The organism is Chryseobacterium sp. Leaf201 (assembly GCF_001421435.1).
Taxonomy (GTDB): Bacteria; Bacteroidota; Bacteroidia; order Flavobacteriales; family Weeksellaceae; genus Chryseobacterium.
The window spans coordinates 1-41,293 of the sequence record NZ_LMKA01000069.1; the positions used below are offsets into that span (position 1 = coordinate 1).

General features: G+C 39.3%; 27 protein-coding genes. 19 read left to right on the forward strand and 8 right to left on the reverse strand.

Annotation, left to right across the window (positions count from 1 at the left end):
• The 17 genes from ASE55_RS20745 to ASE55_RS09910 all read left to right on the forward strand — a co-directional run.
• A partial coding sequence (locus ASE55_RS20745; protein ID WP_185116288.1) for a transposase occupies positions 1–482 on the forward strand: 482 nt, incomplete at its 5' end.
• Positions 483–516: 34 nt separating this feature from the next.
• Entirely contained in the window at positions 517–693 is a 177-nt protein-coding gene (locus ASE55_RS20750; RefSeq protein ID WP_262483815.1) for a transposase, read from the forward strand.
• A 462-nt stretch (positions 694–1,155) separates the two neighbouring features.
• Entirely contained in the window at positions 1,156–2,535 is a 1,380-nt protein-coding gene (locus tag ASE55_RS09840; RefSeq protein WP_082474474.1) for a glycoside hydrolase family 28 protein, read from the forward strand.
• A complete protein-coding gene (locus ASE55_RS09845; RefSeq protein WP_056218586.1) occupies positions 2,532–5,387 on the forward strand; it encodes a glycoside hydrolase family 2 protein in 2,856 nt (951 codons plus the stop codon). Before ASE55_RS09840 ends, ASE55_RS09845 begins: the two co-directional genes overlap by 4 nt.
• Position 5,388: 1 nt before the next feature.
• The gene (locus tag ASE55_RS09850; RefSeq protein ID WP_056218589.1) at positions 5,389–6,711 is read left to right on the forward strand and encodes a rhamnogalacturonan acetylesterase; all 1,323 of its coding nucleotides are present in this window, start codon (positions 5,389–5,391) and stop codon (positions 6,709–6,711) included.
• A gap of 146 nt (positions 6,712–6,857) precedes the next feature.
• Positions 6,858–9,635 carry a glycosyl hydrolase gene (locus ASE55_RS09855; protein WP_056218591.1) on the forward strand — a complete coding sequence of 926 codons (2,778 nt, stop codon included), beginning with the start codon at positions 6,858–6,860 and terminating at the stop codon, positions 9,633–9,635.
• Between the two features lie 9 nt (positions 9,636–9,644).
• The gene (locus tag ASE55_RS09860) at positions 9,645–10,448 is read left to right on the forward strand and encodes a DUF4350 domain-containing protein (RefSeq protein ID WP_056218594.1); all 804 of its coding nucleotides are present in this window, start codon (positions 9,645–9,647) and stop codon (positions 10,446–10,448) included.
• Between the two features lie 339 nt (positions 10,449–10,787).
• Positions 10,788–12,668, forward strand: a complete 1,881-nt coding sequence (locus ASE55_RS09865; RefSeq protein ID WP_056218595.1) for a rhamnogalacturonan lyase — start codon at positions 10,788–10,790, stop codon at positions 12,666–12,668.
• Positions 12,669–12,674: 6 nt separating this feature from the next.
• Positions 12,675–13,451, forward strand: coding sequence for a rhamnogalacturonan acetylesterase (locus ASE55_RS09870; protein ID WP_056218597.1), 777 nt, complete (start codon positions 12,675–12,677; stop codon positions 13,449–13,451).
• Between the two features lie 9 nt (positions 13,452–13,460).
• Positions 13,461–14,624 carry a glycoside hydrolase family 88 protein gene (locus ASE55_RS09875; RefSeq protein ID WP_056218599.1) on the forward strand — a complete coding sequence of 388 codons (1,164 nt, stop codon included), beginning with the start codon at positions 13,461–13,463 and terminating at the stop codon, positions 14,622–14,624.
• 711 nt (positions 14,625–15,335) lie between these two features.
• Entirely contained in the window at positions 15,336–16,424 is a 1,089-nt protein-coding gene (gene rhaT, locus ASE55_RS09880) for an L-rhamnose/proton symporter RhaT (protein ID WP_056218601.1), read from the forward strand.
• A 340-nt stretch (positions 16,425–16,764) separates the two neighbouring features.
• Positions 16,765–19,809 carry a SusC/RagA family TonB-linked outer membrane protein gene (locus ASE55_RS09885; RefSeq protein WP_056218604.1) on the forward strand — a complete coding sequence of 1,015 codons (3,045 nt, stop codon included), beginning with the start codon at positions 16,765–16,767 and terminating at the stop codon, positions 19,807–19,809.
• 18 nt (positions 19,810–19,827) lie between these two features.
• Positions 19,828–21,891, forward strand: coding sequence for a RagB/SusD family nutrient uptake outer membrane protein (locus ASE55_RS09890; protein ID WP_056218607.1), 2,064 nt, complete (start codon positions 19,828–19,830; stop codon positions 21,889–21,891).
• A gap of 196 nt (positions 21,892–22,087) precedes the next feature.
• On the forward strand, positions 22,088–24,190 hold the full coding sequence (locus ASE55_RS09895) for a bifunctional rhamnulose-1-phosphate aldolase/short-chain dehydrogenase (protein WP_056218610.1): 2,103 nt from the start codon (positions 22,088–22,090) through the stop codon (positions 24,188–24,190).
• A gap of 218 nt (positions 24,191–24,408) precedes the next feature.
• A complete protein-coding gene (locus ASE55_RS09900) occupies positions 24,409–25,689 on the forward strand; it encodes a TIM barrel protein (RefSeq protein WP_056218612.1) in 1,281 nt (426 codons plus the stop codon).
• Between the two features lie 443 nt (positions 25,690–26,132).
• Entirely contained in the window at positions 26,133–27,521 is a 1,389-nt protein-coding gene (locus tag ASE55_RS09905; RefSeq protein WP_056218615.1) for an FGGY-family carbohydrate kinase, read from the forward strand.
• Between the two features lie 3 nt (positions 27,522–27,524).
• Positions 27,525–28,676 carry an alpha-hydroxy acid oxidase gene (locus ASE55_RS09910; RefSeq protein ID WP_056218617.1) on the forward strand — a complete coding sequence of 384 codons (1,152 nt, stop codon included), beginning with the start codon at positions 27,525–27,527 and terminating at the stop codon, positions 28,674–28,676.
• Positions 28,677–28,908: 232 nt separating this feature from the next.
• Here ASE55_RS09910 and ASE55_RS09915 read toward each other — a convergent pair whose 3' ends face one another.
• A complete protein-coding gene (locus ASE55_RS09915; RefSeq protein WP_056218619.1) occupies positions 28,909–29,781 on the reverse strand; it encodes an SDR family oxidoreductase in 873 nt (290 codons plus the stop codon).
• A 103-nt stretch (positions 29,782–29,884) separates the two neighbouring features.
• Between ASE55_RS09915 and ASE55_RS09920 the strand changes: the two genes are divergently transcribed.
• Positions 29,885–30,250, forward strand: a complete 366-nt coding sequence (locus tag ASE55_RS09920; RefSeq protein ID WP_082474476.1) for a winged helix-turn-helix transcriptional regulator — start codon at positions 29,885–29,887, stop codon at positions 30,248–30,250.
• 206 nt (positions 30,251–30,456) lie between these two features.
• Here ASE55_RS09920 and ASE55_RS09925 read toward each other — a convergent pair whose 3' ends face one another.
• Together ASE55_RS09925 and ASE55_RS09930 are read right to left on the reverse strand one after the other, a co-directional pair.
• Entirely contained in the window at positions 30,457–31,197 is a 741-nt protein-coding gene (locus tag ASE55_RS09925) for a hypothetical protein (protein WP_056218623.1), read from the reverse strand.
• Positions 31,185–31,445 (reverse strand): hypothetical protein, encoded by a 261-nt coding sequence (locus tag ASE55_RS09930; RefSeq protein WP_056218626.1) that lies wholly within the window; start codon positions 31,443–31,445, stop codon positions 31,185–31,187. The genes ASE55_RS09925 and ASE55_RS09930 overlap by 13 nt, the downstream gene beginning before the upstream one ends.
• 75 nt (positions 31,446–31,520) lie before the next feature.
• Between ASE55_RS09930 and ASE55_RS20105 the strand changes: the two genes are divergently transcribed.
• Positions 31,521–31,703: a hypothetical protein gene (locus ASE55_RS20105; RefSeq protein ID WP_128414545.1), complete on the forward strand. Its 183-nt coding sequence runs from the start codon at positions 31,521–31,523 to the stop codon at positions 31,701–31,703.
• Here ASE55_RS20105 and ASE55_RS09935 read toward each other — a convergent pair whose 3' ends face one another.
• From ASE55_RS09935 to ASE55_RS09955, 5 genes are all read right to left on the reverse strand, one after another.
• Positions 31,704–32,147 carry a nuclear transport factor 2 family protein gene (locus ASE55_RS09935; protein WP_056218627.1) on the reverse strand — a complete coding sequence of 148 codons (444 nt, stop codon included), beginning with the start codon at positions 32,145–32,147 and terminating at the stop codon, positions 31,704–31,706.
• A 130-nt stretch (positions 32,148–32,277) separates the two neighbouring features.
• On the reverse strand, positions 32,278–33,324 hold the full coding sequence (locus tag ASE55_RS09940) for a winged helix-turn-helix domain-containing protein (RefSeq protein ID WP_056218630.1): 1,047 nt from the start codon (positions 33,322–33,324) through the stop codon (positions 32,278–32,280).
• Between the two features lie 421 nt (positions 33,325–33,745).
• On the reverse strand, positions 33,746–35,881 hold the full coding sequence (locus ASE55_RS09945) for a hypothetical protein (protein WP_056218632.1): 2,136 nt from the start codon (positions 35,879–35,881) through the stop codon (positions 33,746–33,748).
• A gap of 8 nt (positions 35,882–35,889) precedes the next feature.
• On the reverse strand, positions 35,890–39,453 hold the full coding sequence (locus tag ASE55_RS09950; protein ID WP_056218635.1) for a DUF4450 domain-containing protein: 3,564 nt from the start codon (positions 39,451–39,453) through the stop codon (positions 35,890–35,892).
• Between the two features lies 1 nt (position 39,454).
• Positions 39,455–40,858: a glycoside hydrolase family 28 protein gene (locus ASE55_RS09955; protein ID WP_056218637.1), complete on the reverse strand. Its 1,404-nt coding sequence runs from the start codon at positions 40,856–40,858 to the stop codon at positions 39,455–39,457.
• Positions 40,859–41,293 lie beyond the last annotated feature (435 nt).

Below are 41,293 nucleotides of genomic sequence, written 5' to 3' on the forward strand. Positions count from 1 at the left end.
CCAATGCCACACAAATTATCGACCGATTCCATGTTCAGAAATTAGCCATAGAAGCGTTGCAGGAATTAAGGATAAACCACCGTTGGGAAGCTATTGAGCAGGAAAACAATCTGCTCCTGGAAGCAAAAGAAAAGAAAAACAACACCGAGATTGAAACTTTTGAAAATGGCGATACCCGAAAGCAACTTTTGGCAAGAAGCAGGTATTTACTCTACAAAACGAGAGAAAAATGGACTGCATCGCAAAATCAGCGAGCTGAAATCTTATTCYCGCAATATCCTGATTTAGAAAAAGCGTACAATTTATCTGATGGCTTGAGGAAAATTTACAACCAAAACATTCAAAAATCCGTTGCAATGTTGAAACTGGCACATTGGTCTGATTTAGAAAAAGCGTACAATTTATCTGATGGCTTGAGGAAAATTTACAACCAAAACATTCAAAAATCCGTTGCAATGTTGAAACTGGCACATTGGGTTTAAWGAGGTGGAAGAATCAAGATTTAAAGCTTTCTCAGTGCTCAGAAAAACCATAATAMATCATTACAATGAGATTCTCAATTATTTTGAAAGAAGAAGCACAAATGCTTCCGCCGAGTCATTCAATGCTAAAATAAAAAACTTCAGATTACAATTAAGAGGCGTGCGGGATAAARCATTTTTCCTGTTCAGGTTGTCTAAACTTTTTGCCTAGTCCCCAAGTTTTGAGATTGATCCATTGTATCTCAATCGTACCGCCGCAATCTTTACAAACTGATGCTTCATTACTTCATGGCTCCGGTATTCTATTCATCAGGCATAAAATTACATTTCCTTAAAATTCAGGATTTTTTCAATGAAAAATCTGATCAGCTGCTCCATATTCAATGGCTGGCACTTGACAATCATCAAAGTATTTGCGATAAGCTTCCTTTTAGAACTTCCAAAAGATTTCTTTCCCGGAAATCTTTAAATTCCATGATTTTAAATTCTGAACCCAATAAGAATAAGAGGTATTAAATTATCCTGAACCGTTACAGAGCTGTAGAACCGGATGTAACCAAAACTTAATAACTCCAACATGAAAGAGCAGGATACTGTAAGCTCCCAAAATGTATATTTTTATTTTTATTAATTGTTTTAATTAAAATAAATTCAGAACTTCCTGAAAAAGATTATGAAATTTCAAAATATATTAACCTCCTTGCTGTCTTCTTGTATGCTTTTCTTCCTTTCATCAGCATTGAAAAGTCAGGACAATTTTCCGGATGGAACAGCAATCCCGAAATGGTTCAAAGAAAACAAGCCTACAGACATCAATAAATTAGGAAAAAAATACATCCTGACAGAAAATGGAATGAAGAATGACAGTACAGTTCTCCAGACCAAACAACTTCAGGCCGTTATTGATTTGGCAGCTAAAAACGGCGGCGGTGTTATCATTGTTCCGAAAGGAACATTCCTGATCAGTTCAGTTTTCTTCAGACAGGGAACACATCTGCATCTTGAAAACGGGGCAAAACTGAAAGGAAGCGATGATATCAATGATTTTCCCGTAGTCACAACAAGAATGGAAGGCCAGACGGTAAAATATTTTCCGGCCCTGATCAATGCAGACGGATTAAATGGATTTACGATTTCAGGAAAAGGAACGCTAGACGGAAACGGGCTCCGTTTCTGGAAATCATTCTGGAAAAGACGCGAATGGAATCCTAAATGCACCAATATGGACGAAATGAGACCCAGGATTATCTACGTCTCCAATTCGAAAAACGTTCAGGTAGAAGGAATTACCATTAAAAATTCACCGTTTTGGAGCACCCATTATTACAAAAGTGATTTTGTAAAATTATTAAACCTTACGATCTTAGCTCCGAAAGAACCCGTAAAAGCGCCAAGTACAGATGCCGTTGACATTGATGCGTGTACCAATTTCCTGATCAAAAACTGCTATATGTCGGTGAATGACGATGCCATTGCCTTAAAAGGCGGAAAAGGTCCTAAGTCCGATAAAGATCCAAATAATGGCGAAAACAGAAACATTCTCATCGAAGACAACAGTTTTGGATTCTGCCACAGCGTTTTGACTTGCGGTAGCGAATCCATTCATAACTATAATGTAATTCTCAGAAATTCTAAAGTGAAAGATGCATCAAGATTATTACATTTAAAAATGCGTCCGGACACGCCACAACATTACGAATATCTTACCGTTGACAACATTACCGGAAATGTAAAAACGTTCCTCTACGTAAAAGGCTGGAATCAGTTTTTTGATTTAAAAGGCGAGGAAAGACCTGCAAAAGGATTGGCCAACAATATCACGATAAAAAATATCGACCTCAGTTGCGAAACAGCGTTTTCTATTGAAAAATCAGACTTATTTGATCTGAAGGATTTCACATTTGAAAACTTTAAAATTAAAGCTTTAAAACCTGAAATGCAGAACCTGAACAATATTCAGAATTTAAAGCAGAAAAATATCAAGGTAACCCAGGTCGCCTCTATCACACAATCTTATGATAAAAAAGACGATTCAGACATTGCCGCTAAATGAGTTATCTTTCCAAAATATTTGTTCTTTTATGCTTTTGCTCCCAGTTTCTGCATGCTCAGTCTAAGGAAATCCAATTCCTGAGCGGGACAGATTCTGAGCATACCAAAGAATGGGATTTTTGGATAACCGGAGGAAGAAAATCGGGAAGCTGGAATAAAATTCAGGTTCCTTCACAATGGGAACAGCAGGGATTCGGCTCGTACAATTATGGAAGGGATTACGTAACCTACGGCAAGAATTTTAAATTCAATGATGAAGTAGGTTTGTACAAACACAAATTTTCCGTTCCCAATTCCTGGAAAGGAAAATCAGTCAATATTGTTTTTGAAGGTTCAATGACCGATACTGAAGTGAAAATCAACGGAAAATTAGCCTGCGAAATTCATCAGGGTGCTTTTTATGAATTCAAATATGATATTTCCGATAAAATATTATTCGGAAAAGAAAATGTTCTTGAAGTCAAAGTTTCTAAAATGTCTGCTGATAAATCGGTCAACAACGCAGAACGTCTTGCAGATTATTGGGTTTTGGGAGGAATTTTCAGACCGGTTTATCTTGAATCAGCCCCAAAAGAAAATATCTCATCCACATCAATTGACGCCAAAGCAGACGGAACTTTCCGTTCTAATGTTCATTTAAAAGGAATTCAATCGGTTAATAATTTAAAGGTCGAAATTTTTGATGCTAAAAATGATCTGGTTGCAGAATCTCAGATTCAAATTCAAAAAGGAGATACCTTAAAACAGATTCAATTTGCCGTTAAAAATCCAAAACTCTGGACAGCAGAAACGCCCAATTTATACAAAGCAAAATTCAGTCTCAATAAAAACAGAAAAAATATTTTCCAAAGCGAAGAGAAATTCGGTTTCAGAACCATTGAAATCAGAAAAGGCGATGGAATTTACATCAACGGAACCAAGATCAAAATGAAAGGCATCAACCGTCACGTCTGGTGGCCTGAAACCGGACGGGCTGTCAATAAAAACATCGATTTGATGGACGTTCAGCTCATCAAGGAAATGAATATGAATGCGGTTCGATGTTCTCATTATCCACCTAATAAATCATTCCTGCAGATTTGCGATTCACTCGGTTTATATGTTTTGGATGAATTGGCGGGATGGCAAAAAAAATACAGCACCGAAATCGGTAAAAAGCTCGTGAAAGAAATGGTGACGAGAGATGCCAATCATCCTTCTATCATTTTCTGGAGCAATGGGAACGAAGGCGGACACAATTTTGATCTGGATGCGGAATATGCGAAATATGACCTGTCAGACCGTCCCGTCATTCACGCGCATCACAAGCCCGGAAATGCGTTCAACGAAATCGACTGTAATCATTACGAAGATTATTACAGCACCAAAAAAAACCTTGAAGGCGAAAATATTTATATGCCGACCGAGTTTCTGCACGCGCAGGATGACGGCGGTGGCGGAACTTCTCTGGCCGATTATTGGGAACTTCACTGGAATTCCAAAAAAGGTGCGGGCGGTTTTCTTTGGGCGTTTGCCGATGAAGGCTTGGTGAGAACCGATTTCAACAATCAGATTGATGTGAATGCAATCAACGCTCCGGATGGAGTGGTGGGTCCGCATCGTGAAAAAGAAGGGAGTTTTTACGCGATTAAGGAAATTTACAGTCCGGTAAAAATTGATTTGAAAACCTTGCCGGATGATTTTAACGGAACAATCCCTGTCGAAAACCGATATCATTTTACCAATTTAAATGAATGTCAGTTTGAATGGAAACTGGTTAAATTTAAAACACCATTTTCTTCAGAATCTGGATTTGATGTAATTCAAAATGGAAAAGCGGGATCTCCAAATATTAAACCGATAGAAAAAGGAAATATTAAATTAAATCTTCTTCAAAACTGGAAAGAAAGTGAAGGGTTAATGCTGACTGCAACCGATTCTTTCGGAAAAGAAATCTATACCTGGACCTGGAAAATTTCTTCCAATGAAAAAATAGCAATACAATTTTCTAAATCGTTAATCAAAGAATCTCCGGTTTCTGTTGCAGGAAATGACTCATTATTTATTTTAAAATCAGACGAAAAAGAATTTTCATTTGGTAAAAAAGATGGATTGTTGAAGTCTGTCATTTTAGACAAGAAAGGCAAGAAAATAACCTTCCGAAACGGACCGGTTTTCGTGAATGGAACAACAGAATTATCATCCATAAAATCTTTTGCAGAAGGACAGAATCAGGTTATTCAGGTTTTATATAAAGACAGAAAAAAAGCAGTTTGGAAACTGAGTCCGAACGGAATTTTAGAACTAAATTATGAATATTCGCTTTCCGGAGATTACGCATTTGCGGGTGTAAGTTTTGATTATCCCGAAAATTACGTCATCAGTGCAAAATGGCTTGGCAAAGGCCCGTATCACGTCTGGAAAAACAGAACCCAAGGACAAACTTATAATGTCTGGCAAAATCTGAAGAACTCCACCCGAACAGGTTTTTCACCTTGGATTTATCCTGAATTTAAAGGCTATTTCGATGATGTTTCGTGGTTGCAATTAAATACAGCAGAAGGAAAAATCACGGTTGGAACGAAAGAAGAAAAAATGTTCGTCAGACTTTTTGACTTTTACGGAATTTACGGTGCCGAAGGCTATCCGAAACTGCCAACCGGAAATATTTCTTTCCTCGATGCGATTCCTCCGTTGGGAACTGTTTTGGCGTTTAATATTAATAATGATACTTCGACTTTAGGACCTGAAAGTGAATCGAATCATCTCAACGGAACGTTTAAAAGAACCTTGTATTTCTATTTTGGTCTGCCTGATTTGGGCGATGAAAATAAGCAGTTTACCATGCCAAAAGAAAATATTTTAACAGATTAAGATGCAGAACTGGATAAAATTTTTGACGCTTTTCTTAGGTTCGCTTTTGTTCGCACAACAGACGACTTTTAAGTTTGATTTTGGCACAGAAAGAACCGAAAACGGATTTATTCCCATCACATCAACCTCAAAATTTGATAAGAAAACAGGTTACGGATTTATGGATATTTCCGGTTTGAAATCTGTTGATAACGGTGGCAATGCTTTAACGGGAGATTTTATTACCAGTGATAAACCCTTTTATTTCTCTGTGATAATTCCTGAAGGCAATTATGATATTACATTAAATCTTGGGGATTCTAAAGGAATATCAGAAGCAACGGTTCGGGTAGAAAACCGCCGACTAATGCTGAACGATGTGAAAACAAAGCAAGGCGAAGTTCTTGAAAAAAAAATCACCGTTCATGTAAAAGACAGTATTATTAGAAATCAGGACGGAACTCAAATCGGAATTGTCAAATTAAAGCCAAGAGAAAGAAAATATTTACATTGGGATAATTTGCTGACGATTGAATTCAATGACAAAGCTCCGAAAGTTTGTTCGGTCATTATTCAACCTAACACAAAAGCTAAAACCATTTATCTGACCGGAGATTCTACCGTTGTGGATGCACAGTACGAACCCTGGGCATCGTGGGGACAGATGTTGCCGTATTTTTTTGTTCCGAATGAAGTCGTGATTGCCAATTACGCCGAAAGCGGAGAAACATTAAAAGCGTTTGAAGACCGCCATAGAATCGATAAAATCTGGAAGAAAATAAAACCGGGAGATTATCTGTTCATCCAGTTTGGGCATAATGACCAGAAGTCAGGGAACAGCATTAAATCAGGTTACAGAAAAAGACTAAAAGAATGGATTTTAAAAGCCCGGGAACTGGGAGTGATTCCTGTTTTGGTCACTTCAATGAACCGCAGGGTCTTTGATGAAAACAATAAAATTGTCAATACGTTGGATGATTTTCCTGATGCAGTGCGGGAAATTGCAAAGGAAGAAAAAGCAGATTTAATCGATCTGAATGCGATGAGCAAAACCCTGTTTGAGGCAATGGGACCGGAAGCGGCAAAGAAAGCATTTGTCCATTATCCTGCAAACGCCTATCCCAATCAGCCGATGGCTTTGGCAGATGATACGCATTTTAATACGTATGGAGCGTACGAATTGGCACAATGTATAGTTAAATCCATTGTCGATCAAAACTTACCTTTAAAAAAATACATTTCAAAAAACTATAAAAATTTTGATCCCAATAAACCTGATGATATCAAAAAATTCCGTTGGCCTGAAAGTATCTTTATGGAAACTTTAAAACCGGATGGAAATTGAAAGATCCGTTAAGCATAAAGTTTACAGAACCACGAAGTGGTTCAATATAAATAGCATTGGGTGAAACCCTGTGAAATATATAAATAACATCATGTGAAACCGGTGAAATATGAAATCAGATATAATACGATGCAAAATTGAACAAAATGAAAATTAAAAATATAGTCAGTCTCAGCCTCATCTGTTTTGCCTTCGGAAACCTTTCCGCACAAAACCCGTGGCCGCAAACCACGGAGACCGCAAAACCCTGGACACGCTGGTGGTGGATGGGGAATGCCGTTGACGAAAAGGGATTGGATAAGCAACTGACCACACTTTCAAAATCAGGATTTGGTGGCGTAGAAATCGTTCCAATTTATGGCGCAAAAGGTTTTGAAAAACAATACCTTAATTACCTGTCTCCGGAATGGATGAAAATGCTTCAGTTCACGACCAACAAAGCAAAAACCCTGAATATGGGTGTTGATATATCTGTCGGAACGGGCTGGCCCATCGGCGGACCACAGGTTGATGAAGCCGATGCTGCAACTAAAATAATTGTTCAGACGTACACGGTTTTATCAGGGGAAAAACTTGCAGATAAAATTGTTCTGAAAGACGAAAAACAGAAGAATTTAAAAACGATAAAACTTGATGTTGTTACCGCTTACAACGAAAAAAATGAAGCGGTCGTTTTAACTGAGAAAGTAAATGCTGATGGTTCTCTAAACTGGAAACCAAATTCAGGGAAATGGACAATCTATGCGGTTTTTGTGGGTAAGACTTTACAGAAGGTAAAACGTGCCGCGCCTGGTGGCGAAGGCTACACTTTAGACCACTTTTCACCGGATGCAACCAAAGATTATTTAAAAACTTTTGACAAAGCTTTTGGAAATTCCAACTACGGAATCCGCTCTTTTTTCAATGACAGCTATGAAGTTTACAACGCCGATTGGACACCGGATTTTTTAAATGAATTCAAAAAAAGGCGGGGCTACGATTTAAGTCCGTACATCAAATATCTGGTGAGCAATGAGGAAAGCGAAATTGCCGGAAGAGTAAAATCAGATTACAGGGAAACGTTGAGCGAACTGATTTTAAACCGTTTCACCAAGGATTTTACCAACTGGGCGCATTCAAAAAGCTCAAAAAACACCAACCAGGCACACGGTTCGCCGGGAAATCTGCTGGATTTGTACGCAGCTGTTGATATTCCGGAATCTGAAACTTTTGGAAGTTCTATTTTTCAAATTCCGGGGTTGAAAAGAGATACTGCTGACGTTCAGAAATCAGATATGCCTGATTTTAATATGTTGAAATTTGCTTCTTCTGCGGCAAATGTAACGGGCAAAAAACTAACATCCAACGAAACTTTTACCTGGTTAACAGAACATTTTAAAACTTCCTGGTCGCAGGCGAAACCGGAAGTAGAGCAGGTGTTTTTATCTGGAATCAACCATGTTTTTTACCACGGAACAACATATACGCCGGCGGATATTCCGTTTCCGGGATGGCTGTTTTATGCTTCGGTAAATTTCGTTCCTGAAAACAGTTTGTGGCCTCATTTGAAAGGATTAAATTCTTACATCGAAAGGACTCAATCTGTTTTGCAGAGTGGAAAATCGGATAACGAATTGTTGATGTACTGGCCGGTTTACGACCAGTGGGCGAGTCCGAAAGGGAAGGATGCGACTTTTAAAGTTCACAATGTTGAAAAGTGGTTAGTGCCCACTCCGATGTATAGAAATCTGAATACACTCAGTAAAATGGGCTATTCGCTGGATATGATTTCGGATAAAATGATTGGTGAATCGAAATCTGAAAATCAAAAAATTCAGTTTTCTAAAGAAGGTTCTGCGTATCAGGTTTTAATTATTCCTGAACTTACGTATTTGCCAGAATCGACTTTAAAAAACATTTTGGATTTAGTTCAAAACGGAGCATCCATTATTTTCCAAAATGAACCGAAAGATATTCCCGGAAATTTTGAAGTGGAGAAAAGAAGAACGCAGTTGAAATCTTTATGGAATCAGATTCCGTTTCAAGATCAAGCCGGAAATTTGAAATTTGCCAACTTTGGAAAAGGTAAAATTATCTTAAGTTCTGATGTTGCGAAGGCTTTGGAATATTTAAACATTGAAAGAGAAAAACTGACGGATACAGGATTGAAATTCGTGAGAAGACAGTTTGATGGTGGGAAATATTATTACATTGTCAACCATACTTCAAAGGAAATTAATCAAGATATTCCATTGAATTTTATCGGGAAACAAGTTGCTTTGATGAATCCCAAAAATGGAGATTTTGGACTTGCTCAGACTCAAAATAATTCAGTGAGAGTTCAGTTGAAATCCGGAGAATCTTTAATGATAAAAGCTTCTGAAGACAGTGACAATTCAGTTCCAAAATGGAATTACACTGAAAAAGCCGATGCGCCTCTTGCTTTAAACCAACCCTGGCAACTGACTTTCAAAGAAGGCGGTCCTGATCTTCCGAAGACAAGAACTTTGAAGAAATTGGAACCCTGGACTAACTTCACAGAAGATCCTTCAACACAGAGTTTTTCGGGAACGGGAGTGTATACGACCACTTTAAATTTGAAGAAAAAAAATGCAGACGATTATCTGTTGAAATTTGATAAGCTCTACGAAAGTGCAAAAGTAATGGTCAACGGTCAGGAAGCCGGAATTGTCTGGAGTATTCCGTTTGAAATCAACATCGGAAAATACCTGAAAAAAGGAAAAAATACCATTCAGATTGAAGTTTGTAATTTAATGGCCAACAGAATCCGTTATATGGATCAAAATAAAATCCAGTGGCGGAATTACCACGAAATCAATTTCGTGAATATTGACTACAAGCCGTTTGATGCCTCTAACTGGAACGTTCAGCCTTCAGGCTTGGATGGCGAAATTCGATTAATTCCAATTCATTATTCAAAATAAAAATTAATTATGACTAAAAATATCTTAAAAATATTTGCTCTGGGAACATTGCTGACATTCAGTTTTTCCAATGCCCAGCAGAAACCGAAAGTCGTTTTAGACAACTTTTTCAACAACGAAAAAAAAGAAAATAAAGAAACCAAAGCATTGGAATCCTGGCATTACACGTGGAATGACACGACCAACGGTGGATTTTCTCTGTTGGGAGAAATCTTTCAAAAACAAGGCGCGGAAATCAGCACACTTACAACGGCTCCGACTAAAAAAGATTTGAAAAATGCCAATATTTATATCATCGTGGATGCCGATATTGACAAAGAAGCTTACGGTGGAAAGGCTAATTTAATTGACACTAAATCCATTAAAAACCTTGTAAAATGGGTTGAAAAAGGGGGCGTTCTGGTTTTAATGAGCAACGATAAGGGAAATTCTGAGTTTGAAAATTTCAATAAACTGGCAGAAAAATTTGGAATTCATTTCAATGAAGACAGTTATAACCGTGTTCAGAAAAGAGAATTTGAGCAGGGAAAAGTGATCGTTTCATCAGGGAATGAAGTGTTTTCTGAGCAGAAATTATATATGAAAGAAGTGGCGACGATTTCCGTAAAAAATTCGGCAAAAGAATTATTGTCTGCGGAAGGCAAAAACATAGCAGCCATCGCAAAAATTGGCAAAGGGACGGTTTTCGCATTGGGAGATCCGTGGTGCTACAACGAATATATTGATGGCAAAAAACTTCCTGCAGATTTTACCAATGAGCAGGGAACGGAAGAATGGGTGAAGTGGTTGTTGAAGCAGGCATTCAAAAAATAATTGAATTTGTGCAATCGGTTGAATTGCATGATAAAATTTATTTGGGCAGCTTAATCCGACTGTAATTTATCCTGAGCTTGTCGAAGGGCTTCCGCTTTTTTGTTCGTCGTTCCTCCTCATAAAAAGAGCTCCGTTCAAGCCGGGTTGCGAGAAATCGAGGAACGAGATTCATCGATTCAAAGTAAAAATAGAAAGTAAGAGATAGATTCACCGTAAAAAATCCTTGTCAAGGTTTCAAACCCAAGGATTAAATCATCACAAATTATCAAGAGAAGTGGGCTTTAGCGTTTGCAAAAGGTTTTCAAATATGGCTTTAGCCAAAATAATAAAATCAGAATTATGAATGTAAAATTCAAATTATTTTTAGGTGCAATTCTTTTTTCAGAGCTGCTGTCTGCACAAAAACAGATGGAACATCTGAAAAGAGGAATCGTTGCCATGCCTTCAGATTCGGGCGTTTTTGTGAGCTGGCGTATGCTCGGAACAGAAGCTCAGGATACGCATTTTGATTTGTACCGTACAGAAAATAATGCAACCAAAAAGCTGAATGATAAATCATTACTTCACGAGACTAATTTTTTAGACAAGACAGCCGACAAAGCAAAGAATTATACCTATTTCGTCAAATCAAATACGCAGGATCAATCGGTTGACATGGATTCTGCAAAATATATTGCCAATCAGAAACCGTATTTTTCAATTCCTCTGAAAACACCGAAAGGGTACAAACCCAATGATGTTTCTGTGGCGGATCTGGATGGTGACGGCGAATATGAAATCATCCTGCATCAGGTGGGAGAATCCCGTGACAACAGCCAGAAAGGGTTTACGGATGCGCCAATCATTCAGGCTTATAAAATGAACGGAACGTTTCTCTGGGAAATCAATTTGGGTAAAAACATAAGAGAAGGAGCACATTACACCCAGTTTTTGGTGTATGATTTAGACCAGGACGGCAAAGCGGAAATCATAATGAAAACCGCCGACGGAAGCAAAGACGGAAAAGGGAAATTCATCGGTGACCCGACAAAAAATTACGTCAATGAAAACGGAATGATCCTTTCCGGACCGGAATATCTGACAGTTTTTGACGGACAGACGGGATCTGAAATTAATACGGTGAATTATGAAGTCCCAAGATTTGCAGGCAGTCTGTACCCAACTGATGAACAGATGACGGAAACCTGGGGCGATGCCAAAGGAAACCGACTCGACCGGTTTTTGGGAGCTGTTGCCTATCTGGACGGCAAAACACCCAACATAATTATGTCGAGAGGATATTACACCAGAACGGCAATTGCTGCATGGGATTACAAAGATAAAAAACTCAGTTTAAGATGGCTTTTTGATACGGAAAGTTCAGAAGAGAATAAAAAATACCGTGGACAGGGAAACCACAATCTGACGGTTGCGGATGTCGATAATGACGGAAAAGATGAAATCGTTTTCGGAGCAATGACGGTTGATGACAATGGAAAAGTTCTGAATAGTACAGGTTACGGTCACGGTGATGCATTGCATGTCGGTGACTTAGATCCATCAAATCCCGGACTGGAAATTTTTGATATTCAGGAAAGGTTTGATGATGCGGGTGCCCATTTCAGAGATGGGAAAACCGGAAAGGTTTTATGGAAACTGCCGTCTACAGTGTATAGCAAACAGGGGAAATTTCAGGGTCCCGGAAGAGGACTATCATTAAATATTGATCCCCGTTACGAAGGTTCAGAATCCTGGGCAGCCGGAGCCGGATTGAAAGGGATTTATAATACGAAAGGAAAGAAAATCAGTGATAAAAACCCGCCTGCCAATATGGGAGTTTATTGGGACGGCGATTTTTTAAGCGAAATTTTGGACGGAACATCAGTTTCAAAATGGGACTGGAAAAATGAAAAATCGGATTTGATCTTTGATGCTAAAAACTTCCAGTGCGAATCTAATAACGGAACGAAGAAAAATCCTGCGTTGGTTGCCGATTTATTCGGAGACTGGCGTGAAGAGGTGATGTACAGAACGGCTGATAATCAGGAATTGAGAATTTTTTCTACGACCATTCCGACAAAACACAGGTTGTATACGTTGATGCACAATCCGCAATACCGTTTGAGCATTGTCTGGCAGAATGTAGGCTATAATCAGCCTCCACATACCGATTATTATCTGGATGAATCGGTGAAAGAAATTCCGAAACCGAATATTTATACAGTAAACCCCAAGAAATAATTAATTATGAAAATCAAAACCGTTATCCCTTTTGTTTTGCTGGTAGCTTTTTTTGGAGTTTCATTTCAGAAAATTCAGGATAAACCTGTGCTTTATATCATTGGCGATTCTACGGTACAAAATGGTTCAGGCAAAGGCTCAGATTCACTTTGGGGCTGGGGAAGCTTTATGAATGTATTTTTGAATACGGATAAAATTGAAATTCAGAATCATGCAAAAGGCGGAAGAAGCAGTCGGACATTTCTCACAGAAGGCCGCTGGGACTCAATTATGAAAACCATTAAAAAAGGCGATTATGTTCTGATGCAGTTCGGCCATAACGATGGTGGTGAACTGGCAGACACGTTGCGTGCAAGAGGAACCATCAAAGGAATCGGAGAAGAGACGAAAGATATTTATAACCCGATCCGTAAAGTGAATGAAACGGTTTATACTTACGGTTATTATATGAGAAAATATGCCGATGAAGCAAAAGATAAAGGTGCAGTTCCCATTATAGTTTCTCCCGTTCCAAGAAATGAATTTAATGAAAAAGGCAAAATCGAAAAAGATCAATACGGCATCTGGGCCCAGCAAGTTGCAAAGCAGACCGGCGCTTATTTTATTGATTTAAATGAAATGGTGATTGAAAAATACCGGAAAATGGGACCGGAAAAAGTAAAGGCTTTCTTTCCGAAAGATCATACGCATACCAATGAAGCAGGAGCTGTCCTGAATGCAGAACTGGTGGTAAAAGGAATTAAGCAACTGAAGAACTGTGAACTGAAAAATTATATAAAGTAAATAAAAGATATGAAAAGATCATTAATTAAAAGCGGTATTTATGCATTGGTCATCGGAGTTTTATCTTCGTGTTCAGTGCAGAAGCAAACTACTGCAAGTAAGGTTGAAATTCCAAACAGGAAGGAGGTTCTTGAAGTTTCGAGAAGGGCCAATCAGTATTTCATGAACAAGTGGCCGGATACCGGAAAAGACATTGTCGGCAAAAAAGTGTGGCCAAGCAATCTGTGGACCCGGGCGGTGTATTATGAAGGCTTGATGGCATTGTACAAAGTAGATCCCAAAAAAGAATATTACGATTATGCAATGTCCTGGGCAACTCACCATAAATGGGATATGATGCGTGGAACTTACACAAGAAATGCCGATCACCAGGCCTGCGGGCAAACCTACATCGATCTTTATGAAATCGACGGAAAGAAACATCCGGAAAGAATTAAAAATGTTAAAGCTTCCATGGACAGTATGATTGCTACGGATAAAGTGGATGACTGGTGGTGGATTGATGCATTGCAGATGTCGATGCCTATTTTCACGAAACTGGGCAGGATTACAGGCGAGCAGAAGTATTTTGATCGAAATTATGAAATGTATGCGTATACAAAATACAAGCATGGAGGAAATGGGTTATACAACCAGGCAGATAAAATCTGGTGGCGGGATAAAAGCTTTGTGCCGCCTTACAAAGAACCCAATGGCGAAGACTGTTACTGGAGCCGTGGAAATGGCTGGGTAGTGGCTGCTTTGGCGAAAACTTTGGAAGATACCCCGAAATCTGATCCTCATTATCAGGAATATTTACAGGATTACAAAGATTTACTGGCAGCTTTGCTCCCGATTCAGAGAGAAGATGGATTTTGGAATGTCAGCTTGCACGATCCAACCAATTTTGGTGGAAAAGAAATGACAGGAACCGCTTTGTTCGTATACGGAATGGCGTACGGAATCAATAACGGATTAATCGACAGGGATACTTATTTACCGGTTGTGGTTAAAGCATGGAATGCGATTGCAAAAGATTCTGTGCAGCCAAATGGTTTTCTGGGCTGGGTACAGGGAACCGGAAAAGAACCGAAAGACGGCCAGCCGCTTTCTGTAAGCAAAGAACCGGATTTTGAAGACTATGGCTTAGGCTGTTTATTGCTTGCCGGAAGTGAGGTTTACAAATTGAAGTAGATTTAATGTTTGACCGTTAAGCAATTAATACTTAAGACGGATCAGGAAAATCCGCCGTTTTCAAAGTAAAATGCTAAAAGCGATGCTCAGCTTAATATTCTTAAAACCTTAAACAGCCTTAACGGTTAAATTGTATGTTACAATAAATAACAGTCTCTTACATATATAGTAAATCGGGTATTTTCTACAGAAGTCATACAACACTCAAACCTAACGGGTTTTTAAAACCCGTTAGGTTTTATTTTTTCTAAAGTATAATAGGTGAAGATTATCAATATTTATACTTAAGGTTCAAATTAAGCTTGAAAAACCAGCAAATTTTTATACTTATTCAAAAAAGCGAAGCTGAACTTGATAGTCTTAAAACCTTAAACAGCCTTAACGGTTAAATTGTATGTTACAATAAATAACAGTCTCTTACATATATAGTAAATCGGGCATTTTCTACATAAGTCATACAACACTCAAACCTAACGGGTTTTAAAAATCCATTAGGTTTTATTTTTTTCTAAGATATAGTAACCGAAGATTAAGGATCAAAAAATAATTTTAAAATAAATGATCTCTATATAAACTTCTTAAAGCACCATGTAAATAACCCTTGCAGATTACTTTTAATTTTATTATTTTTTCAAACTCTTTTACATGACACTACAAGATGCGCAATCGATTACATCTTATTAATTTTCAAATTCAACCAATACGATAATTATGAATGCACTATTAGGGGTTTTTTTTCATTTTCTGGGAGGCTTTTCTTCGGGGAGTTTTTATCTGCCATATAAAAAAGTAAAGGGATGGTCCTGGGAAACCTATTGGTTGATCGGCGGTATTTTTTCATGGATTATTGTCCCGCCGCTGGCTGCTTTTCTTACCATTCCCGGTTTTTGGGAGATTATTCAGAATGAAAGTTCATCCATTTTAGGGCTGACGTTTCTGTTCGGTGCACTCTGGGGAATCGGAGGTTTTACGTATGGCCTTGGCGTGCGTTATTTGGGCGTTGCATTGGGAAGCAGTATTATTCTGGGACTCTGTATGGTATTCGGGTCCTTGGTTCCTTCGGTTTTTTATGAATTTTCTTCGCAATCGGGAAAAGATAATATAGGTCTCATGATGTCAAATCCATGGGGGCAGTTTGTCTTACTGGGACTTTTTGTCTGCGTTATAGGAATTGTCATCAGCGGAAAAGCAGGGATGATGAAAGAAAAAGAACTGCAGACCGAATCTACGGATCCTCACGGAACTTCAGTAAAAACGGAATATAAATTCGGGTTGGGACTGATTGTTTCCATCATATCGGGAGTATTGAGTGCCTGCTTCAATTTCGGACTGGAAGCCGGAAAACCAATGGCCAATGTAGCCAATGAAGCCTGGAAACTTGCCAATCCGGATCAGGGAGAATTCCTCTTTCAAAATAATGTAACCTACGTTGTTGTACTTTGGGGCGGAATGGCAGTCAATCTGATCGGATGTCTGTATCTGGCTTTTAAAAATAAATCGTACGCTGATTATACCAAGCAAAATGTACCGGTGGTAAAAAACATTATTTTCTGTGCACTGGCGGGAACGATGTGGTTTTTACAGTTCTTTTTCTACGGAATGGGAGAGAGCAAAATGGGGAACGGCCCAAGTTCATGGATTCTGCACATGGCATTTATCATTTTCATTGCCAATTTATGGGGAATCATTATTAAAGAATGGAAAGGGGTTTCCAGAAAAACGATTAAGACTATTACCGCAGGAATGATTGTCATCTTTATTTCCATTCTGATTGTAGGCTACGGAAATTCTTTAAGATAAATTATTATTCCGATGTATTATTTAAAGTTTCATTAATATTTATATAGTTCAATTTTTGTAAGGCACTGATTTTTCAGTGTCTTTTTTGTGCCGGCAGGTGATATTTTTGTAAAACGAAAATTGAAATAATTCCACATTTTGACAGCTTAATTTCAATATCAGATTTTAAATCTAATACGTTTATATTTATTTAAATTATTATAAATTCGCGATTTTAGTATAAATGTAGATAAATAATTAAGATAAATTATGAATTATATAATGCAGGATATGGCAGGATGCCAGAACTTTTCTAACAGTGTACATTGTGACATATTTAAACGCTAATAAAAATTAATATATGTCTTTGATAATTAAACACAAGAATATAAAGCGAATCGTGTTTCCTGCTTTTATGCTTTCGACAAGTTTTGTCTGGGGGCAGGAAGCGGTAAATGATACTTTGAAAAGGGATGTAAAAGATATTGAGGAAGTAGTGGTGATCGGTTATGGTAAAGTTAAGAAATCAGACTTAACGGGATCGGTATCTTCAGTTTCTGCAAAAGATCTGGCAGCAACACCGTCAATGAATGCTTTACAGGCACTACAGGGAAGAGCGGCCGGACTTAATATTGTAACTGCCGGTGGTGCACCGGGTGCAGGTGCAAACGTTACGATCCGTGGAGGTGCTTCTATTACCCAGGGGACGGAACCGTTGTATATTGTAGACGGTTTTCAGCTGGACAATGCACTGAACATCATCAATCCCAATGACATCGAAAGCATCGATGTACTGAAAGGAGCTTCCGCCATCGCTATTTATGGTGCCCGTGGTTCCAACGGTATTATTGTGATCAAAACGAAAACCGGAAAAAAGGGGAGGGTAACCATCAGCTATAATTCTTTTATGTCATTTGACATGCTTTCCAAGAAACTGGATATGGTTTCCAATGCTGAGCAGTATGTAAAATACCAGTATGAACTGGCCCAGTTAAGCGGCGGCGCTACAAAATGGAGCAATGTGTTTGATAACAGTTTAGGAACAGATTCTCCCGGATTTTATACAGGAGCATACAACAGGATCAGCAACCGATACGGATCTGCCCCTGCACTGGACTGGCAGGAGAAAATGCTTGGAGGATCAGGCGTTACACAGAACCATAACGTGAGTGTTTCTGCAGGTACGGATAAAACGCAGACTTTCATCAGTTACAATTATAACAAACAGGACGGTTTGCTGCAGAATTTCAGCGAAACTAGAAACTCATTGCGTGCCAACGTCAATTCAGAACTCTATAAAGGGATCCGTCTGGATTTCAGCTCAATGTTTACCTCCAATTCCACAAACGGTGGAGGAGCCTATTCCGGAATGAAGAAAATATTGCTTCAGCCGATTACGGGAGGTACCTTGTTTACTCAGGATCAGTTATTCAATACACAGACTTTCCCTGATTTCTCTGCTTTGGATTCTAGTTTTGATACAGAGAATCCATACATAGAAACAGCGGCATCTACGCAAAACAGACGGGCCAGAACATTTTTAGCCAATGTAGGTTTAGAATTTGATCTGTTGAAAAATTTCACTTTCAGGACAGCAGGCTCTTATAACTGGACAAACACTAAATCAACGGCATTTTCAGATAGAAATTCCCGCGCTTTCCTTACAGATCCTGTAAATACAGGGATCAACGGAAGTATCGGAAATTCTGAAGCCTACCGTTACCAGATCACCAATACCTTAACTTATAATACGACGTTAGGTGAAAAACATAAAATCACCGGGTTAATCGGAAATGAAATTATCTATCAGGAGAATGAAAGCAACAGCATGCGACTGATAAGGTTCCCGACGATTTTAAATTACGGCTTAGATGATATATCCAATGCTACCGTTGCTGATAAATCTGCAGACAGGTCTTCACTTAGTTTGCTTTCTTATTTTGCGCGTGTAAATTATAACTATGATAACCGTTATTTATTAACAGGTACCGTTCGGCGGGATGGATCTTCAAAATTCGGTCCTGAAAACAGATGGGGAATATTTCCATCCGTAGCTGCGGCCTGGAGGGTTTCCGAAGAAGGTTTCTGGAAAAACTCTAAAATTGAGAATTATGTCAACGACCTGAAGTTCAGATTTGAATACGGGATTGTGGGAAATAATAGTATCCCAAATAATGTATTCAGAACCAATGTGATAGGAACGGATTATCCTTCCAATAATACAATAGGTAACTTAGCTTTAATGACAAGCAGTGTCTTGGGTAACCGTATTGTACAGTGGGAAGAAATGAGATCTACAAACATAGGAGTAGATCTGGCTATGTTTAACAACAGAATTAAATTAACCGGTGAATTTTACAACAACAATGTAAGCAGCATGTTGCTTGAAACCGTACTTCCTGCATCTACCGGATATAAAAGCCAGTTTGTGAATGTCGGTTCCATGAAAAATACCGGTATGGAATTCACTTTAAACTCAGTCAATTTAAAATCTGAAAACTTCAGATGGTCTACCGATGCCAACATCGGATTTAATAAGTCAAAAGTACTGTCTCTTGATGAGGGGAGAACCTTCAGAACCTTCAGTGTAGGTGGTAACAGATCAGGGATGGTAACGTACTATGCCAACGTTGGAGAAGAATTAGGAGATATGTACGGATATGTATATCAGGGAATTTATACGACTGATGACTTTACACAGGGGCCAAACGGTACACTTATCCTGAAAGCGGGTGTCGTAAAGCCTGCATCCGGAACGCCTAAACCGGGAGACATGAAATTTGCAGCGGATAATGCTGCCGGAGATCAGTTTACAAGAAAATTGGTAAAAATAGGGAACGGTACACCGGACTTTATCGGAGGGATCAGCAATAATTTTTCTTACAAAGGCTTCGATTTAGCGGTGTTTATGAAATTCAGCGTTGGGGGTGATATTTATAACGCCACCAAACAGAGTTTGAGCCCTTACGCAGCTTTCCAGAATGTTCCTACAGAATTCGGGGATAATTATTATCATCTTATCGATCCTAACACCGGCCAGGCAACAACCAATCTGGAAAGATTAAAAGAACTTAACCCGAATGAAGGCTCAAGCCTTTGGAGTTTAAGCAATACCAATACGGCCAATATCACGTATCCTTCTTCTTATTATGTGGAAGACGGTTCCTATTTAAGGATTTCCATGGTCACATTAGGATATTCTTTCCCTAAAGAATTTTTAAGCACGGTAAGACTGACGAATGCACGTATTTATGCAACAGTTAATAACTTAGCAACCATTACAGGGTATTCAGGATATGATCCGGAAGTTTCAGCAGCAAGTGGTGTTGCGGTTACTCCGGGATATGACAGTTCTTCATTCCCAAGATCAAGAAGTTACGTTTTGGGTATCAATCTTACTTTTTAATATTTAATTGTTTCAGTCATGAAAAACATAGTTAACAAACACAATTTCATTAAGAGATTAATCATAATCCCGTCTATTCTTGTCGGCGGGCTCACCATCAATTCCTGTAGCGACGATTTTTTAGATCAGCCTGCCTACAACTCTTCTGATACAGAATCGGTTTTTACCAATATAGAAACGGCAGATGCATTCGTTCAGGGTCTTTACAGAGGCCTGGTTCCTACGGAAATGTTTTATCAGCTGGGAGCAGGAGATACCGTTACGCACTCTGCCGAGGACGGAACAACCAATAACTCAAAATACAATATCGCCAACTACCAGTATGATGCCTACACTCCGAATACCGTGACAGGGATATATGCTGCCATGTATGCGGTGATCGAAAGAACCAACATTGCTATTGACCGGTTACCGGACATGCCGGCAAGCCCGAAGCGTGATGCATTATTGGCAGAAGCCAAAGCCATCCGTGCATTTTGCTATTATAACCTGATCAGGGTTTACGGTGACGTACCTGCCATCTGGATCCCTTTGGAAGAGGCAGACCCTAATGATCCGAGTACACTGTATCCTAAACGTACTTCACGTGATGTAATTTATGATAAGGTGATTGCCGATATCCAGGAATCCATTGGCAATATGCCGGCTTCTAACGGAACGCCGGAAAGACTGAACAGACAGTCTACCAACGCACTTTTAGCAAGAATTGCGCTCTATGCAGCAGGATATTCTCTCCGTTGGGACCTGAATACCGGAGCAGCAGGCACCATGTCCCGCCGTCCGGATAACGCAAGGGTTCAGCAGCTGTACCAGATTGCTGATGCAGCAGCAGCTTCCGTAATCAACGGCGGTACGAATAGCTTGGTACAGGCACAGGGCGGCAAGAGTGGTTTTGAAGCACTTTGGTTTAATTTTGACAGAAGGAATTTTTCAGCTGTAAATCAAGAAATGCTCTGGCACATCGCTGAATACGGCCCGAATACCAATTCAGCATTCGGAGTGTATGCACATCCGGGTTCAAGAGGGGGTACTTATGGTTCCCGTAAGGCTCTGCAGTTTATCCTTCCGAGTTATTACCTGTCTTTTAACCCTGCAGATAAGCGAAGAGATGTTGCCACAACGTCTTACAGTATTTACTTCTTAAGAACAGGTCAGGCGACTGATACCTGGGTAGATGTAGGAACTACATACTCTTGTATTATGCCGGGCAAATTCAGAATTTCATGGTGTGTGGAGCCACAGGCTGCAGATGCACGTAACCTGAATATCCCGATTATCAGATATGCTGATGTCCTGTTAATGTATGCAGAAACACAGAATTATTTAAATGGAGGCCCTACTGCATTGGGTATTGCAGCTTTACAGCAGGTGAGAAACCGTGCCGGGATCGGTTCATTAGCCGTACCAAGCGGCCAGCAGGCTTTCGAATCAGCCATTGTTCAGGAACGTAAATGGGAGTTTTCAGACGAATTTATGCTTCGTACCGATCTGATCAGGATGAACCGTCTTGCCAGTGAAATTGATGCGACAAAACAGGCGATGAAAAACTTATCCAACCGTACCGGGCAGTTTGCCAATACGCCTATTTACCGTCTTTACAAATATCACAAAAATACACAGGTATACGGGGATCCGTTTCTGGCAGTTACTTATATTGATTTAACAGACCCTGCACAGATTGCACAGGTTCAGGCAGTTCCTACCAATTCATCAGGATACGCAGCGTATCAGACGACTCTGAAGGCTATCGCACTAGCAAACGGACAGACTTCAACCACCGATGACAAATGGTATCCTGCAAATATGTTCCAGGCGTACACCAGTACATTTAACGGGAACGCAAGAAAAGCCGTAGGATTTATTGAAGGTTTCAATCAGCTTCAGGTCGGTAATATTATTTATACAAAACCAACCGGGGCATTTGAAAACGGAGGCGTATATCCAACCTGGATTGAAGGTAACGGAGACGGTCTGTTCTACGGATTTGTGCCGAACAAAACAGAATTGCTGCCTTTTGCCGCGCAGTCTGCAGGTCATCCGCTGGTAGACAACCCGAACCTTACCCAGCTTCCGGGATACTAATTAATACCAAAACACCAAATCAAAAATATTAAATCAATCTTAACCCGATGTTAATGACTGTACAGCTGAACCGGAACGTGATAAATGTCATTGTTAAATGATCTTTAAATAATCGGTTCAGCAGTATAGTACGGGATGCTGTACAAGTTGCTACAGTCTAAATTTGGGTTAAAATTCAGAAACAAAAAGAAAACAAATGGAAAACGTAAAAACATTCAGATACGTAGATTATTTATGGGACGAGAGTAAAGCCGCATCTTTTGGGGATGACCAGGTGGCTTTATTTTTATACCGTTCAAACATATTAGGAGCAGACTTAAGAATTACCAATTACGGTGGAGGCAACACCAGTTGCAAAACCATTGAAAAAGACCCGTTGACCAATGAAGAAGTTGAGGTAATGTGGGTAAAAGGTTCAGGTGGCGACATCGGGACACTGACCAGGAAAGGAATCGCCGGATTATATACGGAAAGACTGAGAAACCTTAAAAACGTGTATGACGGTCTGGCAGACGAAGACAGAATGGTAGGCCTGTTTGATCACTGTATCTTTGATCTGGACAGTAAAGCACCTTCTATTGATACGCCGCTGCATGGTTTACTTCCGTTTAAACATATTGACCACCTTCACCCGGATGCTTTAATTGCCGTAGCTGCTGCAAAAGACAGCGAGGCTATTACCCGAGAAATCTGGGGAGATACCATGGGCTGGGTGCCTTGGCAGCGTCCCGGTTTTGATCTGGGCCTGCAGCTGGAAAAATGTTTGGCTGACAACCCGGGAATCCGTGGGATCGTTTTGGGAAGCCACGGACTGTTTACGTGGGGAGACACTTCCTACGAATGTTATATGAACAGTCTGGAAGTAATTGAAACGGCTTCTGAATATATCGCCAAAAAAATCGTAGAAAACGGACAGGTTTTCGGCGGGCAGAAAGTAGAATCCCTTCCTGCTGAAGAACGTAAAAACAAAGCTGCCCAGTTAATGCCTTTGCTCAGAGGCCTGGCTTCATCTGAAAACAGGATGGTAGGCCACTTTACCGACAGCGAAGTGGTTTTGGAATACATCAACAGTAACGATCTGGAGCGTCTGGCACCAATGGGAACATCATGTCCGGATCATTTCCTGAGAACAAAGATCCAGCCTTTGGTATTGACATTGGATAAAAATGAAGATTTATCTGACGCTAAATCGGTTCTTGAAAAACTGACTCCGCTTTTCGAACAGTACAGACAGGAATACAAAGAATATTACGAAAACTGCAAACATCCGAACAGCCCTGCCATGCGTGACCCGAACCCGGTGATCATCATTTATCCGGGAGTGGGAATGTTCAGTTTCTCAAAAGATAAGCAGACTACCCGTGTCGCGAATGAATTTTATGTAAATGCTATCAACGTGATGCGTGGTGCAGAAGCAATTTCAGAATATACCTCTTTACCAAGACAGGAAGCATTCGACATCGAATACTGGTTGTTGGAAGAAGCAAAGCTTCAGAGAATGCCGAAAGAAAAACCGTTGTCAAGAAAAGTTGCGATCGTAACCGGAGCAGGCGGCGGGATCGGACAGGCAATTGCCGATAAAATGGTTCAGGAAGGTGCTGTGGTTGTTTTTACAGACCTGAATCAGGAAGCCGTAGAATCTGTGACGGCAAAGTACAGCAAAGACCAGGCGGTTGCAGTTCCGTGTGACGTAACCAGTGAAGAAGCGATTGCCGATGCGTTTAAAGAAGCGGTATTAGCATTCGGTGGAGTAGACATCATCGTGCATTCTGCAGGATTGGCGATTTCCAAATCTCTGGAAGATACCACGACAAAAGATTGGGATCTGTTAGAAAATGTTCTGGTAAAAGGACAGTTTTTAATGGCAAAAAGCGGTGTGGAAATTATGAAAAAGCAAGGTTTAGGAGGAGACATTGTAAACATTGCAAGTAAAAACGGACTGGTTGCCGGACCAAACAACATAGCCTACGGAACTGCAAAAGCAGCGCAACAACACATGACGAGATTATTGGCAGCAGAATTGGCAGCAGATAAAATCAGAGTGAACGTGGTGAATCCTGACGGTGTAATCGTAGGAAGCAAAATCTGGGAAGGTTCATGGGCAGAAGGCCGTGCAAAAGCAAACGGGATTACCGTAGAAGAACTGCCTGCATTTTATGCAAAAAGAAATTTACTGAACGAAATCATCCTTCCTGAAGATATTGCCAACGGAGTTTTCGCTTGTGTGGCTATTTTAGACAAAAGCACAGGAAACATCATCAATGTAGACGGAGGAATGGCCAATGCGTTCCCAAGATAAATTCAAAAATAGTTATTAGATTGCAATTTAATCTAAAATAAAATTTAAACCATTAAGAACAATTCAGAAGTTAAGTAAGATTAAGAATTTGCGGGTAAATTTAAGCTCGTACCTTAAGAAATTTATTTCCTTTAATTAGCCTTAACAACTTAATAAATCTTAATGGTTTAAATAAAATTATCATTTGACGATTAAAAATCAATTTTTAAAATTAAACTATGATTATAGGAAAAGATATCATTGAACAATACAATAAAAACGAAGTTGAAAACTTTAATTCAGACTTTGATTTTCTACAGAATAAATTAACAAAATCAGGAGCCAATGTTGCTGAAATTGTTGATAAAATTGCTGATTTCCAGGTGGCAATTCCAAGCTGGGCATTAGGCGCAGGCGGAACAAGATTCGGAAGGTTTTCTTACGGAGGCGAGCCTTCATCGTTAGAGCAGAAACTGGATGATGTAGGGTTGATTCACGCTTTAACACATTCTGCAGGAGCGATTTCTCTGCATATTCCATGGGATATCCCGACTGATATCAAAGCGATAAAAGAAAAAGCAGAAGCTCACGGCCTTCTTTTTGATGCAATGAATTCCAACACATTCCAGGATCAGCCGGGAGCAAAACAGTCGTATAAATTCGGTTCTCTGAATGCTGTGAATGAAGATTCAAGGGCGTTCGCAGTAGAGCATAATAAAGAAGTGATCAGGATCGGAAAAGAATTAGGCTCAAAAAGCTTAACGGTTTGGCTGGCAGACGGAGCAAGTTTCCCTGGACAGTTAAATTTCCAGACTGCTTTATCAAATACGGAGAAAAGCTTAAAAGAAATCTATGCGGGAATGCCGGAAGACTGGAAGCTGTTCATCGAATACAAGCCTTACGAACCGAACTTCTATTCAACAACCATTCAGGATTGGGGGACTTCCTTCATGCTGGCAAATGCCTGCGGAGAAAGAGCATATACTTTGGTGGATTTAGGCCATCATTTACCGAATACCAATATTGAGCAGATTGTTGCCACCCTGATGTATAAAGGGAAATTGGGTGGATTCCATTTTAACGACAGCAAATACGGTGATGACGATTTAACGGTTGGTTCTATTAAACCTTATGCTTTGTTCTTGATTTTCAATGAATTGGTATACGGAATGGAAAACAATCCAAACAATCCTTATCCGGCCTGGATGATCGATGCAAGCCATAACATCAAAGATCCTCTGGAAGATTTATTACAGTCTTTAGAAGCAATCTTGATTGCATATGCTCAGGCGCTTTTAGTAGACCAGAAAGCATTAAAAACAGCGCAGCTGGAAAATGATGTTGTTCGTGCGCAGGAAATTTTGCAGAACGCTTACAGAACGGATGTCCGTCCGTTGTTACAGGCAGCAAGAGCGAAAACCGGTGCAGCACTGGATCCTGTTGCGGCTTACAGAAACTTAAAGGTAAGAGAAAACTTAATTACCGAAAGAGGTTTTGAAACCAAAGCAACCGGATTATAAGCCGGCTAAATTTTAATAATTTCAACTTCCGGGTGCAATCGGAAGTTTAATTATATGTATCCTTATATTTTTATCATTAAGGTTGAAAGTGTTTAGATGAGCATGATTTCAGGCATTGCGCCGCTTAAGAATCAGTGGATTTTTTCTTTAAGCATCTTACCGTCTAAACACTCCTTAATGGTTTGAAATTATAAAATTTAAAATGAATTTAAACAAATTTTAAATTTTACACAAATTAAAAACTTTGAAACCTTTGCTGAGTGAAATCGAAGATTCGATGAGGTCAAACGCCTTTGCGAACTTAAAAACAGTCAGCTTATCAAAAAAATCTTAGCGTACTCTGCTTTAAAAAAGTTTATTACATCAAATTTAAACAAACGCTATCTCAAATTTTGAAAAAACTAATAACCATTTTATCATAAATCATTAAATTCATCTCAGGAATGTCTAAAAAAAAGAAGGTAACCATCGTATTTGATATTGGAAAAACCAATAAAAAGTTTTTTTTATTTGACAAAAATTACAAGGAAGTTGTGCGTGAATATACCGAACTTCCTCTTACTGCCGATGAAGATGGTTACCCCACTGAAGATCTTGCCGCACTGCAGAACTGGATCAAGGATAATTTTAATGCCATGCTTGAAGATGAAAATTTTGATGTAAAAGCCATTAATTTTTCCACTTACGGAGCCAGCTTTGTACATCTGGACCACAAAGGAAATGTTCTGACCCCTTTGTACAACTACACGAAACCCATGGATCAGGAAATCCTTGATCTGTTTTACGAAAAACACGGAAGCAAGTTGAAAATTGCCCGTGAAACCGCATCGCCCCAGACCGGAATGCTTAATTCCGGATTACAATTGTTCTGGCTGAAATACAAGCATCCGGAAGTCTTCAAAAAAATCCGGTACAGCCTGCATTTGCCTCAGTATTTATCCTATCTGTTCACCGGAATTTGTGTGTCGGAATTTACGTCAATCGGCTGCCATACCAATTTGTGGGATTACGATAAAGCAGATTATCACGACTGGGTGTATGAAGAAGGCATCGATGCTTTACTGGGGCCTATTGTCCCGACGTCTGCGAGCATCAACACCTCATACAGAAATAAAAAAATGAAGATCGGGGTCGGAATCCATGACAGTTCTTCAGCATTATTGCCTTATATTTTAAGCAAAAAAGAACCGTTTTTATTGCTTTCAACGGGAACATGGAGTATTTCCTTGAATCCGTTTAATGATGAAAGCCTTACCGATGAAGATATTGAAAACAACTGCCTGAATTATATGCGGATTGATGGTAAACGTGTGAAAGCATCCCGTTTTTTTATGGGAAATGAATATAAAATCCAGGTTGAAAAGCTGTGTGCCTATTACGGAAAGGAATATGGTTTCCACAGGGAAGTGAAGTTTGATCAGGATCTGTACCTGCGTTTAATGAAAAATAAAAACATCTATTTCCGTTTTGAAGGGATTATCCTGAAGCGAAAAATGATTACTGCAACCGACCTCAATTCATTCGCAACCTTTGAAGAAGCCTATCATCAGCTGATGATTGAATTAATGGATCTTCAGATTCATACCATAACCAATGCGATCGGGAATTCAGATATCAAAAATATTTATATCGATGGCGGATTTACTGATAATGATGTCTTTATGAAACTGATGTCCCACCATTTTCAGCACTATAATGTGATGTCAACCCACTCGCCGTTAGGCTCCGCACTGGGAGCATCCATGGTGATTTCCAACAAGAAAATAGACGAAACTTTTCTGCAGCAGCATTATCAGATGAAAGTGCTTCAACCCTTAATTCTTAATTTATAACACATGGCATTTCCATTTGATACCAATTACGCTTCCCTCGAACTGCTGATCGAAAAAGCAAAAAAAAGAATGCCCCGTTTCGCTTTCGAATATCTGGATGGCGGCTGTAATGAAAACATCAACAGGGACCGGAATACCAACGAACTGAGAGATGTTCTTCTCCGTCCGCGCTACCTGAACAATAATTATGCGGAGGCCAATATGGAAACGGAATTATTCGGGATAAAATATTCGGCTCCGTTTGGGATTTCCCCCGTTGGCCTGCAGGGTTTAATGTGGCCCAATGCTCCGGAAATTTTAGCAAAAGCAGCTTTCAAACATAATATTCCTTTTATTTTAAGTACCGTAACGACAAGCAGTCTGGAAAGAATTGCTGAACTGACCGAAGGAAAAGCCTGGTATCAGCTGTATCATCCGAGAGAAGAATGGCTGCGTGATGATATTCTTGACCGTTGTGAAGCTTCGGGATACGATGTACTCGTTGTTTTGGCTGATGTTCCGACGTTCGGATACCGGGCAAAAGAAATCAGAAACGGTCTGGCAATGCCTCCGCAACTTAATTTCAGGAATGTTTCCCAGGCGTTGGCAAGACCCGAATGGTGCCTGGAAATATTGAAACACGGCGTTCCCAGTTTTAAAACCATGGAAAAATACATGGATAAAAATATGAATGTGAAGCAGTTGGGACAGTTTATGAACTCTACGTTTTCCGGCAGGTTAAATTCAGACAGGATCAAAGCCATCCGTGATAAATGGAAAGGAAAACTGGTTATTAAAGGCGTTGCTTCAGACGAAGATGCAGCAGAAGCAGTACGTTTAGGCTTCGACGGAATGATCATTTCCAATCACGGCGGAAGACAGTTGGATGCCGGAGAATCCACGATTGCAGTGGTAAAAGAAATCAGCGAAAAATACAAAGGCCAGATCAAGATCATGATGGACAGCGGCGTAAGAACCGGTCCGGATGTTGCCCGTGCCTTAAGCTGCGGTGCCGAATTTACCTTTATGGGAAGAACGTTTATGTATGCAGTCGGAGCTTTGGGCAACAAAGGCGGCGATCACATTATTGAAATGCTTAAAATGCAGTTCCGGCAGGTAATGGAGCAGCTGTGCTGTGAAAAGCCGGAGGAATTGCAGAATTTCAGGGTGAAGTAATTGAAAACAGAAGTTTTACAAAATTTTGTGTAGCGTATATGGTTTGTATAAGTTGAAGTCAGATTAGTTATTTTCAATATACATTTAAAAAATACAAAAACTGATATTTAATTTTTACACCTGATTCCTTATTTTGCTAAATTGAGAATATGAAAATTTCAGTCATTTAGTCATTTACAATAAATAGCGAGCAGTTTAAAACTGTTCGCTATGAAATCTTATTTGAAGACTCTTATTTAGAAGTGTAAACTTCTTTTAAAAATGCTTTTGCTGATGTTGGTTTTCTGCCCAAAAGATTTTCTAAATCTGTTTTCTCAGCTGAAAATTCTCCTTGTTTAATTGCCTCTGCAAAATTTGAAAACATTCCAATATATTGAGCCGGAACCCCTGCTTTTGTTAACGTTTCTGTGTAAACATCTTTTGAAGGACTTACATAATTGATTTCTTTGCCAACTATTTCACTTAAATCCTGAGCGATTTCCTGTAACGATACATTTTCTGTATTGTTTAATGAATACACTTTATTGTCGTGCCCCGTGCTTGTTAATACATTGGCAGTAGCTTCACTCATATCACTACGCAAAGCGTATGCTGATTTCGCGTCACCAGCCGGTAAAAATATTCCGGTTGTTAAAACTTTTTCTCCAAAAAACATCGGTAATACATCCAGGTATAGATTGTTTCTAAAAATTGTATAAGTCAATCCACTTTCCTTAATGAATTCTTCTGTTTCGATATGCGATTTTGCAAGAAAATAAATAGGTGAAGTTTCGGTATCGTTTTTTCGCTCAAAACTGGTGTATAAAATATGTTTCACGCCTGCCGCTTTAGCTGCATTCACTACATTCTTGTGTTGCTGCCCACGGTTCACGACATCGGAGCCAGATATTAACAGCAACTTTTCAACACCTTTAAATGCTTCTATCAGTGTGTCGTAATTATCATAATCGCCGATTCTTAAGTTAATTTCTTTTGCTTTCAGATCTTCTACCTTCTCTTCATTTCTTACTAAACCCGAAATGCTGTTTGCCGGAATACCTTTTTTCAATAAAAAGTCAATGGTTGCTTTTCCATAATTTCCTGATGCTCCTGTTACTAAAATCATATTTTTAATTTTTTAAAGATTGTTATGCAAATGTATAGTACATTTGCTTCTTAAACTATAGCGGTATACTAAAGTATAGTGAGTGGTTTTTAATTGAGAAAAAATGGAAAGTATAAAAAATTTCAAATCTTGTCCGGTTCAATATGTGCTGCATATAAATGATACATTAAATGTAATCAGTGGAAAATGGAAATTGCCGATTATAGGTTCAATCCTTTTCGGTAAAAAGCGATTTACCGAAATACAGCGTAATATTTCTAAGATCACACCGAGAATGTTAAGTAAAGAACTGAAAGAACTTGAACTGAACGGAATGATTGTTCGAACAGTATATGATTCAATACCAGTGACTGTAGAGTATGAGTTATCCGAATCAGGAAAATTAATTACAGAAGTCCTGGATAAAATGATTGAATGGGGCATAGAACACAGAACGTCTGTGCTGGCAAAACCAAACTCTCAGAACTAAATGTATTAGTTTGATTCATCATTAAGTTGTGGTGACAAATTTACATGTATAGGAAGAACGCTTATGTATGCAGTCGGAACTTAGGAGATAAAGGCGGTATTCATCATCGAAATGCTTAATGCAGTTCAGACAGTTGATGGAATAGGTTTGCTTTGAAAAGCCGGAGGAACTGCAGAATTTCAGTGTGAAGTGACTGTGAAAAAGAATCAAATTCTGTTAATGAAATATTCGATAAACCAGTTTGGAAATTTTTCTGGATCGATTTTTATTTTTAGTTCCTGATCATCTGATTCTGCAACCAGTGCCATCTCATTTGAATTATCAAAAAGGTATGCCCTGTCAGCGAGCCGAAGAGCGGGTAACAAATTTTCTAATGTACTTTGGTATCTTGACACAATTTTTTGGGTATTCACGTCGTGTCCTCCTTTCATCACTCTGTTTCTAACTCTTGAAATGTTTACTTGTGGAGAATCCAAACAAATAAAATAGAGATAAATTTTATAACCTAATTTTTTGGCCTCTTCAATTTCATCAAGTTTCGAAATATGGCTCATTACTGATTCAAATGAAAAAGATATTGAATTTTTCAGCAAATGTTCTCGTATAAAAGATGTTATTAAAGCAGCCTCATAGCTATGAGTATCCCGGGATCTATCTACAATAATATTTTCTTTTATCTCAATATCAATTTTAAACCCGGATTGTTCCGACTTTTTTAATAATGATCTGGTATTTGGATTTTCAAAAAATAATAATAAATCATTTTGCGTTAGTTCTAAGCCAAAAGACTTCAAATCAATGAAGCCTTTTTCTAATATTTCCTTTTCAACCAGATCGGAATTTATAAAAATTCCTGAATTATGATTTACTTTAAATGAATCAAATAATGTGGATTTTCCTGAACCATTGGGACCTGCAAAAATTCTTAATCTTTTTACTTTAGACATATTATACTTCCTTTTTTCAGATTTGATCTATTTGAATCAATTCTTTTTAAGTTAGCAGTTTTTATCATATTGTTATCATATACTTTGAAAATTGCGCCATTCTTTATAATATCATAAGATATATCTAACGCTTTTGAAGAACGTTTAGCACTAGATGAAGCGTTTTTGGCAAACTCAACAACAATTCTACGATCCTTTGTTCTTTCAATGATCTTTCTTCTCTTCGTTATGTTTGATCTTCTCTGCATTATATGAATATCTGATTAGCTAATTTACAATTTTAATTCCATTTAAAATATAATTGGTGATCATCTTAAAATGGTTTGAAAATAGAGCTTGAACAATTGATGGAACAGTTGTGCTGTGAAAAGCCGGAGGAATTGCAGAATTTCAGTGAAGTAATTGTAAGGCAAGGAAGCCTGAAGTCTAAAGAGGGAAGCTGTGGAGACCGTAATTCACGATTAACCTCCAGCCTCCCTCTTCCCGCTTCAAACCAATTTACATGATTACTTCTTCTTTTCCGCTTTAACCGCCTGTCTCGCCAGCAGTTTCCAGTCTTTTTTCACCTTTGCCCAAACCAATACGATATCCAAAGTCACATCGCCCGGTGCTTTTCCCAGATCAGCAGTGGTTGCATAGAAATGGTGACGGACAATCGCGGTTTTTCCGACAATCTGAATGTTCTGGTTGGTAATGTCTATGGTTAAAAAATCTGATTTTTTACTGACTAATTTTTCAACAAATTCTGTAGCATCATCAATATGGCCGCCGGAATGTCCGTAAGTCAGTTCAGGTAAGATTAAATTTTCCAATGCAGATTTTTCACCACTGATCATAGCCAGCCTCAGTCTTTCTGCAGCAGCTGTTACAGCTTGTGTATCATCCTTTTTCTGTCCGGACACCATGATGACCATCAGAAAACCTACGGCAAAAATTAATTTCTTAATCATAATTAAATATTTTTTAAGCTTTATATATTTTATACGTTCAATCAGTCTGTAATTTTAATCTTAAATAAAAGTCAACAGCAAAACAATTAAATTAGTGCAATCGATTGCTCAATCTATTTAAAAAAATAATTTATAAAGAATCTCTCTGGATAAATTTAAAGACATTGTTTACCTGTTCCTTTTTGTTTTTAAGGATCATGTAGGCTGCAGATTCTCCCATGGCTTTAAAATCCGTTGTAATCACCGTAATTCCAAGCAGTTCCTTAAGCGGGGTTTCGTTGTAGGAAATGATTCCGATGTCTTTGCCCAATACAAGGTTTTTCTGTCTGATCTGCTTTACGAGGTTCACCAAGTCGCGTTCCCGGATGGTAATAAAAATATCTTTGTCCTGTAATTCCATGTCCGGATAGATTTCATCAAGAATCTCATAATCGAGTTTAAAATCCTTGCAGAATTTCTCAAAGCCCCGCACAATACGGAAAGGGTAGGGATGAATAGACTTGTCCGGATATACCAGGATAATTTTTTCGTACTTCCTGATTTTCTCCAGGCCTTCTTCCAAAGCATTGTAGATATCATGTTCGAAATCCTGAAAAATAGAACCGTATTCCCCTGAAATATTGGGTTTTGTGTTATCCAGCAACAGGAGTTTGTTTTTAGGGATCTGCTCAATCATATCCAGGACTTCCTGGGTAGAACTTGTATGCTTAGACTGCTCGTCACGGAAGTGAGGCATCACGACATAATAATCAAAGCCGCCGAGGTTTTTTTTCAGCGCATTGATGAAAAGCGTTTCGTCGCAATGGTAAATATACATCTCAACATTGCCTTTGGTACCGATTGCATTAACAAAATAATTGTAGATCATCATTTTGTAGGTACTTGGCTTATTGATCAGGAAAAAAATATTGATGATGTCATTTTTATTGATGCGGGAAATATAATACCCTTTGCCTTTTACAGATTCGATGATCTGCCTTCTCCGGAGCTCTTTGTAAGCTTTTTCCACCGTATCCCTGGAGAGGAAACAGGATTCGCTCAGTTCATTGATGGAAGGGATTTTTTCCCCGATTTTTATTTGTCCTCCGTCAATTCCGTTCAGGATAGAATCTACAATCTGTTTGTATTTCGGAACCCTGGAGTTTTCGTTGATATTGATTTCAAGTGTATCTGACATGATATTTTAGATAGAAGATATTGTTTCAGTTAAAAAATCTGTTAACAAGACCGTATAATGAGTGAAGACAAGTTACAAAAATTTATGTTATACAACAGATAACCTCGTTTAATCAGAATTATGGCTATAAGTTTTTTATTTTCAAATGATTATGATCTTATGCTGATGTATGTTTAATCTTTGTAAAAAGACCGGTTTTGCAAGTGAAGTTCCAAATTAAGGATCTGGTTTTAAATAAACGCGGTATTCTTACCATTTAGTATAACCATATTGAATTGTTGTTTAAAATTCATACAAAATATTTGAACAGCTGATTCATATAGCTTTGCTGTCAAGGATAAATACCTTCTCCATCCGGATATTTAAACAAAAAAGCCTGCCCCTTTCAGGACAGACTCCAACTATATGAATGTGAAATTGTTTAAGGCATTTTTTTAAATCCTTCCGCTTTTATTTTCCAGCTTCCGTCTTTCGGGAAACCGGGGAACTGTCCGGTTGAACTGTCCCAACCTTCCAGCATCATCGCAACAGTTGTCAGAACACCGCCGTTTCCGGGAAGGTAAATCCTCAGGCGTTTATCCTGAAAATTATGTCCGTTCTTAAGGTAGGTATTGGTCTGGATATCCATAAACAGGGCATCCAAAGCTTTATTGGGAAGTCCGAGTCTCGCTGCGTTCATCGCTGTCATCGGGAAATCCCAGCCCCAGGTATGTTCCCAGTTCCATCGTTCCCACACGATATCCAGGGTATTTTTCATAATTTTTTTATCCAGTTTCGGAGATTCAGGAACCATTCCCAATGCACCCAGAACAGCCGGGTGATCGGTCATCCATTTTGGAAAGGTAAATGAGTCTTTTGCAGATTCAGTGGATAAATACACGTTGTCCTGAACCGGTAGCGGAGCCAGTTTATTGATGACGTCATCCCATTTTTTATCCCTTGGCTGTCCCAGTCTTTCTTTCCATTGCTGAGCCGTTTTCAGTGCCCAGTCCCAATACGCCACTTCATAGGTCGGGTTATAGGTGTCTTTCGCCGGGAAAACTTCCTGTGCAGGAATTACGCCTTTTCCTAAGTTGTAACGGTTTTTCTCTTTGTCGTAAGTCGCAAAATCCGCCATAAAATCTGCCGTGGCAAAAATCAGGTCTTTATATTTCTCCAACACTTTTTTATCCTTGCTGTTGCGGTACAGAAGTTCGGTCATATAAATGATGTGGGGCTGTTCCCAGATCAGGAAGGCAGCAACGGAAGACGGACTTTCATTTCCTTCATTATCGGACATTTTAATCCAGCGAACACCTTTGTAGCCTTGTCTTTCCGCTAATTTCTTGGCTTTATCAAATGTCCTGAAATAATAATCCAGCTGCTTCTCCAGGATTTCCGGTCTTCCCCATAAAGCAAAGTGAACGCCGTGCCACCAGTGCATTTCGGTATGCGGCTTTCCGTACCAGCTGTTGAAGGTCAATCCCGTTTCCTGGGGTGGATTGCTTCCTCCGCACTGAACTTTGGTCAGGTATTCAGACAAAATAACTCTTCTTTCCAATTCGTTTGCTCTCGGGTCTGTACTTCCTTCAAAGTCCACAGCAGCACCGCTTTCCCAGAAATTTTTCCACCCTGAACTGCTTTCTTTTTCAGCATCGGCAAATAAAGTTCTGCTGCTTTTCGGTTGTTTTGCCGAAAATTCAACGCTCAGCTCTATGGTTTTGTTTTTAGAAGAAGGTTCATATACGAAATAATGTTTTCCGGCTTCACGGAATTTCCCTTCCGTAAAATGAAACTGTGTATAATAATCCGTGCTTTGCAGCTTATGCTGAATCAAACCTTGAGTAGATTGTGAAGAAATAATTTTCGTGGAATGATCATTTTCCTTTCCGTAAAAAGCAGCATCATCCAGGAACTGTCCGGTTGGGGAAGGGTAGCGTGCAAAAACCTTCAGTTTCCCTTTGGCTATTAAATCGGATTCAATTTTAACCCCGATTTTATCTGAATTCTGGAAAGAAGCCGTCCATACTTTTACCGGAGTTCCTTCTATGGAAAATTCACTGGTAATAATCCCCGTCCATAAATCAATTTTCTGATTGACGTTGGTAAGGTCTGAAATTTCTGCTTTCTGGCCGTCTTTTTTAGTCAGTTCAATCCCGATATTTCCCAACTGCAGACGGTGCTGGTTGACCCGGTAATATTCAACGGCTCCTTTGTTTCGTTCCGGTTCTTTCAGCTGGACACTGTACAGCGCTTTTCGCCCGTCATTATTGAAATCATAGGCTTTTAATGTCTCCTCAAATTTATAATTCTGCGTATTCGGAAAACTGTTCCAGCCCCATTCAGACTGCGTTCCCAATGAGACCCCGTTTTTATAATATTCCGGGAACGACTGCATTCCGGTAATGTCTGCCGTATAGGCAAATTTCCCGTTGCCAACCGTTAAAGTTGATAACGTATCTGCTTTTGTGTTAACTACATTGTGACGCTGAACAACCTTCTTACGGTCGATTTTCTGGGCATGTAAGGATGAAAATCCAATACAGAAAAGACTCAGGTATACTGCAATTTTCTTCATTTTTAAATTTATTTAAGAACGGTAGCACTCATTATTCCGATGACAACATCGTTGCTCACTGCCGTTAGTTTTATGGTTTTCAATTCTTTATTCGGGTCAAGCGGTAAATCCAGGATCGTCGCAGCACCGCCGTCAACCTGACGGTCTGTAAATCCTTTGATGCTTGAATAGTTACTCAATGTCCCGCCTTTGTATAATTCTCCCGTTTTCAGTTTCAAACGGTACGGAATTTTATCATCCGGAATTTCAAAAGCAAAATTGTCATCGAACAGATCCTGCTCAATCGGCCACCAGTTGGTTGGGTTTTTCAGTTCTAATTCTGTACTCGAACCGTCAGTATACTGAACTGTAACCGTTCCGTTAACCATCTGCGACTGCATCGGGTTGGTAGAACCCGCCATCAGGAAATAGATTTTCTTTCCTTTGCCTGAAACCGGAATTTCAACAGAATCCGGGTAGTTGTCCCACTGACTTGCAAACGCAATATTTTTGTCGGTTTTATCGATTAAAAAAGGAATTCCAAGATAATCAACTTTGTTGTTTTTCCGTTTGTTCATCAACCCGCTGTCATCAATCTGAGAAGTAATTAACGGATAACACCAGTTTCCGATTCCCTGCCACGGCAATTGTAAAGTCGGAACTTCCAGCCTCGGAGAAAGGTATTTCTGATTGAAAATCTCGGTTACTTTTTCATTGTATGTTGAAGCTAATGAGATGTTGTTGAAATCGCCTTGGTTTTCAATGTTCCAGTCTGTGATTTCAATATTCTGTTTAATTCCGTTATAATCAAGTTCGACTGAATTGGTTCCTTTACTCAAAACATGGGCCGGAATTTCAATCAAAGTATTCTGATTTTTCTGAACCGTAAAAGTTTGAGCTAGACCATTAACAGTCAGTTTTCCATTAATTGCATTTGCTGATTTAGACTGAATCTGCAGTTTTTTATTTATCCATTTTGTTTCCAGAGGAAAACGGATATCCACATTCACGGGCTGCCACCAGGTTGTTCCGTTTTGCACGACCTGAACGAAAAAAGTTCCTTTTCTTTCTTCCTTTACCAAATCAAACTGATTTCCATTTCTGGTCTTAATCAATTCCTGTGGGTCAAGAACGTCTTTTATTTTCTTTTTTGAATTGAAATTCAACTGAAGATCTTCAGAAATATAGCTGATATAATCGGTCTGTTCATTTTTCAGTTCCTCTCCGGAATATCTGATTTCAATATTAAAATCTTTTCCTTTCGGTGTTTCAAACTGAACAAAAGGTTGCGAAATAGAGTTGGGCTTAATGTTCCAATCCACTTTTTTACCATTCACTTTCACCGATCTGATGTTAGAATAATGTACAGGAATCTGCATTTCCAGCGCCACCGGATTCTGATAGTTGGATTTGAATACATATTCAGTCTTTTTCGAAGTTCTGATAAACTGGTATTCCCAATCCGGAAGTTTCAGTCCGGCAGAATTCCAGTCTTTCGGGAAACCGGGTTTGATGTTGATTTTATTATCCAGCAAATTAGGATACACCCCGAAAAGTCCTTCCGTCAACGTTCTTGAGGCCACACCAATCGGGTCAGCGAAATCACGGTACAGTTCTCCACGGAACGCATCATAATGAGAAAGCTGCTCAAAGTTCCCCGGACTGATGCCGTAATACATCGATTCTACCAAATTTCCTTTCCATAGTTGGTACGCATCTTCCGTTCTTCCGGCTTGCCAATAGGCCAGAGCAGTCTGTAAATTTTCCGCCAAAGCCACGTTGTTAATCGACCAGTCGTAAGGCTGCCAATTGGTGGTAGAAAGCGTGTAATAGTTTTTATTCTGTTCTCCTTTTACCGTTACCGGAATCTTCGGAGTGTGATGATTAATGTATTGTAAATTCTGGTAATCTTCAAATTCATTCAGGATAAAAGCATCCGAAACATGATAAATCGACCAGATTCCCGGTTTGTCGTGAACGATCTGATTGCCTAAAGCATCTTTGTATTCAGCAAAATAACCTTTGTCTTTAATCCAGAGCTGGTTTTTCATTGCTTTTAAAATCGCATCAGCTTCCTGCTCATAAGGTTGCGGATTTTCGCCGATAATTTTTGCCAGTTTTGCCATTTCATTATTGGCTCTGTAATTATACGCCGAAGTGTGCGTCACTTTTCCACCCGAATATTGCAACGCGTCGCTCGCCCAGATCGCCGCATACGCATCATACAGGTCGCCACGTTTGAAGTTCCGTTTTTCCCAGTCCATATGACGGACCATTGTCGGCCACATTTTTTTCAGGAACTCTTTGTCGCCGGTATAATTGAAATGCGAAAACATCTGGTCAAAAAACACAAGATTCATATCGTAATGATGCGGTTTTTTATTGTCATTCGGATTTCTTGAAATATAGCCGCTCGAAAAAACCGAAGTTCCCATTTTTTCTTCATGTCGGGCAAGATGCCGCAGCGTATCCATTTCTACAGGCGCAGAATCGGGTTTTAAAACCTGCGAATTGGCATAACTTTCAAAATGTTCTTTTGCCCGGTCGTGCCAGCTCAAAGCATCGGCTGTATAAGCACCGCGCCACGCATTCAGACGCATTCTCCAGGCAACCGCACCGTGAAGGAAGGTCGGACTTTCCCAGATTCCGTCTGCGGCAACGGCTAAATTGGCTCCGAAATTATTTAAATCGGCATCCGGAGTTTTTAATTGAATTCTGTTGGTTAGATTTAAACGGGATTGTTCCGCTTTATCAAAAATGTCTTTCAACACTTCATCTGAAAAATTCTTATCAGATTTTCCTTTGGCAACCTGAATATAAACCGGCTCTTTCTGTGCTGAATACGAAGCGTAAACAACCGGAGATTTGTCCGTTTTGTTTTGGGTAAATTCTGAAAGCTTTTCTAAAGTTTTGGCATCGGTTTGCTGTAACAGACTGACATTTGAAAAACTTCCGCTGACCGTTTGGGTTTCTTTTTTCTTGTTTAAATAATTGAGCTGAAACTGATTTTTATTCAGCTGAAACTGATTGTTCAGACAATATTCAGGCAACAGATAAAATCCGGATTCCGGATCTGCGCCGATGTCGCCGTTTCTGCTGAAAGTCGTTCCGCTCGCACCGCCGTAAACCGCATAGATTTTTGTGGAAGAATCTACATTGACAGTTTCCATTTTTAAAACCAAACCTTCTTCTTTCGACTGTGCTAAAACAGTGAGTTTTAAACTTCCGGTTCCAAGAATCGGGTCTTTGATTTCATACAGCATTGATCCCGGTCGGTAACGGGTTTCAATTTTTTCAGCCTGAATTAATTTCTTGATTGAATTTCCTTTCTGAATCACGAACTGAAGGTTGCCGCCCATTCCCGGAAGATACAATGCGAATTCCGGCAAATCTCCGGCTTCTACGCGAGACGCACGGTTATCACCGTACAGCGCACGGTTGAATCTGTACTTTCCGTTAACCAGTAAAAAATCGCCTTTATCTTCTTTGTAGTGCAGTTCACGCTCGTTGTTCTGCCAGTGTTTCGACTGGGAGAACGAATGTGAAAATGCCGATAAAACAAGCAGTCCGGCGAAAATGGTTTTTCTCCGCATTCTATGGTTTTAACTCAGTTAATGGCTGTCCGTTAACGGTTACGTTTTTTAAAGTCACATTTTTAAGGTAATCCACTTTATAAGGAATCTGAACACCGGTCATGTTCGCATTGATCATGGTGAAATCCGTTACCGGAGAAGATTCGTAAGCATCAGAAAGTACGGCATATTTTCCGCCTTTATCTACCGTTAAATTCTCAACCCAGATGTTTCTGATGGTCGGAATATGATTCCCGGGTTTTTCATAATGCATATTGAAACGCACTGCCGCTTCTTTGTAAGCGCCCACTTTCGTATTGTAGAAAAATACATTTTCAATGGTTCCGCCACGGCTTGAGCTTGTTTTGATTCTTAAAGCCCGGTCAAGGTTTTTACTGTCCATTAAATTTCCGACAGCATAAATGTTTTTCGCGCCGCCTGCAATTTCACTTCCGATTACCACACCGCCGTGGCCGTCTTTCATTTCACAGTTTTCGATAATGTGGTTTTCGGCAGGCCTTCCGATGTCTCTTCCGTCTTCATCCCTTCCGGATTTGATGGCGATACAGTCGTCTCCGGTATCAAAATAGGAGTCTTTTATCCAGACGTTTTTACAGGCTTCGGGATCGAAACCGTCATTGTTTGGCCCGTGACTGATTACTTTTACCCTTTCAATCAAAACATTTTCACACAGAACAGGATTCAGGTTCCACATCGGTGAATTTTTTACCAGAACGTCTGCCATATAAAAATTTTTAGACTTATAAGGCTGAACAAAGTTCGGTCTCAGATAATATCCGTCACCAAAAATCCTTTCCCTGGCAGGTTTTCTCTGCGCCATATATTCATGAAGCTTGGCACGGGCAGGATTCTGTCTTCCCGGACGGGATTCGTTATACCCGTATTTTGTTGCGCCACACCAGAACCACCAATGGTCGTTATCAGAATTTCCGTCCAACGTTCCTTTTCCGGTTACGGCGATATTTTCTTCTTCATAGGCATAAATTAAAGATGAGTAATTCATGCATTCCATTCCTTCCCAACGCGTGAAAACGATAGGGTAGTCGTTGCTGTCCTGACTGAACAGGATGGTTGCTCCTTCGCTCACGTGCAGATTGACATTAGATTTCAGGTAAATTGCCCCCGTCAGGAAAACGCCGTTGGGAACAACAACCCTTCCGCCGCCTTCTGCATTGCATTTTTCGATTGCTTTTTTGAAAGCCTCTGTATTTTTTGTTTTTCCGTCGCCCACAGCTCCGAAATCGGTTACCAGATAATCAGCATTTCTGAATTTCGGCTTTTTGATCTGTTTTTTTAATGCCTTAATTTCTTTCAAAGGCTGCTTTGCGGATGTCCACGGTTTATATTGCGCCGATAGCGGTACGGATAGTAAAAATACGAGGAGAATTAAGGTAAGCTTTTTCATAAGGTCTGCAAATTGTTTGGTTTAAAAGAGTCTGTCTTCAATTAATTCCTTTGTTCATCGCAATCTAAATCAATTGATGTAAAAAATTATCCTGCACTGTCGGCACTTTAATTTTGATCAATAAGATAAGGTTAATCGATTGCATAATTTCAAAGATATATAAAAAATAGAATTGAGCTTATTTAATTTTTTTTGGAAATACTTAAGTCAATTGATGTAGTTATTCAAAGCCCAGTTCAGCCAAAGCTAAATCTTTTCAAAACTTAAATGATAAATAATTCTGTCAAAGATTGATATTGACAGGTTTGTCATTTGATGCTGTCGCAAGTTTTAAGAAGTACTTGAAAATGACATATTTTCTATATGAATTATTTTAAATTGCTGAGGAATATTTATAAAATAGTAATATATTATTTTCCGAAGCTATTTTATATA

Coding starts and splice junctions, on each gene's coding strand:
- ASE55_RS09855 (WP_056218591.1), top strand. CDS start 6,858: ATGAAAATTAAAAATATAGTCAGTCTCAGCCTCATCTGTTTTGCCTTC.
- ASE55_RS09915 (WP_056218619.1), bottom strand. CDS start 29,781: ATGATTTTAGTAACAGGAGCATCAGGAAATTATGGAAAAGCAACCATT.
- ASE55_RS09900 (WP_056218612.1), top strand. CDS start 24,409: ATGATTATAGGAAAAGATATCATTGAACAATACAATAAAAACGAAGTT.
- ASE55_RS09840 (WP_082474474.1), top strand. CDS start 1,156: ATGAAATTTCAAAATATATTAACCTCCTTGCTGTCTTCTTGTATGCTT.
- ASE55_RS09950 (WP_056218635.1), bottom strand. CDS start 39,453: ATGCGGAGAAAAACCATTTTCGCCGGACTGCTTGTTTTATCGGCATTT.
- ASE55_RS09935 (WP_056218627.1), bottom strand. CDS start 32,147: ATGATTAAGAAATTAATTTTTGCCGTAGGTTTTCTGATGGTCATCATG.
- ASE55_RS09945 (WP_056218632.1), bottom strand. CDS start 35,881: ATGAAGAAAATTGCAGTATACCTGAGTCTTTTCTGTATTGGATTTTCA.
- ASE55_RS09860 (WP_056218594.1), top strand. CDS start 9,645: ATGACTAAAAATATCTTAAAAATATTTGCTCTGGGAACATTGCTGACA.
- ASE55_RS09925 (WP_056218623.1), bottom strand. CDS start 31,197: ATGTCTAAAGTAAAAAGATTAAGAATTTTTGCAGGTCCCAATGGTTCA.
- rhaT (WP_056218601.1), top strand. CDS start 15,336: ATGAATGCACTATTAGGGGTTTTTTTTCATTTTCTGGGAGGCTTTTCT.
- ASE55_RS09850 (WP_056218589.1), top strand. CDS start 5,389: ATGCAGAACTGGATAAAATTTTTGACGCTTTTCTTAGGTTCGCTTTTG.
- ASE55_RS09905 (WP_056218615.1), top strand. CDS start 26,133: ATGTCTAAAAAAAAGAAGGTAACCATCGTATTTGATATTGGAAAAACC.
- ASE55_RS09920 (WP_082474476.1), top strand. CDS start 29,885: ATGGAAAGTATAAAAAATTTCAAATCTTGTCCGGTTCAATATGTGCTG.
- ASE55_RS09910 (WP_056218617.1), top strand. CDS start 27,525: ATGGCATTTCCATTTGATACCAATTACGCTTCCCTCGAACTGCTGATC.
- ASE55_RS09875 (WP_056218599.1), top strand. CDS start 13,461: ATGAAAAGATCATTAATTAAAAGCGGTATTTATGCATTGGTCATCGGA.
- ASE55_RS09865 (WP_056218595.1), top strand. CDS start 10,788: ATGAATGTAAAATTCAAATTATTTTTAGGTGCAATTCTTTTTTCAGAG.
- ASE55_RS09940 (WP_056218630.1), bottom strand. CDS start 33,324: ATGTCAGATACACTTGAAATCAATATCAACGAAAACTCCAGGGTTCCG.
- ASE55_RS09930 (WP_056218626.1), bottom strand. CDS start 31,445: ATGCAGAGAAGATCAAACATAACGAAGAGAAGAAAGATCATTGAAAGA.
- ASE55_RS09870 (WP_056218597.1), top strand. CDS start 12,675: ATGAAAATCAAAACCGTTATCCCTTTTGTTTTGCTGGTAGCTTTTTTT.
- ASE55_RS09895 (WP_056218610.1), top strand. CDS start 22,088: ATGGAAAACGTAAAAACATTCAGATACGTAGATTATTTATGGGACGAG.
- ASE55_RS09890 (WP_056218607.1), top strand. CDS start 19,828: ATGAAAAACATAGTTAACAAACACAATTTCATTAAGAGATTAATCATA.
- ASE55_RS09885 (WP_056218604.1), top strand. CDS start 16,765: ATGTCTTTGATAATTAAACACAAGAATATAAAGCGAATCGTGTTTCCT.
- ASE55_RS09955 (WP_056218637.1), bottom strand. CDS start 40,858: ATGAAAAAGCTTACCTTAATTCTCCTCGTATTTTTACTATCCGTACCG.
- ASE55_RS09845 (WP_056218586.1), top strand. CDS start 2,532: ATGAGTTATCTTTCCAAAATATTTGTTCTTTTATGCTTTTGCTCCCAG.